A 56,186-nucleotide genomic window follows, 5' to 3' on the forward strand; every position below is an offset into this window, starting at 1 on the left:
CACTCACCTCAGCCCCCCCGGCCTCCCCGCCTCACCCCCTTCGCCCGTCGATGCGTACGCCCCCCTCAATGCGTACGCCGCGTCACGAACTCGGCGAGGGCCAGCAGTCCGCCCGCCGCCTCCGGGTCCGGGACCGCCCTGGCGAGCTGGCCTATCGCCCGCGACATCCGGTCGGCCGCGTGCGCCTGCGCCCAGTCACGCCCGCCCGCCTGCTCCACCAGACATGCCGCACGCTCCAGCTCGGCCTCGCTCATGGCGGTCCTGCCGTACAACTCGGCCAGATCGGCCGCGGCCGGCGTGCCCGAGGCGAGCGCGGCGACCACCGGCAGGGACTTCTTGCGCGCCGCCAGGTCGGCGCCCGCAGCCTTGCCCGTGCGACCGGGGTCACCCCAGATGCCGATGACGTCGTCGATGAGCTGGAAGGCGAGCCCGGCCTCCCTGCCGAACCCGTCGAGCGCGTCGACCTCCTCCGTCGCCCCGCCCGCGTACACCGCCCCGACCGCGCACGCGCAGCCCAGCAGCGCCCCGGTCTTGGCCTCGGCCATGGCCAGGCACTCGTCGAGCGTGACCTCGGCCGGGCCGCGCCGCTCCATGGCGCAGTCCGCCTGCTGCCCCGCGCACAGCTCGATGACACATCGGGCCACCCGGGCGGAGGCCGCCGGGGCCCCCGGGTGGGGGTCCTCGGCGAGCAACCGCATCCCCAGCGCCTGCATGGCGTCACCGACCAGGATCGCGTCGGCGTCGCCGAACACGCTCCAGGCGGTGGGCCGATGCCTGCGCGTGGTGTCGCGGTCCATCACGTCGTCGTGCAGGAGCGTGAAGTTGTGGATCAGCTCCACGGCCGCCGCGGCCCGCACGGCCGTGGCGGGCTCCCCGCCGAGCGCCCGCACCGCGGCGAGCACGAGCGCGGGCCTGATGGCCTTGCCCGCGTTCCCCTCGGCCGGTGTGCCGTCGGCGTGCTCCCACCCGAAGTGGTAGCGCGCGACCCGGCGCAGGGAGCCGGGCAGTGAGTCGATCGCCCCGCGCAGCTCGGGATCGACGCACGCCCGCGCCGCCGCCAGGATCTCCTCGGCCTCTTGGGCCTCCTGGGCCTCCTGCCCCTCACCGGGGCCCTGTGGCCACGACATCATCGCCGCCATGCCTGCCGTGTCCGTCGTCATGTCCGTCATGGACTCACCCCGGGAAGGATGTGAACGGTGGCGGTTCCTCGGCCTGTGGGCGCGTACGGAAGGGGTTTACCCCACGCCGCGGCCACGGACACGGTCCGGCAGTCACGTCCAGCGGCCGATCTCGACGTTCTCCAGGACTCCGAGAGCGTCCGGCACCAGGACGGCCGCGGAGTAGTAGGTCGACACCAGGTACGAGATGATCGCCTGCTCACTGATGCCCATGAACCGCACGGACAGGCTCGGTTCGATCTCGTCCGGGATGCCGCTCTGCCGCAGGCCGACGACACCCTGCTCCTCCTCGCCCGTTCGCATACAGATGATGGAGGTCGTGCGGGCCTCGGTCACGGGGATCTTGTTGCACGGGAAGATCGGGACGCCGCGCCAGGTGGGGATCCTGTTGCCGCCCACGTCGATGGTCTCGGGGACGAGTCCGCGCTTGTTGAGTTCGCGGCCGAACGCGGAGATCGCGCGCGGGTGGGCGAGGAAGAGCTTCGATCCGCGCCTGCGGCTGAGCAGTTCGTCCATGTCGTCGGGGCTGGGCACGCCCTCGTGCGGCTGGATCCGCTGGTCGTACTCGCAGTTGTTGAGGAGTCCGAACTCGCGGTTGTTGATCAGCTCGTGCTCCTGGCGCTCCTTGAGCGCCTCGACGGTGAGCCGCAGCTGCTGCTCCGTCTGGTTCATCGGCTGGTTGTAGAGGTCGGCCACACGCGTGTGGACGCGCAGGACCGTCTGGGCGACGCTCAGCTCGTACTCGCGCGGCGACGATTCGTAGTCCACGAAGGTGCCCGGCAGCACCGCCTCGCCGACGTGCCCGGCCGAGAGGTCGATGGCAGCCTCGCCGTACTTGTTGGTGCGCTGCGCCGGGATGGACCGGAGCCGATGGAGGTGGGCGCGCAGTGATTCGCTGCGCTCGGCTACCTGATCGAGGTCCTGCCTCGGCAGCGTCAGGACCGTACAGTCGGTCACCGCGCGTGTCGTGTACTCCCAGATGGCCTCGGGGTCGAGGAGCGCCGACTCCCCGAAGTAGGAGCCGTCGGCGAGCGTCCCCAGCACCGCGTCGCCGCCGTAGGGTCCCGTGCCGACCTTCTCCACCCGGCCGTGCGCGAGCAGGAAGACCTCGTCGGCCTGACTGCCGAAGGACGTCAGGACCTCGCCCGCGGCGAACTCCTGCTGCCGGCAGCGCCGCGCCAGCTCCGCCAGCACCTCCTGGTCGTCGAAGTCGCGCAGCGCCGGCAGCTCGCCCAGCTCCGCCGGGATGACCTCCACCTGGTCGCCCGTCTTCACGAAGGTCACCCGGCCGTCCCCGACCGAGTAGCTCAACCTCCGGTTCACCCGGTACGTGCCGCCCTGCACCTGCACCCAGGGCAGCATCCGCAGCAGCCAGCGCGAGCTGATCTCCTGCATCTGCGGTGCCGACTTGGTGGTGGTGGCCAGATTCCGTGCGGCTGATGTGCCGAGGCTCTGCTGCGGCTTTTCCGAGTCCGCGCGGATCTCTTCGCCTACCGACATTGCGTGTGCCCTCCCGAGTACCTGCGGTGATCTGCAACCGCCAGCTTTCCAGCACGGAACGTGGCGGCGCCATTACACAAACGAGCGGGAATAGATCACGCTTACGCGGGGCAGGGAGGGGCGTTTCCACCCGTTCGGCCTCGTCGGCTCGCCCGCATGAGCGCCGGGAACTGCGGGATCAAGGCTTCCGTTGAAGACTTTGCGGGGCGGCACAGCCGCACCCTTGGCTTCAACCGGCAGGAGACAGCAATGGCAGGCTTCCTGGATCGCGCCAAAGAGCAGGCGCAGCGGGGCCTCACGCAAGGCAAGCAGAAGCTCGACGAGGTCCAGGAGAAGCGCGCGGGCGACGCCCTCCTGAAGAAGCTCGGCGCCGCGTACTACGCGGAGCGCCGGGGCACCGGCTCCTCCCAGGCCACCCAGCAGGCGCTGGAGGCCCTGGAGTCCCACATCGCGACGCACGGAGACGCCTTCTTGCACGGCACCTGACCGGATCGGCTCGCACGGTGCCCGAACAGGCCTCGGATGGATTCCGAACAGCTGGTCCGGGCACCGGGGTTCCGGTACAAGCAGGGCATACGAGGCGGTTCGCACCGGCGGCCGTCGCGCCCCGCAAAGGAGGCGGTCATGGCCCCACCCATGTCCGCGGATCGCTTCTTGGATGCCCTGAAGGACGAAGGCGTGACCGTCGTCGAAGTCGGCGACTGGAAGCACCACAACCGCAACCACAAGGGGCCCTGGGGCCCCGTACACGGCGTGATGATCCACCACACCGCCACCTCGGGCAGCGAGCGCACGGTGGAGATCTGCCGTGACGGCCATCCCTCGCTGCCCGGCCCGCTCTGCCACGGCGTCATCACCAAGGACGGCTGCGTCCACCTCGTCGGCTACGGCCGCGCCAACCACGCGGGCCTCGGTGACGACGAGGTACTGCGGGCGGTCATCGCCGAGAAGCGCCTGCCTCCGGACAACGAGTCGAACACCGACGGCAACCGCCACTTCTACGGCTTCGAGTGCGAGAACCTCGGCGACGGCGAGGACCCTTGGCCGGACGCCCAGCTGGACGCCATCGAGAGGGTCTCGGCCGCGATCTGCCGCGTCCACGGCTGGACGGAACGCTCGGTGATCGGTCACCTGGAGTGGCAGCCGGGCAAGGTCGACCCGTGCGGATTCACCATGAAACATATGCGGGAGCGCGTCGAGGAACGCCTCAAGTAACTGCGGAGGAGCGAGCACGGGGCTCCTCCACCGAGCCGGCCCCTGCCGCACAGCGTGCCGCGGGGGACAATGGCGGGGTGCACCCCACCCCGCCCGACGGTCTGCGCCCCCGGCTCCCGTCGCCGTTGCAGCGCGTAGAGGACAACCGTTTCGACCGCCACGGCGTGCGCCTCTTCCTCAAACGGGACGACCTGATCCACCCGGATCTGCCGGGCAACAAGTACCGCAAGCTCGTCCTGAACCTGCGGGCCGCCGCCGACGCGGGCCATGACACCTTGCTCACCTTCGGCGGGGCCTACTCCAACCATCTGCGGGCCACCGCCGCGGCGGGCCGTCTCCTCGGCTTCGCCACCGTCGGTGTCGTGCGCGGCGACGAACTCGCCGGACGCCCCCTCAACCCGTCCCTGACCCGCTGTACGACCGACGGCATGCGTCTGCATTTCATCGACAGATCGACATACCGCGCGAAGAGCGAGCCCGGGACCTTGGCGGCCATCCTGCGCGAGGCGGGGGCGGAGAGCGCGTACGTGATCCCCGAGGGCGGCAGCAACGCCCTGGCCGTGCGGGGCTGCACGGCCCTCGGCGAGGAGCTGCGCGAGCACACCGACGTGGCGGCCGTGGCCTGCGGGACCGGTGGCACGCTCGCGGGCCTCGCCGCGGGACTCGGCCCGGACCGGCAGGCCTTGGGCATACCGGTCCTCAAGGGTGGCTTCCTGGGCCCGGACATACGGGCCCTGCAACGCGACACGTTCGGCGGGCCGACCGCCAACTGGCGTCTGGACGAGCGCTTCCACTGCGGCGGCTATGCCCGTACGCCGCCCGAACTCATCGCCTTCGCCGAGGACTTCGAGCGCCGCCACCGGGCGGAAACCGCCCTCTCCGTAGAGCACCTCTACGTCGCCAAGCTGCTCTACGCCCTGACCGCCCTCTCCGAAGAGGGCGCCTTCCGGCCCGGCACCCGCCTCACCGCGGTGATCACCGGCGCCGGTGGGGCTCCGGCTCAGTCCTCGACCTCCCGGTAGGCGGCCGCCTCCTCCAGGTCCAGCTTGCGCAGCAGCGTCCGCATCATCTCGTCGTCGATGCGCCGTTCGTCCCGCATCCTCACGAACACCTCGCGCTCCGCGGCGATCGCCTCGCGCGCCAGCCGCCGGTAGGTGTCGTCCGCGGACTCCCCCGTCACGGGGTTGGACTGACCCAGCCGCTCCCACACGGAGTTGCGGCGCCGTTCCAGGACGGTGCTCAGACGGTCCTGGAGGGGTTGTGGGAGGCGATTGCGCTCGTCCCGCGTGAGTTCCTCCAGCCGGGCCTCCGCGGCCTGTGAGGCGGCGTTCTGCGCCTGCGCCTCGGCGAGCGTCTGCGCCTGTGCGTCCCGGCCCGGCAGTTTCAGGACACGGATCAGCCACGGCAGCGAGAGCCCTTGCACGACGAGCGTGCCGATGACGGTGGTGAAGGTAAGAAACAAGACAAGATTGCGGGCGGGGAAGGGCTCCCCGTCCTCCATGACGAGCGGGATCGAGAAGGCGATCGCCAGCGACACCACGCCCCGCATCCCCGCCCAGCTCACGATCAGCGGCCCGCGCCAGTCCGTGCCGTCCGCGTCCCCGACGCTCCCGATGCCCCTGCCGTTTCCCTCGTTCCCCTCGTGCCCTTCGGTCCCCTCTCGCCTCCTGATCCGCGCCGACACCGCACGCGGCAGATACGTGGCCGGGTAGCACCACGCGAACCGCACGACGACGACGAAGACGAAGACCCCGGCGGCGTACCAGGCCGCCTGTCCGACGCTGTACTCGCCGAGCCCCTTGAGCACGACGGGCAATTGCAGCCCGATGAGCGCGAAGACCGCCGACTCCAGGATGAACGCGACGACCTTCCACACCGCGGCCTCCTGGAGCCGCGTCTCGAAGTCGACCTGCCAGGAGCGGTGGCCCAGATAGAGGGCGACGACGACCACGGCGAGCACCCCGGAGGCATGCACCTGCTCCGCGGCGGCGTACGCGACGAAGGGGATGAGCAGTGACAGCGTGTTCTGGAGCATCGCCTCCTTGAGGTGGGTGCGCAGCCAGTGGATCGGCACCATGAGGAGCAGCCCGACGCCGACCCCGCCGACCGCGGCCACAAGGAACTCCTGGACACCGCCCGCCCAGCTCGCGCCCTCCCCGACCGCCGCCGCGAGGGCCACCTTGAAGGCGGTGATCGCGGTCGCGTCGTTCACCAGGGACTCGCCCTGGAGGATCGTGGTGATCCGCGAGGGCAGCCCCACCCTGCGCGCGACGGCGGTGGCCGCGACCGCGTCCGGGGGCGCGATCACGGCGCCGAGCACCAGCGCGGCGGTCAGCGGCAGATCGGGGATCAGCAGATACGCGAGCCAGCCGACGGCGAGCGTCGCGAAAAGGACGTAGCCGACCGAGAGCAGCGCCACGGGCCTGATGTTGGCGCGCAAGTCCAGATAGGAACTCTCCAGGGCGGCGGTGTGCAGCAGGGGAGGCAGGATCAGCGGCAGCACGATGTGCGGATCGAGGTGGTAGTCGGGCACGCCGGGGACGTACGAGGCGATGAGCCCCACCCCGACCAGGAGCAGCGGAGCCGGGACGGGAGTCCTGCGCGCGGCCCCCGCCACCACGGCACTCGCCGCGATCAGTGCCACCAGGGGCAGTACATCCATCGGCAGACCCCTCCGCCTTCCGCGTCGCCGTCGTAACCTGGCAATCATGAACGAGTGCCCGCACGTCGCGACACTGCCGCACCCCGAGGTGGCCCCGCTGAGCGAAACGTGCCTCGAGTGCCTGGCGGCCGGCAGCCACCCGGTCCAGCTGCGGCTGTGCCTGGAGTGCGGTCACGTCGGCTGCTGCGACTCCTCGCCCTTCCAGCACGCAACGGCGCACTTCAAGGAAACCTCACACGCAGTGATGAGGACCTTCGAGCCGGGCGAGAGCTGGCGTTGGTGCTTTGTCGACGGTTCGATCGTCTGACGCCTGGGTACGTCAACCCGACGCCCGTTCTTTCCAATTGGGCCTGCGAAACCCCTAGCCACTGTGTGTACTCATATGCTTACTATGAGTGACAGCAACGGGACGGGGTCCCCGGGACACGGAGCTGGGGAGCGCGGTAGCGTCACCGCAGAACTACGTGGTGCGTTACCCGTGTGACGCAGTCCGGACCGCCGCTGGACGGCGGTTCTGGAGCCCCGAAAGTGCTTGTACCACCTTGGAGGTGAGGGTGTCCCAGATCGCAGGCGAGCCCGGGAATCAGGACTTCGTGGAGGTCCGCCTTCCGGCTGCGGGTGCCTACCTGTCGGTGCTGCGGACGGCGACGGCCGGCCTCGCGGCGCGTTTGGACTTCACTCTCGACGAGATCGAGGACCTCCGCATCGCGGTCGACGAGGCCTGCGCGATCCTCCTCCAGCAGGCCGTGCCGGGCTCCGTGCTCAGCTGTGTCTTCCGGCTCGTCGACGACTCGTTGGAGGTGACGGTCTCGGCGCCCACGACCGACGGCCGGGCCCCGGAGCGGGACACCTTCGCCTGGACTGTGCTGTCGGCCCTGGCGGGCCAGGTGGACTCCACCGTGGCCGAGGACAACACCGTCTCGATCAGCCTCTACAAGAAGCGCGGCGCGGGACCCGGGCCGGCGTGAGGAACGGGGACGGGCCGGTGCGGGACGAAGAGCGCGGCACACAGGGTCTGCCCGCCGACGGCAGGGAGGGGGTGCGCCGAATGGCCACCGGGATTCCCGAGCAGCAGGCCAAACCTCACCCGGAGGACCTGGGGCAGCCGGGTCCTCTGTCGGTGGCCGATGTGTCGGAGCAGGCAGAGCCGACCGCCAAGGACGAGCTCAAGCAGCTCTCCGGCCGGGGCGGCGGGCGACGGGCGGGAAACATGAGCGAGCACGAGCACAGCCGACACGATCCACGGGACCGCAGCGGCGCACGCGCGATGTTCATCGAGCTGCGCACCCTGAGCGACGGCAGTCCGGAGTACGCGGAGCTGCGCAACCAGCTGGTCCGCATGCACCTGCCGCTCGTCGAGCACCTGGCCCGCCGCTTCCGCAACCGCGGCGAGCCCCTGGACGACCTCACCCAGGTCGCCACGATCGGTCTGATCAAGTCCGTGGACCGCTTCGACCCGGAGCGCGGCGTGGAGTTCTCCACGTACGCGACACCGACGGTCGTAGGCGAGATCAAGCGGCACTTCCGCGACAAGGGGTGGGCGGTCCGCGTCCCGCGGCGTCTCCAGGAGCTGCGCCTCGCGCTGACGACGGCCACGGCCGAGCTGTCCCAGCTGCACGGCCGCTCCCCCACCGTGCACGAACTCGCCGAGAAGCTGGCCATCTCCGAGGAGGAGGTCCTGGAGGGCCTGGAGTCGGCCAACGCCTACTCCACGCTGTCCCTGGATGTCCCCGACACGGACGACGAGTCCCCGGCCGTGGCGGACACCCTGGGCGCCGAGGACGAGGCCCTGGAGGGCGTCGAGTACCGCGAATCCCTCAAGCCACTCCTCGAGGACCTGCCCCCGCGCGAGAAGCGCATTCTGCTCCTGCGCTTCTTCGCCAACATGACCCAGTCGCAGATCGCGCAGGAGGTCGGCATCTCCCAGATGCACGTCTCGCGCCTGCTCGCCCGCACGCTGGCGCAGCTGCGGGAGAAGCTGCTGGTGGAGGAGTAGCCGCCTACTTCTGGTCCTGTACGTTTCCGGGGGCCCGGATGCCGAGGGCCTCGGTCGTCGCGGGATTGATCAGCAGCACCAGCGACGCGACGGCCACGAGCGCGAGGACGATCCCGGCCGGGATCGCCGCGCTGTCGGCCTGCAACAGCTGCCAGGCCACCGGCAGGGCCATGATCTGCGTGATGATCGCGGGGCCGCGGCTCCACCGGCGCAGCTTCATCAGGCCGCGTGCGGCCAGCAGCGGGAGCAGCGCGAGGACGATCAGCGTGATGCCGCCGGTCTCGGCCTGCCGCGGATTGTCGGGCGTACCCGCGAGGCCCATCACGAGCATGTACACACCCCCGGCGAGCAGGGCGAGACCCTCCAGCGCGGACAGGGCCGCGGCAGCGGTCAGCCGCCCGGGACGCGGGCCCGACACGGCCGGCTCCGGGGCTTCGGGGGTGGGTTTCCGCTCAGTGCTCACTCCAGCAGGGTAGCTCCGCGTACACGCCGCCCGGCACCTCGGCCCCGGCCGCCGCGGCACCTCGGTCTAGGCCAGGTAAAGACCCCTAGGTAGTCTGCTGCGCATGCGTGCACTTCTCGTGGTCAACCCGGCGGCAACCACCACCAGTGCGCGTACGCGTGACGTCCTGGTCCACGCGCTGGCGAGCGAGATGAAGCTCGAGGCGGTCACCACGGAGTACCGCGGGCACGCCAGAGACCTGGGCCGGCAGGCCGCGGAGAGCAAGGACATCGAGCTGATCGTCGCCCTGGGCGGCGACGGCACGGTCAACGAAGTGGTCAATGGCCTGCTGCACCACGGCCCCGACCCGGACCGCCTCCCGCGCCTCGCGGTCGTCCCCGGCGGCTCCACCAACGTCTTCGCGCGCGCCCTGGGGCTGCCGAACGACGCCGTGGAGGCCACCGGCGCCCTGCTGGACGCCCTGCGTGAGGGCAGCGAGCGCACGGTGGGCCTCGGCCTCGCGGGCGGCACGCCGGGCACGGAGGACGAGGCGGTGCCTTCGCGCTGGTTCACGTTCTGTGCCGGCCTCGGCTTCGACGGGGGCGTGGTCGGCAGAGTCGAACAGCAGCGGGAGCTGGGCCGGCGCTCGACGCACGCCCTCTATGTGCGCCAGGTGCTCCGCCAGTTCCTCGACGAGCCCCACCGGCGGCGCGGCATGATCACCGTGGAGCGGCCGGGCGAGGACCCGGTGACGGACCTGGTGATGTCGATAGTCTGCAACACCTCTCCCTACTCCTACCTGGGCAATCGCCCCCTGTACGCCTCGCCGCGGGCCTCCTTCGACACGGGTCTGGACGTGCTCGGTCTGAAGAAGCTCTCGACGGCCGCGGTGGCCCGTTACGGCACGCAGCTCCTGACCTCCACGCCGGAGCGCGGACCGCACGGTAAGCACGCGGTTACGCTCCACGACCTGACGGACTTCACCTTGCATTCCAAGGTCCCTCTCCCCCTCCAGATGGACGGCGACCACCTGGGACTGCGGACGAGCGTGACGTTCACAGGCGTTCGCCGTGCACTGCGTGTGATTGTGTGAGTGGAAGGGCCCAAAGTCCTTTCACTCGAACGTTTAGACCAGGGTCCACCCCATGGAAGTACGGCTGTGACCCAGCCGACACTGAGGAATCAAAAAAAACTTTCCTGAAGGGGTTGTATCCGCCGCCGAGGTTTGCGAATCTCTACATGGCGATCGGGACGGCCCGCAACATCGGCCCCACAGAGAGCCAGAACCCCTCCTCCACCACAAGGTCCACACCAGGCGACTGGGCGTCGGCCCTTCCCGTGTCGAGGGATTCGTGAAAGCGTTCACATTCACAAGCAACCTGCATGTAATACCAAGGAGAGGTAGCAGCCATGGACTGGCGTCACAACGCCGTTTGCCGCGAGGAAGACCCCGAGCTCTTCTTCCCCATCGGCAACACCGGTCCTGCGCTGCTGCAGATCGAGGAAGCCAAGGCCGTCTGCCGCCGCTGCCCCGTCATGGAGCAGTGCCTGCAGTGGGCGCTCGAGTCCGGCCAGGACTCCGGCGTCTGGGGTGGCCTCAGCGAGGACGAGCGCCGCGCAATGAAGCGCCGCGCCGCTCGCAACCGTGCACGCCAGGCCAGCGCCTGACGCCCACGCCCCCCACGAGCCTGAGCTTGGCGGCGCGTACAGCGAGTACGCATCTCCCGCCCCCGAGCCGCAGCCGCGCAGTACCCCCGATGCGCATCGCAACGTGAGCAGTGAGCCCCGGACCACATCGGTCCGGGGCTCACTGCTGTGCTCTGCGGCTCGCGCTTATGCCGGCCGTCTACTTTGTCGTCTACTTGTCGCCGCTGAGGGGAACGTCGAGGATCACCTGGGTGCCGCGCTCCGGGGCGCGGACCATGTCGAAGGTGCCGCCCAGCTCCCCCTCCACAAGGGTGCGCACGATTTGCAGGCCGAGATTGCCGGAGCGATGCGGGTCGAAGCCCTCCGGCAGACCGATGCCGTCGTCCTGGACAGTGATCAGCAACCGCGCGTCCTTGGTCGTGCCGCCGCGCACCGCGGAGACCTCGACCGTGCCGGTGTCCCCTTCGCGGAAGCCGTGCTCCAGGGCGTTCTGGAGGATCTCCGTGAGGACCATGGACAGAGGCGTCGCCACCTCGGCGTCGAGGACGCCGAAGCGTCCGGTGCGCCGGCCGGTGACCTTGCCGGGCGAGATCTCGGCGACCATCGCGAGGACCCGGTCGGCGATCTCGTCGAACTCCACGCGCTCGTCGAGGTTCTGGGAAAGCGTCTCGTGGACGATGGCGATGGAGCCCACGCGCCGCACCGCCTCCTCCAGCGCTTCCCTGCCCTTGGCGGAGTCGATGCGCCGGGCCTGGAGTCGCAGCAGCGCGGCGACCGTCTGGAGGTTGTTCTTCACCCGGTGGTGGATCTCCCGGATGGTGGCGTCCTTGGTGATCAACTCGCGCTCGCGGCGGCGGAGTTCTGTGACGTCACGAAGGAGTACGAGAGAACCGATGCGCGGCCCCTTGGGCTTGAGCGGGATGGCGCGCAGCTGGATCACGCCGTCGCCGCCCTCGATCTCGAACTCGCGCGGCGCCCAGCCGCTCGCGACCTTGGCCAGGGCCTCGTCCACCGGGCCGCGGGACGGAGCGAGTTCGGCCGTGGCCCTGCCCAGGTGGTGGCCGACCAGGTCGGAGGCGAGACCCAGCCGGTGGTAGGCGGAGAGCGCGTTCGGTGACGCGTACTGGACGATGCCGTCGGCGTCGAGCCTGAGCAGACCGTCCCCCACGCGCGGGGAGGCGTCCATGTCGACCTGCTGCCCCGGGAAGGGGAACGACCCGGCGGCGATCATCTGCGCCAGGTCGGACGCCGACTGGAGGTAAGTCAGTTCGAGCCGCGAGGGGGTACGCACGGTGAGCAGGTTGGTGTTGCGGGCGATCACTCCCAGAACGCGTCCTTCCCTGCGTACGGGAATGGACTCGACGCGCACCGGGACCTCCTCACGCCATTCCGGGTCGCCCTCGCGCACGATGCGGCCCTCGTCCAGGGCCGCGTCCAGGAGGGGGCGGCGGCCGCGGGGCACGAGGTGGCCGACCATGTCGTCCTGGTAGGAGGTGGGGCCGGTGTTGGGCCGCATCTGCGCCACGGAGACATAGCGGGTGCCGTCGCGCGTGGGGACCCACAGCACCAGGTCGGCGAAGGAGAGGTCGGAGAGCAGCTGCCACTCCGAGACCAGCAGATGCAGCCACTCGAGGTCGGAGTCGCCGAGGGCGGTGTGCTGGCGTACGAGGTCGTTCATGGAGGGCACGTGAGCGAGCGTACCTGTCGCTTCCGGCCGGTCCGCCCGGGAGATTCCTCGACCGCGCGGACTCCCGACGAGCCGCGGCGCCAGGGCGGGACCCTCAACCCGCCCACGGCACCGCAGCCCTTCAGGTGCGTCGGCCGCCAGAATGTGCGGTACTGGCCGACCGACCGGGAGGATCCGACGCGGTCAGGGCAGAGAGCGCCGGGTCCTCGGTCCGCTCTCCTGTGCGGGAAGAGCGGAGGCTTTACCCACGCATTGTGGACTAGACCATTCTGTCATGTCTATGCGTCGGCAGATCTTTGTCGGGCCGGCGCGGGCGTGGCTCCGCCCGGCCGTCAGGCTCCATTCTCCGCTACGGAACCCCGCGGCCACGCCGACATGGCGAGATCGGCCACCGCTTCCAGATCCTCCCTGGTGGCGCCGTCCCTGGCCTGCTGGGACATGCCCTGGAAGACCGCCGCCACGAAGCGGGCGAGGGCCGAGGGGTCGGTGCCCGCCGGCAGCTCGCCCGACGCGACCCCCGCGGCGATGCGGGACTCGATGCCCGCCACGTTGGCGTTGCGCCGGGCGCGCAGGGACTCCTCCACCTCCGGCGTCGTGCAGTTGGTGGCCGCGGTGATGACCAGGCAGCCCCGGGGGTGATCCGGGTCGGTGAACTCGGCCGCGGCTTCCCGCAGCAGCCGCGCCACCGCGCCGCGCGCGGTGGGCTCCTCGTCGAAGGCCCGCCCGCCGAAGGCGCCGTGCGTGACCCCGTACCGCACGACGACTTCGTCGAAGAGGGTCCGCTTGTCGCCGAACGCGGCGTAGAGGCTGGGCGCTCCGATACCCATCACGCGCGTCAGGTCGGAGACGGAGGTGCCTTCGTACCCGTGCTCCCAGAAGGTGCGGACCGCCTGCTCCAGGGCCGTCTCGCGGTCGAAGGAGCGGGGGCGTCCGCGCTGTTTCGTCGCCATGGGGTGAATTGTATAGCGGGCGCTAGAAAAACGGCTCGGGGTCGGGTACGGTTTTTTCTGTAGCGACCACTAGAGAAAGAGGGGGCGTCCGGCATGGGTGCATCCACGGGCAAGCTTGCGGGCAAGACGGCACTGGTCACGGGCGGGAGCCGGGGCATCGGGCGGGGCATCGCCGAGCGGCTCGGGCGGGACGGGGCGCGGGTCGGCGTGCACTACGGCAGCAATGAGACGGCCGCGAAGGAGACGGTGACCGCGATCGAGGAGGCGGGCGGCTCGGCGTTCATGATCGGCGCGGAGCTGGGTGTGCCCGGTGACGCCGAGGCGCTCTGGGCGGAGTTCGACCGGCACGCGGACGGCCTGGACATCCTGGTGAACAACGCGGGCATCGGGCTGTACAGCAGCGTGGGAGAAGTGCGGGAAGCGGATTACGACCGGGTGTTCGCGGTCAACACCAAGGCACCGTTCTTCATCGTGCAGCAAGGGCTCGACCGGCTGCGCGACGGCGGCCGGATCATCAACATCTCCTCCGGCGTCACCCGCATCGCCTTCCCGATCACCATCGCGTACTCGATGACGAAGGGCGCGCTGAACGTGATGACCCACACGCTGGCCCAGGAGCTGGGCCCGCGCGGGATCACGGTGAACGCGGTGGCGCCGGGCATCATCGAGACGGAAATGATGGACGGCCTGCCCGAGGAGCAGCGGGCGGAGATGGCCGGGTATTCGACCTTCAACCGCATAGGGCAGCCCGCCGATGTGGCGGACATCGTCTCCTTCGTCGCGTCGGACGACGCGCGCTGGATCACGGGTCAGTACATCGACGCGACGGGAGGATCGGCGCTGGGTCTCTGAGGGGGCGCCGCGCTGAGCGCGTTGAGGCAGGCGCCGCTGTGGCGGGGGGCGGCACTGTGGCGGTGGGCCCGGCGTCAGCGGGTCTCGGTCACCTTCGCCAGAGCCCGTGGCGCGTCCGGGTCCTGGCCCCGGGCGATCGTGACCTCGTAGGCGAGGAGCTGGAGGGGAATGATCTCCAGGATCGGCTGGACCTCCTCGGCGACGCCGTCGGTCGGCAGTACGAATCCGGCCGACGCCTGCTCGACCTGGGCCTTCGGGCCGATGACCACCAGGTCGGCGCCGCGGCCGCGCAACCGGTCGAGGACGGGCTGGAGCGCCTCGCCGCCCCGGCCGTCCGTCACGACCGCGATGACCGGGGAGATGTTGTCGACCATCGCGAGCGGGCCGTGCAGCAGATCGGCGCCGGAGTAGGCGAGCGCCGGGATGTAGCTGGTCTCCATCAGTTTCAGGGCTGCCTCCTTCGCGGTCGGGTAGCCGTAGCCACGGGAGGTGATCACCATGCGTTCCGCGAAGCGGTAGCGCGCCGCGAGGGCCTTGACCTCGTCCTGGCGGGCGAGCAGTCCGGCGGCCAGTTCGGGCAGGGAGGCGGCGGCCGCGCCGTCCGAGCCGCCCAGCCGCTCGACGAAGAGGTAGAGGGCGAGCAGCGACGCGGTGTACGTCTTCGTGGCCGGGAGCGCCCGCTCCGGTCCCGCCAGGATGTCGATGTGATGCTGGGAGACGGCGGCCAAGGGTGAGTCGGGATTGTTGGTCACCGCGAGGGTGATCGCGCCCGCCTCGCGGGCGGCCTGGGCGGAGGCCACCAGGTCGGGCGAGCCGCCGGACTGACTCACGGTGACGACGAGGACGTCCCGCAGGTCGGGCTTGGCTCCGTACGCGGTGATGGTGGACATCGAGGCGAGGCCGCAGGGCATGCCGAGGCGGACTTCCAGGAGGTACTTCGCGTAGAGCGCGGCGTGGTCGGAGGTGCCGCGGGCGGTGAGCAGGACGAAGCGGGGCTTGCGCTCGGCGACCCGCTCGGCGGTCTGGCGGATCGCCGGGGCACCCGTGTCGAGGAGGCGACGCAGCACCGCGGGCTGCTCGGCCATCTCCCGCGACATGATCCGCCCCGGCCGCTCACTGTCCGGATCCTGAGGAGGCGTGGGGGTCATGCTTCCTACTTTCCCTGGTGGCTGGGTGGGGCGCCTGTGCTGGCGGGGGCGGTTGCTGGCGGGGGCGCCCTGCTGGGGGGCGCCTTAGCTGGGCCCCTGTCCCGGGGCGGGGCGCCTTGGCTGCGGGCCCCTCCGCGCCAGGGGGTGCCTCCACGGGCAGGGCACGTTGGCCGGGGGCTCCTCGGTGCCAGGGGTGCCTCCACGGGCGGGACGCCTTGACCGGGGGTGCCTCTGTGCCGAGGGTGCCTCCGCGGGCCGACTGTCCCTCGGGTCCACCTGAGCCAACAGCCCGCACTGGGCCCGCTCGGCCGAGCTAGGTGCCTGAATCAGCGGCGGCCCCTGCCAGGGGCGGCGCTCGGCGGCCCGAGGGGAGTGAAGCTGGCCCTCGCCAACCCCCGGGTACTCGGTGGGCGGGCAGGGGTGGGATGCGGAGGGGAGCATGAGGTGGGGAAACGGGTGTTCGCTCGGTGCGGCTCTGCTAGATTGGTCTATACCACCAGTCCTCTTGAGTCCCCTCTCCAGATCGGCAGGCCCAGCGTGGAAGTTGTCATCGTCCCGGACGCCAAGGCAGGCGGCGAACTCATCGCGGAGGCCATGGCCGCACTGGTGCGCCGTAAGCCTGACGCCCTGCTCGGTGTCGCGACCGGATCCACCCCGCTGCCCATCTACGAGGCGCTGGCCGCCAAGGTCGCCGCCGGTGCGGTGGATGCCTCGCGGGCGCGGATCTGCCAGCTCGACGAGTACGTGGGGCTGCCGGTCGGGCACCCTGAGTCGTACCGTTCCGTGGTGCTGCGCGAGGTCGTGGAGCCGCTCGGGCTGAGCGAGGCCTCCTTCATGGGCCCCGACGGCAGCGCCGAGGACGTGCAGGCGGCGTGCGAGGCGTACGACAAGGCGCTGGCCGAGGCCGGCGGGGTCGACCTTCAGCTGCTCGGGATCGGGACCGACGGGCACATCGGGTTCAACGAGCCCTGCTCCTCGCTCGCCTCGCGTACGCGCATCAAGACGCTGACCGAGCAGACGCGGGTGGACAACGCGCGCTTCTTCGACGGGGACATCGAGCAGGTTCCCCACCACGTCATCACCCAGGGGATCGGGACGATCCTGGAGGCGCGGCACCTGGTGCTGCTCGCCACGGGTGAGGGCAAGGCGGACGCGGTGGCCGCGACGGTGGAGGGGCCGGTCGCCTCGGTCGTTCCCGCGTCGGCGCTTCAGCTGCACCCGCACGCCACGGTCGTCGTCGACGAGGCCGCCGCCTCCAAGCTGAAGCTCGCGGACTACTTCCGGCACACCTACGCCAACAAGCCCGCGTGGCAGGGACTGTAGGGACGGTCGGCCGTATGTGACGAAAGGGGCGCCCCCCGGCCTGGGGGGGCGCCCCTTTCGTCGTGCTGGTCGCACTACACGTCGTGCTGGTCGCGCCGCACCTCGTGCTGCTCGCGCGTCAGGGGATCACGGGCCGGTGATGACCTCCGCCGCCGCCTCGCCGCAGACCCTCGCCGCGCCGCGCGTCGCGATGTGGATCGCGCCCGCCGGTGCGGACTGGGGGACGCCCATCTCCACCACCACGGTGTCCGGGCGGGCCGCCAGAAGCGTACGGAGGGCCGAGGCCATCCACGCGTGGCGGTGCGCGTCGCGGACCACCGCGACGATGCGGCGCTCCCCCGCGGCCGCGAGGGCCTCGGCGCCCGCCGCGGCACCGGAGAAGCTGCCCGAGGCCGTGCCCGGGAGACGGCGTTCGAGTTCGGCGGTGACGCCCCACGGGGTCTCGTCGCCGACCGCGATGTTGGGGAGCGGCGTGAAGGTGGCGACGTAGGGCGCCTCGGTGACCGGGGCCGCGTACGTCTCACCGCGGGTGACCGTCAGCGCGCGGCGGGCCGCGATCAGACCGATGCCGGTGTCGGGCGCGCCCCCCGAACGATCGGCCGCGCCCGACACCGAACTCCAGCTCGCCAGCGCCCGCACGCGGTCGGCGGCGTCGGCGAGACGTTCCTCGGGCAGTTCGCCCGAGCGGACCGCGGCGACGAAGGCGTCCCGCAGCCGCAGCACGGTGCCCTCGTCGGAGGGGCCGCCGCCCACGCAGATCGCGTCGGCGCCCGCGGCGACGGCGAGGACGCAGCCGCGCTCGAAGCCGTACCGCCCGGCGATGGCCTGCATGTCCATGCCGTCGGTGACGATGAGGCCCTCGTAGCCGAGTTCCCCGCGCAGCAGGTCGGTGAGGATGCGGCGGGAGACCGTGCCGGGGTTCTCCGGGTCCAGGGCGGGGGCGAGGATGTGGGCGCTCATCACGGCCCGCGTACCGGCGGCGATCGCGGCGCGGAACGGCGCGAGGTCGCGGGAGTTCAGCACGTTGCGGTCGACGTCGATGACCGGCACCGAGTGGTGCGAGTCGATCGCCGTGTCGCCGTGGCCCGGGAAGTGCTTGGCGGAGGTGGCGACGCCGGACGACTGCATGCCCTCGATGTACGCGGCCGTGTGCCGGGCGACCAGCTCGGGGTCCGCGCCGAAGGAACGTACGCCGATGACGGGGTTGTCGGGGTTGGCGTTGACGTCGGCGGACGGCGCCCAGTTGAAGTTGATGCCGCAGGCGGCCAGGCGGCGGCCGAGGTCGGCGGCCACCTCGCGGGTCAGCGTCGTGTCGTCGACGGCGCCGAGCGCGTGGTTGCCCGGGTAGGAGGAGCCGGTGCGCACCTCCAGGCGGGTGACGTCGCCGCTCTCCTCGTCGATGGCGACCAGCAGGTCGTCGCGCTCGGCGCGCAGCTGTGCGGTGAGGGCGGCGACCTGTTCGGCGGTCTTGACGTTGCGGCCGAACAGACCGACGGAGGTGAGGCCCTCGCCGATCCTGCGGCGCAGCCAGTCCGGTGCGGTGGTGCCGTCGAAGCCGGGCTGGAGGACAGCCAGGGCGTTGCGGGTGAGGGTGTCCCCCGCGTGGGCCAGAGTCGTCATGGTGAGTTATCCCTTCACGGCGCCGTCGGTCAGGCCGCTGACGGCCCTGCGTTGCAGGAAGACGAAGAGGATCAGGATCGGGAGGGCGAAGAGGGAGGCCGCGGCCATCGTGGCGCCCCAGTCGTCGCCGAAGGCGGTCTGGAAGCTGGACAGCCAGATCGGCAGGGTCTTGGCGTCCGCCTCCTTGTTGATCACGAGGGCCAGCGGGAACTCGTTCCAGGCGGTGATGAAGCCGAAGAGCGAGGTCGACATCAGGCCCGGCGCGAGCAGCGGGAGGATGACGCGGCGGAAGGCCTGCATGCGCGTACAGCCGTCGACCATGGCGGACTCCTCCAGCTCCTTGGGCACCGCGGCGACGAAGCCGCGCAGCGTGAGGAGGGTGAAGGGCAGGATCATTACCATGTAGAAGAGGGTGAGCGGGATCAGACTGTTCAGCATGTCGGCGTCACGCACGATGATGTAGATCGCGATGACCATGACTTCCCAGGGCGCCATCTGCGCCAGCATGAAGCCGATGATGAAGCCGCGCCGCCCCTTGAACCGCATCCGGGCGAGGGCGAAGGCCCCGGTGACGCCGATGATGAGCGAGAAGACGACCGCGCAGACGGTGACGGTGATCGAGTTGCCGACCATCGTCCAGAAGTGGTCGGCGTCCATCGCCGTCTTGAAGTGTTCGAGCGTGGCGTCGGCCGGGAACCAGACCGGGTCCTCGCTGATGATGTCGCCGGTCGGCTTGAAGGCCGTGGCGAACATCCAGTAGACGGGGAAGACGAAGACGAGGAAGAGAACGACGGCGGTCAGGTTGGGCCAGATCCGGCCCAGCGGCGAGCGCTTCACAGCTCGTCCTCCTCTTGCTTGAGCACGATCCGCAGGTAGTACGAGGTGATGGCCAGCAGGATGACGATGGTGAGCATCGCGATCGCCGCGCCCATGCCGAAGTGCTGGTTGCCCATGCCCTCGATGTAGGCGTAGACGGGCAGGATCTCGGTGAGCCGCTCGGGCCCGCCCTCGTTGAGCGTGAAGACCTGGACGAACGCCTTGAAGACCCAGATGATCTCCAGGAACGTCGTGGCGTAGATGAAGGGCCGCAGATACGGCAGGGTGACCGAGGTGAACTGCTTCCAGGCGCCGGCGCCGTCCAGCGAGGCGGCCTCGTACAGCTCCTTGGGGATGGTCGTGGTGGCCGCGTAGAGGTTGATCGCTACGAAGGGGATCGACTGCCAGACGATCAGGAGCAGGACCACGAAGAAGGTGGAGTACTGCGTGCTGAGCCAGTCGTGGTCGGCCATCGACTCGAAGCCGATCTTGGCGAGCACCCAGTTGACGACGCCGAAGCGCTGTGCGAACAGCCACTGGTAGACGGTGGTCGAGGCGACGACGGGCATCGCCCAGGCCAGGACGAGCCCGACCATGAGCAGCGTGCGCATCTTGCGGCCGAGGCGCGCGAGCAGCAGCCCGACCAGCGTGCCGAGGATCATGATCAGTACGACGTTGGCGGCGGTGAAGGCGATCGAGCGCCCGGTGACGCGCCAGAAGTCCTCGCCGGTGAGGACGTCCTTGTAGTTGTCGAACCCGTTCCACTCGGTCAAGTGCAGGATGAACTGCCGCATGTTGAGGTTCTGGAACGACAGGATCCCGTTGTTGACCAGCGGCCAGCCGAGCAGCAGCAGGGTGGCGATGATCGCGGGGGCCAGGAGCAGATAGGGCGTGAGGCCGGTGAGACGCCCCGGGGTGGCGCGCGGGCCGCGTGGTCGTGGTCCGCCGTCCGGTGTCTGCACCTCCGTCGGGCCGGAGGGCGGCCGTTCGGTCTTCTGCACGGTCATGCTCGCCATCTCTTTCGTGGGCATCGCGGTACGCAGAGGCGTGGGCTGCGCGGTACGCAGAGGTATGCCGGGGGCGGCGGGGGCGCGTCACCCGCCGCCCCCGGCAAGAGGGGGGTGTTACTGCTTCTGCGCCAGGCGCTTGTTCAGCTCGCCCTCGACCTGCTTCGCGGCGTCGGCGTACGACTTACCGTTGAGCACCGCGGTCATGTAGTTCTTGATCGGGTTCGGCGGGTTCTCGACCGCGCCCCACTCCGGGATCAGCGGGGTGGTGCCGCCACCGGCGGCGGCGGGAGCGGCGGCCTCGGCGGCCGGGTTGCCCTTGAGGTTGGACTCCAGGGCCTTCTTGTTCGGGATCGTGCCGCCTTCCTTGGCGAACTGACCCTCGAACTTGTCCGACAGCGCGATCTTCAGGAACTCCTTGGCCAGGTCCTGCTTCTTGCTGGTCGCGGCCACGGCGAGGTTGGAGCCGCCGAGGAAGACGCCCTCGGGCTTGTCGGCCGTGGGGCCGGGGATCGTGAAGAAGCCGATGTCCTTCTCGATCTTCTTGTTGGCCTTGATCGCGGTCGCGGCCTCCCAGCCCATGCCGATGAAGGCGCCGGTCTTGCCCTTGGCGAAGACCTCGGCCTGCTGCGGGGTGGCCTCGTCCTTGTTCTTGGGGGCCTTGGAGAGGTCCGCGAACTGCTTGTACGTCTTCATGGCCTTGGCGACCTTCGGGTCACCGAGGTTGGAGACGTACTTGTCGCCGTCCTTCTTGACCAGCTCGGCGCCCTCGCCGATGGTGAGGCCGACGAAGTGGTACCAGTTCTGGCCGGGGAGGTAGATCGGCTCGGCGTCGGTCTTATCGCCGATCCGCTCCAGGTCCTTGAGGAACTCGGCGCGGGTCTTGGGGGTGTCCTTGATGCCGGCTTCGGCCCAGATCTTCTTGTTGTAGACCACGACGCGGTTGAGCACGAACCACGGGGCGGCGTACTGCTTGCCGTCGATGACCGAGGCCTTGTTCATCGACTCGGTCCAGTCGGCGCCGATCGACTCCTTGAGGTCGCCGAGGTCGGCGAGGCCGCCGGTCTTGGCGTACGCGGCGGTCTGGGTGTTGCCGATCTCGAAGACGTCCGGCGGGTTCTCCTCGGAGAGGGCCGTGGTGAGCTTCTGCTGGATGCCGTTCCACTGCTGGACTTCGAACTTCAGCTTGGCGCCGGTCTTCTTCTCGAAGGCCGCGGTGACGTCCTTCTGCCACTTGTCCGGCGTCGAACCGTCCATCGCCCAGAGCGTCAGCGTCTCGCCCTTGTAGCCGTCGGCTCCGCCGGACTTCTTGTCCTCGTCGTCACTGCCGCACGCCGCGACCGAGACCAACATGCCCGCGACACCGATGGCCGCTATGAGCTTGCGCTTCACGTCACCCTCCTCAAGGGATGCCAGTCAACCCCCCACCCGCAGCGACCGAATGGACCGAGATCTGCCCGTGGGACTGGAACCTGGTCTTTAATGGTGTAGACCAGTACGGGGAGCTTGGCCTAGACCTTTAGGGGTGTCAAGGGTGTATAAGAAGGGCTGTCGCGTCCGTTATCGGACCGACACCTGAGCGGGTAAGGCCTTCCCCTCACGCTCTCGACTTCGCTCGACCAGGGGGCGCCCCCATGGCCCGGTACGTGCCACGATGTGAGCCGCGACAGACGGAGGAGCCGGTGACGGCAGCAGCACAGGAGCCGGAAAGGCTGACTATGGGCACCGAAGCGGGCAGTACCGGGACCGACGAGGGCGCGCTCGCGGAGACCCCGAGCGTCGGCCGGACCGCGCGCGTGCCCAAGTACTACCGGCTGAAGCGGCACCTGCTCGACATGACGGAGACGCTGCCGCCCGGCACCCCCGTCCCCCCGGAGCGCACGCTCGCCGCCGAGTTCGACACCTCGCGCACGACGGTCCGCCAGGCCCTCCAGGAGCTGGTCGTCGAGGGCCGCCTGGAGCGGATCCAGGGCAAGGGCACCTTCGTCGCCAAGCCCAAGGTGTCGCAGGCCCTCCAACTCACCTCGTACACCGAGGACATGAGGGCGCAGGGCCTTGAGCCCACCTCGCAGCTCCTGGACGTCGGCTACATCACCGCCGACGACACCCTCGCCGGCCTGCTCGACATCGGCGCGGGCAGCCGCGTGCTGCGCATCGAACGCCTGCGCCTGGCCAACGGCGAGGCGATGGCCATCGAGACCACGCACCTGTCCGCCAAGCGCTTCCCCGCGCTGCGCCGCTCCCTGGTCAAGTACACCTCGCTCTACACCGCGCTCGCCGAGGTGTACGACGTGCGTCTCGCCGAGGCCGAGGAGACCATCGAGACGTCACTGGCCACCCCGCGCGAGGCGGGCCTGCTCGGCACCGACGTCGGCCTGCCGATGCTGCTGCTCTCCCGGCACTCCCTGGACGCCGCGGGCCGACCGGTGGAGTGGGTGCGCTCGGTCTACCGCGGCGACCGCTACAAGTTCGTGGCCCGCCTCAAGCGCCCCACGGACTGACCCGCGTACGACCGGCCGGTCCCGCACCGGGGTCTGGCGCGGATCACTTCTCTGCCTTACGTTCCTCCCGTCATCGCATGACGACAGTCATCGCACGATGAACGGGAGGACGACCCGGTGCGCAGAGCAGATCCCCGATCCATCGCCGTCTGGACCGTCGTCGCACTGGTCGGCGCCGCGGGCTGGACCGTCCTGGCGCTGGCCCGCGACGAGGAGGTGTCGGCCGCCTGGATGGTGGCGGCGGCCCTCGGCTCGTACGCCATCGCCTACCGCTTCTACTCCAAGTTCGTCGCGTACCGGGTGCTGAAGGTCGACGCGCGCCGGGCCACGCCCGCCGAACGGCTCGACAACGGCATCGACTACCACCCGACCGACCGCCGCGTCCTGCTCGGCCACCACTTCGCGGCGATCGCGGGCGCGGGCCCGCTGGTGGGACCCGTACTGGCCGCCCAGATGGGGTACCTGCCCGGCACCATCTGGATCGTCGTCGGCGTGATCTTCGCGGGCGCCGTCCAGGACATGGTCGTCCTGTTCTTCTCGACGCGGCGGGACGGCAAGTCGCTCGGGCAGATGGCGCGGGACGAGATCGGGCCGTTCGGCGGGGCCGCAGCCCTGCTCGCCGCCTTCGCCATCATGATCATCCTGCTCGGCGTGCTCGCCCTGGTCATCGTCAACGCGCTCGCCGCGTCGCCCTGGGGCACCTTCTCCATCGCGATGACCATCCCGATCGCGCTGCTCATGGGCTTCTACCTGCGGGTCCTGCGCCCGGGGCGGGTCAGCGAGGTCTCCCTCATCGGCGTCGCGCTGCTGCTGATCGCCCTCGTCGCCGGGCGCTGGGTCGCCGAGTCCTCACTCGCGGACACCTTCACGCTCGCGCCCTCGACGCTGGTGATCTGGCTGATCGCGTACGGCTTCGTCGCGTCGATCCTGCCGGTGTGGATGCTGCTCGCGCCGCGCGACTACCTCTCCACCTTTATGAAGATCGGCACCATCCTGCTGCTCGCGCTCGGCGTGGTCGTCTCCCTGCCGACGCTGAGGATGGACCCGGTGACCGACTTCGCCTCGCGCGGCGACGGGCCCGTCTTCGCGGGCTCGCTCTTCCCCTTCGTCTTCATCACCATCGCCTGCGGGGCCCTGTCCGGCTTCCACGCGCTGATCTCCTCCGGCACGACGCCGAAGATGATCCAGAAGGAGACGCAGGTCCGGATGATCGGCTACGGCTCCATGCTGATGGAGTCGGCCGTCGCGATCATGGCCTTGATCGCCGCCTCGATCATCGACCCCGGGCTGTACTTCGCGATGAACGCGCCGGCGGGCGTCGTCGGTGACACCGTGCAGGAGGCGTCGAAGGCCGTCGCGGGCTTCGGATACTCCATCTCCCCCGCCGACCTCGCGCAGGCCGCCAAGCACGTGGAGGAGTCCTCGCTGCTCTCCCGTACGGGCGGCGCGCCCACGCTCGCGGTCGGCGTCTCCGAGATCTTCTCGAAGGTCACGGGCGGCTCGATGCGGGCCTTCTGGTACCACTTCGCGATCATGTTTGAGGCCCTGTTCATCCTGACCGCGCTCGACGCGGGCACGCGCGTGGGCCGCTTCATGCTCCAGGACATGCTGGGGAACGTCTACAAGCCCTTCAAGAACGTGAGCTGGAAGCCCGGCCTGGTGCTGACCAGCGCGGCCGTCACCGGTCTGTGGGGCTACTTCCTGTGGGTGGGCGTGCACGAGCCGCTCGGCGGGATCAACCAGCTCTTCCCGATCTTCGGCATCGCCAACCAGCTCCTCGCCGCCGTCGCCCTCACCGTCTGTACGACGCTGCTCGTGAAGTCCGGCCGCCTCAAGTGGGCCTGGATCACGGCGGTTCCGCTCGCCTGGGACGCCACGGTGACGCTCACGGCGAGCTGGCAGAAGGTGTTCTCCGGCGACCCGCGGGTCGGCTTCTTCACCCAGCGCTCGATCTACCAGGACGCCATCGACGACGGCAAGGTCCTGCCGCCCGCCAAGTCCATGGACGACATGCACACCGTGGTCACCAACTCCACGGTGGACGGCGTCCTTTCGGCGGCGCTCGCCCTGCTCATCGTCATCGTGATCGTCGACGCGGCGCGGGTCTGCTTCCGGCACATCAGCGACCCCGAGGCCTCCCGGCTGAGCGAAGTGCCGTTCGTGGAGTCGAAGTTGACGGCACCGGCGGGCCTCTTCCCGACCGCGGAGGAGAAGCGGGAGCTGACCCCGTGACGTGGGTACTGCGGGTGCTGCGGTGGATCCGCTGGTACGCGCGGGAGTTGACCGACGAGTCCGCGTACGACCGCTATGTCGCGCACGCGCGGAAGGTGCACCCAGGGGTGTCCGTCCCTTCCCGGAGGGAGTTCGAGCGAATGCGGACGGACCGCCAGGAGTCGGACCCCCGGCAGGGATTCCGCTGCTGTTGAACAGGCGCTTCGGCACATCCGGCACTCGTCCGTTATCCGGACAGGGGTTCCATAGATCAAGACTCTCGCCTAGATTTCCCGCACGTTAAGCATGGGATAAGCGAGGGAACGGAGCCGCGATATGTCAGATGCGCCTGAAGTGAACAGACCGGTGGTCACACCGGTCCGGGTGGTCATCGCGGCCTGCCTTGTCGCACCCTTCGTGGCCATGCTCTGGGTGGGTTCGTACGCGAAGGTCGAACCGGCCTTCATGGGCATACCGTTCTTCTACTGGTACCAGATGCTCTGGGTGCTGCTCTCCACCGTGCTCACGATGATCGCGTACAAGCTGTGGCAGCGTGACCAGCGCGCCCGCAAGGAAGGTGCGCGGTCATGAACGGCGGAGTCAACGGCGTCGCGCTCGCCGTCTTCATCTTCTTCTTCATCGCGGTCACCGTCATGGGCTTCCTCGCCGCCCGCTGGCGCAAGGCCGAGAACGACCAGAGCCTGGACGAATGGGGCCTCGGCGGACGGTCGTTCGGCACCTGGGTCACGTGGTTCCTGCTCGGCGGCGACCTGTACACCGCGTACACCTTCGTGGCCGTCCCCGCGGCGATCTACGCGGCGGGCGCGGCCGGGTTCTTCGCCGTGCCGTACACGATCCTCGTCTATCCGCTGATCTTCACCTTCCTGCCGCGCCTGTGGTCGGTCTCGCACAAGCACGGCTATGTGACGACCTCCGACTTCGTGCGCGGGCGCTTCGGCTCGAAGGGGCTCTCCCTGGCCGTCGCGGTCACCGGCATCCTCGCCACGATGCCCTACATCGCGCTCCAACTGGTGGGCATCCAGGCGGTCCTCGACGTCATGGGCGTCGGCGGCGGCCCGGACACCAACTGGTTCATCAAGGACCTGCCGCTTTTGATCGCGTTCGCGGTGCTCGCCGCGTACACCTACTCGTCGGGGCTGCGCGCGCCCGCGCTGATCGCGTTCGTGAAGGACGGGCTGATCTATCTCGTCATCGTCGTCGCGATCATCTACATCCCGATCAAGCTGGGCGGCTTCGACGACATCTTCGCCAAGGCCGGTGACGCCTTCGCGCAGACCAACCCCGCGACCGACAAGCCGCGCGGCGCGCTCGTGCCCGCCGAGGCCGGGCAGTGGACGTACGCGACGCTCGCGCTCGGCTCGGCCCTCGCGCTGTTCATGTACCCGCACTCGATCACGGCGACGCTCTCCTCCAAGAGCCGCGACGTGATCCGCCGCAACACCACGATCCTGCCGCTGTACTCGCTGATGCTCGGCCTGCTCGCGCTGCTCGGCTTCATGGCGATCGCGGCGGGGATCAAGGTCGACAACGGCCAGCTGGCGATCCCGCAGCTGTTCGAGAACATGTTCCCCGACTGGTTCACGGGCGTGGCCTTCGCGGCCATCGGCATCGGCGCGCTGGTCCCGGCGGCCATCATGTCGATCGCGGCCGCGAACCTCTTCACCCGCAACATCTACAAGGACTTCATCAAGCCCGACGCGACGCCCGCGCAGGAGACCAAGGTCTCCAAGCTGGTCTCGCTCATGGTGAAGGTCGGCGCGCTCGCCTTCGTCCTCACCATGGACAAAACCGTCGCGATCAACTTCCAGCTCCTGGGCGGCATCTGGATCCTCCAGACCATGCCCGCGCTGGTCGGCGGCCTGTTCACGCGCTGGTTCCACCGCTGGGCGCTGCTCGCGGGCTGGGCGGTCGGCATGGTCTACGGCACGCTGGCCGCGTACGGCGTCGCCTCGCCGACCCAGAAGCACTTCGGCGGCTCGTCCGACACGATCCCGGGCATCGGCGAGATCGGTTACATCGGCCTCACCGCGTTCGTCCTGAACGTGATCGTGACCGTGGTCCTCACCTTCGTCCTGAAGGCGCTGAAGGCCCCGGAAGGCATCGACGAGACCTCCCCCGGGGACTACACCGCCGACGCGGGCGACCCGGGCGTCGTCCAGGAACTGCCGAAGGCGACGGCGGGCGCCGGGCACTGAGTCCCGCCCCACCCCGATATCGCGACCACCACGGAGGGCCGCCGGAAAAACCGGCGGCCCTTCGCCGTCCCCGTGTTGCACACTGCGCCCCATGGACTTCACGCTCACGATCAGATCGGCGCGCCCCGAGGAGTACGAGACGCTCGGCGACCTCACCGCACAGGCCTATCTCGACGGCGGACACCTGGACTTCGGGGAGGACGACCCCTATCTCGCGGTGCTGCGCGACGTGGCGGGGCGCGCGGCGACGGCCGAGGTCCTGGTGGCCGAGGCGGGCGACGAGATACTCGGCTGCGTCACCTACGTCCCGGCCGGCGGCCCGATGGCCGACATCACTCGCGACGGCGAGGCGGAGATCCGCATGCTGGCCGTCTCCCCCGCGGCCCGCGGCCGGGGCACCGGAGAGACACTCGTACGGGAGTGCGTGCGGCGCGCCGAGGAAGCGGGCCGCACCGCGCTCGTCCTGTCCACGCAGACGTCGATGCACGCCGCCCACCGGCTGTACGAGCGCCTCGGCTTCGTCCGCACCCCGGAGCGCGACTGGCGGCCGATCGAGACGGTGCCGCTCCTGACGTACGCGTTGACACTCTAGGCCCGCCGCTCCGAACCGACACAAGATGTGGGCCCGCCTCGGGAACCCGGCACAAGATGTATGCTCGTGCTCGCTGTCGCCGCAGGGGAATCCGGTGCAAGTCCGGAACTGTCCCGCAACGGTGCATGTGTACGCGTTTGGCGTACGCGGAGTCCGAGGACCTGCCGACAGTGCGCCCGTGCCGTCCGGCCCGGGTGCCGACCGTCCGGGCCTCGTGGAGTGGGCCGGTGGACGCGGTACGCCGCCCTGTCCGGGTGCGCCCGTGTGCCCTCCCCTCCCCTGGCCCAGAGCCGAGCGAGGGAGTGCCCCACGTGACCATCGCGCCTGCCGAACCCGCGTCAGCGACCAAGCCGACCGCCGAGGGTGGCGAAGGAACCGACGGCCCAGGGGCCGCGCTGCTGCGCACCCTGACCGAACTCACCGTCGACCTTCCCGACGCCGACCCCGGCCGGGTCGCCGCCGCCGCGCTGCGCGGCCGCTCGGCCAGGGCCGACGCGTCGGAGCTGCGGGAGCTGGCGACCGAGGCGGCCGCGGGGCTCATCTCCGACGACCCGGCGTACTCCAAGCTGGCGGCCCGGCTCCTGTCGATCGGCATCCGCGAGGAGGCGGCGACGCAGGGCGTGCGCTCCTTCACCGAATCCGTGGCGGTCGGCCACCGCGAGGGCCTGATCGCCGACCGCACGGCGTCCTTCGTGACCGAGCACGCGGCCCGGCTCGACGCGCTGGTGGACGCCGCGCTCGCCGATGGCGCCGACTTCCGCTTCGAGTACTTCGGCCTGCGCACCCTGCACAGCCGCTATCTGCTGCGCCACCCGATCACCCGGCAGGTCATCGAGACCCCGCAGCACTTCATGCTGCGCGTCGCGAGCGGCCTGGCCAAGGACGACGGCGCCGCCGCCGTGGACGAGGTCGCCGCGCTGTACGGCCTGATGAGCCGCCTGGACTACCTGCCGTCCTCGCCGACGCTCTTCAACTCCGGCACCCGCCACCCGCAGATGTCCTCCTGCTACCTCCTCGACTCCCCGCTGGACGAGCTGGACTCGATCTACGACCGCTACCACCAGGTCGCGCGGCTCTCCAAGCACGCGGGCGGCATCGGACTCTCGTACTCCCGTATCCGTTCCCGGGGTTCGCTGATCCGCGGCACGAACGGGCACTCGAACGGCATCGTGCCGTTCCTCAAGACCCTCGACGCCTCGGTCGCCGCCGTGAACCAGGGCGGCCGGCGCAAGGGCGCCGCCGCGGTCTACCTGGAGACCTGGCACTCCGACATCGAGGAGTTCCTGGAGCTGCGCGACAACACCGGTGAGGAGGCGCGTCGCACGCACAATCTCAACCTCGCGCACTGGATCCCGGACGAGTTCATGCGCCGGGTCGCCGCCGACCAGGACTGGTCGCTGTTCTCCCCGGCCGACGTGCCCGAGCTGGTGGACCTGTGGGGCGAGGAGTTCGACGCCGCCTACCGCGGGGCCGAGGCCGCCGGGCTGGCGAAGAAGACGATCCCGGCCCGCGATCTGTACGGCCGCATGATGCGTACCCTCGCGCAGACCGGCAACGGCTGGATGACGTTCAAGGACGCCGCCAACCGCACCGCCAACCAGACGGCGGAGCCCGGCCACACCGTGCACTCCTCCAACCTCTGCACCGAGATCCTCGAGGTGACGGACGACGGCGAGACGGCGGTCTGCAACCTCGGCTCGGTGAACCTCGGCGCGTTCGTGGAGGACGGCGACCTCGCCTGGGACCGGCTCGACGAGACCGTCCGGACGGCCGTCACCTTCCTCGACCGTGTCGTCGACATCAACTTCTACCCGACCGAGCAGGCCGGGCGGTCCAACGCCAAGTGGCGCCCGGTGGGCCTCGGCGCGATGGGTCTCCAGGACGTCTTCTTCCAGCTGCGGCTGCCCTTCGACTCCCCCGAGGCGCGCGCCCTGTCCACCCGCATCGCCGAGCGGATCATGCTCGCCGCGTACGAGGCGTCCGCCGACCTCGCCGAGCGCGAGGGCCCGCTGCCCGCCTGGGACAAGACCCGGACCGCGCGCGGTGTGCTGCACCCCGACCACTACGACGTGGAGCCGGCCTGGCCGGAGCGGTGGGCGGCGCTGCGGGAGCGCATCGCCCGGACCGGCATGCGCAACTCCCTGCTGCTGGCCATCGCGCCGACCGCCACCATCGCGTCCATCGCGGGTGTCTACGAGTGCATCGAGCCGCAGGTCTCCAACCTCTTCAAGCGCGAGACGCTCAGCGGTGAGTTCCTCCAGGTCAACGCCTACCTCGTGGAGGAGCTGAAGCGGCTCGGCGTCTGGGACGCGCAGACCCGCGAGGCGCTGCGCGAGGCCAACGGCTCGGTGCAGGGCTTCGGCTGGATCCCCGAGGACGTCCGCGCGCTGTACCGCACGGCGTGGGAGATCCCGCAGCGCGGTCTGATCGACATGGCCGCCGCGCGCACCCCGTTCCTCGACCAGGCGCAGTCGCTCAACCTGTTCCTGGAGACGCCGACCATCGGCAAGCTCTCCTCGATGTACGCGTACGCCTGGCAGCGGGGCCTGAAGACCACGTACTACCTGCGCTCGCGCCCCGCCACCCGCATCGCCCGCGCGGCGGGCTCCAACGCCGCCACCGCCGCCCCCGTCCCCGCGCAGGTCACGGCCGAGGAAGCCGTCGCCTGCTCCCTGGAAAACCCCGAGTCCTGCGAGGCCTGCCAGTAATGAGCACCACCACCAACTCCGAGAAGAACCTCCTCGACCCGGGCTTCGAGCTGACCCTGCGCCCGATGCGCTACCCGGATTTCTACGAGCGCTACCGGGACGCGATCAAGAACACCTGGACGGTGGAGGAGGTCGACCTGCACTCGGACGTGGCCGATCTCGCGAAGATGACGCCCGAGGAGCAGCACCTGATCGGCCGCCTCGTCGCGTTCTTCGCGACCGGCGACTCGATCGTCTCCAACAACCTCGTGCTGACGCTCTACAAGCACATCAACTCCCCCGAGGCCCGGCTGTACCTGAGCCGTCAGCTCTTCGAGGAGGCCGTGCACGTCCAGTTCTACTTGACGCTGCTCGACACCTATCTGCCCGACCCCGAGGACCGGGCGGCCGCGTTCGACGCGGTGGAGGAGATCCCCTCCATCCGCGAGAAGGCGCAGTTCTGCTTCAAGTGGATGGACTCGGTCGAGAAGCTGGAGAGGCTGGAGACCCGGGCCGACCGCCGCCGCTTCCTGCTCAACCTCATCTGCTTCGCCGCGTGCATCGAGGGCCTGTTCTTCTACGGTGCCTTCGCGTACGTCTACTGGTTCCGCAGCCGCGGTCTGCTGCACGGCCTCGCGACCGGCACCAACTGGGTGTTCCGCGACGAGACGATGCACATGAGCTTCGCCTTCGACGTGGTGGACACGGTCCGCAAGGAGGAGCCCGAGCTGTTCGACGACGCGCTTCAGACGCAGGTCACGGACATGCTGAAGGAGGCCGTCGAGGCCGAGCTACAGTTCGCCCGCGACCTGTGCGGTGACGGCCTGCCGGGCATGAACACCGACTCGATGCGCGCGTACCTGGAGTGCGTCGCCGACCAGCGCCTCCAGCGCCTTGGCTTCGCGCCGGTCTACGGCTCGGAGAACCCGTTCTCCTTCATGGAGCTTCAGGGCGTGCAGGAGCTGACCAACTTCTTCGAGCGCCGCTCCTCGGCCTACCAGGTCGCGGTCGAGGGATCGGTCTCCTTCGACGACGAGTTCTGAGTCCACCACCGAACGGCCCGGGTGTGCCCGCCCCGTCACGGGGGGCGGGGCGGGCACACCCGGGGCCACATCCGCTCGTTCAGCGCGGTTCGGCCCGCAGGACGAGCCGCTTGGGGTGCAGGGTGATGCCGACGCGGGTGCCGGCGTCGGTCTCCGCGACCGGCGCCAGGCGCCACCTGGGGGCCACCGTGCCGAGGATCAGGGCCAGTTCGGCCAGGCTGAAGTGGTCGCCGGGGCACTTTCGGTTGCCGACACCGAACGGCATCATCGCGAACTCCGGTACGTCGGCGGCACGTTCCGGATTCCAGCGGTCCGGGTCGAACTCCAGATGCCGCTCGAAGGAACGCGGGTCGCGCTGCATCGCGTACACGCTGTAGACGAGGTCCGCGCCGAGCGGAATGCGATAGCCGCCCAGTTCGGTTTCGGCCACGGACCGGCGCGTGAATATCCAGGCCGCCGGCCGTATCCGCATGGCCTCCGTGATGACATTGCGCAGGTGCGGCAGGGCTCCGAGATCGGCGAATGTGATCGCGCGATCCCCGGCCACGGAATTTACCTCTTCAACCAATCGCCTTTCGTGCTCCGGGTGTTCGGTGAGCAGCTGGAAGGTCCACGCCAACGTCGACGCGACATTCTCCGCTCCCGCGACGACGAGGGATACCACGTGGTCGTGGATCTCCTGGTCGGCTATCGGCGCCCCGGATTCATCCGTGGCCCGCAGCAATTCCGCGAGCAGGTCGTCCGGGCCGCCGGGCCCCGCCGAGCGGCGCTCCGCGATGATCTCGTCGACGAGCGCGTGCAGGTCGGCGAGCGCTCTCTCGAAGCGCCGGTTGGCGGGTGTCGGCACGCGGTAGAGCGGTCCGACCGAGAGCACCATCCGGCGGTAGAGCCCCTGGAAGACGGTGTGCAGGGAGTCGGCGACGCGGTCGGCCTTCTCGCCGATCGACTCCACCTCCAGGAGCGAGCGCGAGACGATGCGCACGGCCGTGCGGAACATCTCCGCGCTCACGTCGACCGTGGCGCCGGGGCGCCAGCGGGCCGCCGTGGCGCGCGCCTCCTCCTCCATCACCCTGGCGTAGTCGGCGATCCGCTCGGGCCGGAACGCCGGCTGCATCATCCGGCGCTGGCGCCGGTGCAGCTTGCCGTTGCTGGTCGCCACGCCCTTGCCGAGGAGCACTTCGAGGGTGTCCCAGAGCGGTCCGCCGACGACGAACTCGGGACGCTTGAGCATCGCGCCGACCAGCTCCGGATCGCAGACCGCGTACGCCGTCCTCGGCCCCAGCCTGATCCGTACGAGGTCCCCGTGGTCGCGCAGCGCGGAGAGGAAGCCGAGCGGGTCGCGCACCAGGTTCCAGGCGTGGCCGAGCAGGGGGGCGCCGCCTTTGACGAGTGGCGGGGTGCGCAGGGGGCCGGGTCCTGACGCGGCCGGTACGGGTATTGCGGATTCGACGCTCATTCCTCACCTACCAGTTCGTTTTCCGCCAGGACGTCTTCCGTCACGTACGGGGGCATGGACCGGTCGTCCCAGCTGTCCACCCGATAGCGACCGGATTCGTGATGGAACCAGTACACGGAGGAGAACCAGTTCCGCATATTGAAGATGCAGGATTGCACCGCGGCTGCCAGTTCTTCTCCTTCCGTCATTCCGTCGGACAATTGACCGGCGAGCAGCAGGACTTCCTCCTCTGCGGCCAGGAAATCCGCGACGCATTGCGTGACTCGCCGGTGGACTTCCCGTACGGCTTGTTCGAGTGTCATCCCTTCGTGCTGAATGAGGCTGATCCCGAGATTGTGCAGTTCGTCTCCCGCGAGTTCTTTGGGGAGCGAGCACAGGTCGTTGTACCAGGCCGAGAAGTCCTGGGTGGCGAGGGCCGCCCGCCGGTAGGCGGGGTGGTCGCGCACGGTGCGCGGCAGTTCGCGGCGCGCGGTGGGTTCGAGCAGGTCGATCCACGCCCAGTGGGCGAAGGTGAGGCGGCGCAGCTCCACGTACGCCTCGACCGAGGGGACCGTGCCGTTGCGCCGGTTCCTGAACTCCAGGTCGTACGCCTCGATCACGGGGTGGAAGTGGCGGGCGAATCTGGCGTTCCAGCTGGGGCCGAGGAAGGCGTACAGCCGGCGGACGCAGTCCGCGAATCCGGCGACCAGGGGGTCGCGGTGGTTGAGGTACTGCCGGGGGGCGTCGAGGGCGCCGTGCAGGCCGCGGCAGAGCCACCGCCACTGGGCCGTCCTGCCGTGCACGGAGTCGCGGTCGTGCCGGTCGTCCCAGGCGAAGAACCAGCTGCTGAGATCCGCTATCGCGGTCAGCAACTCGTCCGGCGCCCCAATGTAGTAGCCCGCCACCAGGTCGGTGTAGCAGAGGCTGTCCGCGTACCGCTCGACCTTGTCCGGCGGCATGAGCCGCATTTCCCGTAGCCAGGTCCTGGACTTCTCCTGAAGCTTTGGCCAATACGGGTGCAGACGGCGAGGAAACGCGGTCTCGATCACTGGAACGGCCAGTGCCGGTGGGACCGATACCGCCTGTGTGTGTGGCTGTGTCTGTGAAGTGCTTCCGGAATATGCAGGCACGGACAAACCCCTTTCAGCCGCCTGGGCGGCACACGCCCCTCCCGCCGTGCCGGGCGCGCGCCGTTGCGTATCCCCGCGCTTTCCATTCAGCACCACAACTGACCGCTGAGGGAACAGATTTGCGCCATTCACTACCCCCCAGTGCCGAGAACATCCACGTACGTGACTGAATATGGATCTTCAACAGCCGGTTTTGCTCGCACTGGTGAGCGGCCCACGCCAAAGGCCCCTGGCCGGGAGGGAGTTCCCGACCAGGGGCCGCTGGTGTCACACGGTTCCCGCGCCGCTCAGGCGGCGCGTGCGTCAGTCATTGGGCACCACGGGGTAGCGCGGCGTGCCCTCCGCCATCTGGCGGAGCGCGTCCTTGCGCTCCCTCTTGGAGAGGCGGTCGATGTACAGATAGCCGTACAGGTGGTCCGTCTCGTGCTGGAGGCAGCGCGCGAAATAGCCACTGCCGCGCACCTTGATGGGGTTGCCCTTCTCGTCCTGGCCGGTCACCTCGGCGTAGTCCGGGCGGGCCAGCGGGGCGTAGGCGGTGGGCACGGAGAGGCAGCCCTCGCCCGAGTCGTCCAGGCGGCGGCGCTCGGCGGGCAGCTCGGTCAGGACCGGGTTGCAGACCACCCCGACGTGACGCACGCCCTCGTCGTCCATGCAGTCGTAGACGAAGACCTTCAGGTCGACGCCGACCTGGTTGGCGGCCACGCCCACGCCCTGCGCGACGCGCTGGGAGGCGAACATGTCGTCGACCAGCTTCGCCAGCTCGTCGTCGAAGGACGTGACGTCCTTGCACTCCTTGTGCAGGACCGGATTGCCGACGACCGTGATCGGGCGCGCGGTGCCGCGCTCGCGGTAGGCCGTCTCACGCTCCTCGCAGTCCTCCGTGTCGATGACGAAGCCCTCGTCGTCGACGGGGAGCACCCCGCCGGAGGCCTGCTGCTCAGTGTCCTGCGCCATGTCCGCCGTAAGCCTTCCGTGAAACCCTCAAGAGTTGTGCCGGTACAGCCTACGGCGAAGTAGCGACCGGCCTCTCCGGGTCAGCAGACCTCTTCGAGATCCCGCCAGTCCCGCGAGTCCGGGCTGTCCGCCACCCAGCTGTCGAGGAGCCCGCGCACCAGGGCGGCGGGCGCCGCGATGCCGCACTCGCGCTCCGGCACCCAGATCGCGCCGGGGCTGCGGTGCCCGAGCGGGCCCGGATGGCCCGGCTCGCTGTGGTCGTGCGGGTCCAGGTGCTCGCCGTCGCCCTCGTCGCTCGGCATCCGGGACTCGGAGCACATGCGGCACAGCAGCCGCACGGACGACGACCAGTCCTCGGCGGCGAAGCCGGCGTCGGCCGCGAGCTGCTCCAGGGCGTCCCGGTCGTCCTCGGTGGCGGCCTCCAGGAGGACCACCCAGGTCGGCACGGGTGAGGGCGCCCACAGCTCGATCTCGTCGAACACGGGGTACGAGTGTCCGGCCGCCGTCGTCCGCTCGCCGTGCGGGACGCCGTCGTGCAGCACGACCTCGCCCCAGCGGCGCCCGGAGGAGGGCAGCGGGATGGACAGCACCTCGATGCGGGCGGGGTCCAGCCTGCGGCCCCACACCACCTCGGCCTCGCCCTCCGGGGAGAGCCGCACGGCCGCGCTGCCCAGCTCCATGCCCGAGGGCTCGCCGGACGCCGCGACCCCGCCGGGCACCTTCAGGCCGTACGCCTGCCAGGCGCGGCGGGCCAGCGGCCAGTCCTGGAGCGCGGTGGCCGCGATGCCCACGTTCCACCAGTCCGGGGCGCCGGCCGAGCGGTCCAGGAGCGCGACGGCGCGCAGCCCCGCGGCCCGCGCCTGTTCCCAGTCGTGCCGGAACTTGTGCAGCAGCGCGAGGTTGAACCAGGACTCGGACAGCCAGGGTTCCAGATCCGCCGCACGCGTGAGCAGTGCGCCCGCGTCCTCGTATCGGCCGTCGCCGATCAGCGTGAACGCGCGGTCGGTCGCCTGCCGCCATGAGGCGGAGGGCCGGTGCCGTCCCTTGCCGAAGATCCTCACGATTCCCGCCTGATTCCCGCCTGTCACGATTTGTCGGAAGTCCCATCTGAGGAGGGCGCGGCGTCGGGTCGATGCCCCCGCGCACCCTCTTCTTCGCATCCAACCACGTACGGTCGGACGGCCGCTCATTACCCATGGGTTACCCAGCCGGGGGCGAGCTAAGGCCGCCCCGCGACACCACCCTCGCCAAGGACTCCACGACCTCGGGCTGATAGTCGCGTCCGGTGGCCAGTCGCAGCCTCTCCAAGGCGTTGAGCGGCCCGCCGAGGGCTCCCGAGGGTCCTTCTCCCCGCGCCATCTCGTCGTACGCGTTCGCGGCGCGCACAATTCGTGCCGTGAGCGGCTGATCGCGGTACGGGTCGGCCTGGCGCTCCACGACGACGGCGACCGCGGAGTCCACCCCGGTCTGCCGTACGACAGCGCCGCCGAGCAGGGCTATGCGGCGCTGCTGCGCCTCGGGCAGGGCGGCGGTGGCGCCCTGGGGCACGGGGTCGACGAGGGACAGCTGGCCGATGTCGTGCATCAGCGCCGCGTACTCCAGGACGGTGAGGTCCGCACCGGTGAGTCCCAGTTCCCGCCCGACGGCCCGGCTGAGCCCGGCGACGCGGTGGGCGTGGCCCTGCGGGGTGTACCCGGCGACCTCGGTGGCCCTGGCAAGCGACGCGATGGTCTGGCGGTAGGTGGCCCGCACCGCCGCGTACCGCCGGAAGGAGAGCTGGGTGAGCAGCAGCGGGAGGCTGAACACGGGCAGCGCCCAGAGCCCCGCCACGGCCACCGCGAGCGCCATCACGGCCCCGGTCGCGCAGACGGCGGAGCCGATGCCGAGCATGGCGCGCAGCTCGTCGCGGAGCAGCGGAGCGAACGGCCGGCGGGTGCGGGTGTGCGCCACCGCGGCGGCGAGGACGGCGTCGCAGAGCGCGGTGAGGACGAGCAGGGCGACGATGACCAGCGCGAAGTAGGGGCCGTGGCCGACCCAGTCCTTCAACTTCCCGGCGTTGTAGAGGGGTTGGAAGCAGGCGGCGGCGAACGCGACGGTCAGTACGCGCCGTGTCAGATGGTCGCGGGTGCGCCCCCGGCCGAGCGCCACGTGGGGTACGGCTCCCGCGAGGGCGGCCGCGACGACCACGGCGATCACCTGGAGCACGCCGTGGTGGGTGGCGTGCCCGGCGTTCTGCCCGAGCAGGGCGTAGGCCAGGGCCCCCGCGGCCCCGAGCGGCGCGGGCTCCCGCTCCCTCCCGCTGCCCCACCGGGCCAGCTCCCCGAGGCAGATCATCACCCCGAACGCGAGCGCGACGGGCCTTTCGACGATCCCGTACCAGAGGGTCCAGCCGAGGGAGACGACGGCGATCACCGCGGCGAGCCCGCACGCCGCCGCCGTTATGCCCACAGCGCCGGGCGCCGACGAGGAGGCCCTCACCGCGGTACCGCGGGTGCCGGAACACCCCGAGCCACGGGCAAGCCGCCTTCGGGGCCGTCCGAGGTGACCCCGGGATGCCACCCGTCCCGGCCCAGCGCACGCGCCAGCGCGGCGACCATCGCCGGATCGAACTGCGCCCCCGCGCACCGCGCCAGCTCCTCCAGCGCCGCGTGCACCGGCCGGGCCCGCCGGTAGGAGCGCGTGGACGTCATCGCGTCGAAGGCGTCGGCCACGGCCACCACCCGCGCGCACTCGGGGATCTGCGCCCCGGCGAGCCCGTAGGGGTATCCGCTGCCGTCGATCCGCTCGTGGTGGTGCAGGATCGCCGCCCGCGCCTCGCCGAGGAACCCGATGCCGCGCACCATCTCGTGTCCGTACTCGGGGTGGAGTTCGATGACGCGCCGTTCGGCCGGGGTGAGGGGGCCGTCCTTGCGCAACAGCCGGGTGGGCACGCCGAGTTTGCCGACGTCGTGCAGGATCCCGGCGAACCGCAGGACCTCGATCCGCTCGTCGTCCATGCCCAGCTCGCGCGCGATCATCACCGAGGCCCGGCCGACCCGCTCGCTGTGCCCGCGGGTGTACTTGTCCTTGAGGTCGACGGCCTGGACGAGCGCCCGGATGGTGGCCTGGTGGGCGGCCCGCTCACGGTGGCACTGCGCGAACGCCCAGCAGGAGACGCCCATCGGGAGCAGGACGAGCAGCGCGGCCGGTGGCCCGTACGGACTGGTCCACAGGACCGCCATCATCAGCCCGGCGAGGCCGTGCACCGTGACGGGCGCGAGCGAGCGCGGGAAGAGCCCGCGCCACGCGCCGCGTACGGGGATCCGCTCGGCGGTCGCGAGGATCCCGCCGTCCAGGGCGGCGAGGGCGGCGGAGAAGGCGAGCAGGGCGGCCCCGGCGGGCGCCAGGACCTGCGGGAAGTCGGGCGCGGCCCCGGCCGCGGGCCCGCCCAGCGCGCCGTACACCCCCGCCGCCGCCCACGAGGCCAGGGCCAGCTGGGCCGCGCGCCAGAGGCGGCGGACCTGCCGGGGGCGGCGATCGACGCGGGCGAGGAGCGCGCCCGGCACGGCGACGAGGGCGGCGGCAGCGGGGGGCAGCAGGAACACCCCGGCGAGCAGTACGGGAAAGAAGGTTCCTGCGGTGAGGCCGCGGGGAAGGGTGAGCCGCTCGCATCCGGCGTAGAGCGCGACGAGGAACGCGACGGTCGGCCAGGGGGTGCGCCCGCTCAGCACGGGCGCGGCACAGGCGGCGGCTGCCAGGGCGACGCACAGGATGTACACGCGGGCCCACGCCGGCATCGACCGCATGGCGTTCTCCTCCCCGTTCCAGGTCGCAAGACCCAGATCCGGAGACTAGAACGCCTGCCCCACGGGCATCGCTGGACGGCGGGGAATTAGCACATTCGAGTGACGGCGAGGCGCTTTTGCGCCTCCAAGGCTGTCTTTACGCCTCCGAGGCCGTCGCCTGCGAGGGCGATACGCCCGGCGCGGCGTCCTGGGTGACGTCCTGGTCGGGCACGGCATGCCCGGACCGGATGAGGTCGATGCGCCCCATGACCTTCGCCCGCAGGTCGATGGGTACGTCGTCCTGCCCGCAGCAGCGCTTCACCAGCTTCTTGACGGCCTGCTCAAGGCCGTACTTCTCCAGGCACGGCGAGCACTCCTCGAAGTGCGTCTCGAACTTGGTGCAGTCGCTGTCCGGCATCTCGTGGTCCAGGAACTCATAGAGATGGTCCAGGACTTCACTGCAATCAGTCTCGTGCGGCTCTCCGCAGCTCATGAGCCCGAGCCTTTCGTTCCGTTCGACTCCCCGGCACCCGCCGGGACGAGCCCGCGCTCACGGGCGTAGTCCTCCAGCATGCCGCGCAGTTGGCGTCGGCCCCGGTGCAGCCGGGACATCACCGTACCGATGGGTGTCCCCATAATGTCCGCGATCTCCTTGTACGCAAAGCCCTCGACATCGGCCAGATAGACGGCGATGCGGAACTCCTCGGGGATCGCCTGGAGCGCCTGCTTCACGTCGGAGTCGGGCAGGTGGTCCAGCGCCTGCGACTCGGCGGAGCGCAGACCCGTGGACATGTGCGACTCGGCGCGCGCGAGCTGCCAGTCCTCGATCTCCTCGGCGGCGCTGCGCTGCGGCTCGCGCTGCTTCTTGCGGTACGAGTTGATGAACGTGTTCGTGAGGATGCGGTACAGCCACGCCTTGAGGTTGGTGCCCTCGCGGAACTGGTGGAACGACGCGTACGCCTTCGCGTAGGTCTCCTGCACCAGGTCCTCCGCGTCCGCCGGGTTGCGGGTCATGCGCAGCGCCGCGGAGTACATCTGGTCGAGGAACGTCAGCGCGTCCCGCTCGAAGCGGGCCGTGCGCTCCGCGGCCGTCTCAGAGCCCTCTTCGGGGCGCTCCGCCTGGCCGTGCTCGGTCCCTGCGTCGGTCCCAGTGACCGGACCCACCTCCTCCAACGACGTGGCGAGGCCGAAAGCAGCCCCACTCGAATCGGAGGATAGACGACGATCCACTCCGCGCGCCGCCCGAATAGTTGCGGTTTTGGGTGCGCTCAAGACCGTCCACTCCAGGTCAGCGGCGCTGGAGCGGTTCGGGCAGATGGTCGAACCCATGCGGCGGACTCCCTCTCGTACGAACACGTCTGCGACGGTGCACACCGTCTGTTCGCGACAACAGAGGTCACGCGTCCAGCATTCCCGCCCACCGCGTCACACCGTCCGTGACGATCGCCACGGCCTCGTCCTGGGTCAGCTCCGCCTTCTTCGGCACCGCGAAGCCGTGATCGGCGTAGGGCACTTCCACCAGTTCGTACGCGCCGCCCGGGAACTCGGCGGGTCTGCCGAAGGGGTCGTTGCCGCCCTGCACGACGAGGGTCGGCACCCCGGCGCCGAGCAGCTCATCGGCGCGGGACTTCTCCGGCTTGCCCGGGGGGTGCAGGGGGAAGGAGAGCGCGAGGACCGCGGCGGCGCCCAGCTCGGTGGCCGTGCGGCAGGCCACGCGCGCGCCCGCGCTGCGGCCCCCGGAGATCACCGGGAGCCCCTTCTTCTCCAGCGCGGGCCAGATCCCCCGCCACCCCACGTCCAGCGTTTTGGGCGCGGGCGCCAGCTTCTTGCCCGCGACCCGCCAGGGCTGTTCGACGAGGGCGACGCTCACGCCGTGCGGGGGCAGCGCGGCGGCGAGGGCCTTCAGGTCGCGGGCCTCGATGCCGCCACCGGCGCCGTGGCTGACGGCGAGCAGGAGGCGGGCCTTCTTCCGCGCCGGGTGCCAGGTGATCCGGGCCTCACCGGCGCCGGTCTCGACGATCTCGCTCTGGGGCGGGTGCGTTGGGTGCGTCACGTCAGAAGAGTGTGCCCTCTTCGGGGCCGTCCAGCTCCTTCAGCAGCTCCGGGCCGTTGTTGCGTACGTTGCTGACCGCCGTCGACACGGGGTAGGCCCGCATCAGCCCGGCCGGGGGCGGCTCCAGGAGCGGGCGCAGGTCCTCGACGTCCGTGCGGGAGGGGTCGAGCCAGGCGTCCCAGCGGTCGGGCGTCAGCATCAGCGGCATCCGGGGGTGGATGTCGGCGAGCGAGCGCGGGCCCTCTTCGTGGGCGACGGCGAGCGGCGTGGTCTCGGCCTCCGTGGTGATCACGGTGCAGGTCACCCACCAGGCCAGGGGGTGCTCGTCGGGCAGGGTCTTGTCCCGCCAGAATTCGTAGAGGCCCGCCATGGCGAAGACCGAGCCGTCGGCGGGGGTCACGAAGTACGGCTGCTTGCGGGGCCGCTTCTTCTTGCCCTCGACCTCCAGCTGCCGTTCCTCGGGCGCGGTCACCCACTCGTAATAACCGTCGGCGGGCAGGACACAGCGGCGGGAGGCGAAGGCCCGGCGGTAGGACGGCTTCTCGTGGACGGTCTCGGCACGGGCGTTGATCATCCGGGCGCCGCCCTCGGGCGTCTTGGACCAGGAAGGGACGAGGCCCCACTTGAGCGTACGCAGCTGGCGAACCGGAGCCGGGTCCTCGGCGTCCTTCAGTGGACGGTCGAGAACCGCGTAGACCTCTTTGGTGGGGGCCACGTTGTAATCGGGGACCAGTTCCTCCTCGGCCTGCTCCCTCTGGATCTCGAAGATCCCCGCGAGGTCCTCCGGCCTACGACTCGATGCATACCGTCCGCACATACGTGCCAGACTGCCACGACCCGATCCCCCAGAGGAGCCAGTTCCGACAATGGAAAGCACCGCCAACGCCAGCCTGGCAGCCCTGTGGGACCGCGTGTTCGGTACGCAGTCCGCGCCCGAGCAGTGGCTGGTGATCGCTGCGGGCGTGCTGGCCCTCGCCGTCGTCGTGCCGCACCGCATATGGCGGCTGGCCCGCAATGCCATCACCATCGCGCACGAGGGCGGCCACGGCCTGATCGCCCTGCTCACCGGGCGCCGCCTCGACGGCATCCGGTTGCACTCCGACACCTCGGGGCTGACCGTCTCGCGCGGCAGGCCCACCGGCATCGGCATGATCCTGACCGCGGCGGCGGGCTACACCGCTCCCCCGCTGCTCGGCCTCGGCGGCGCGGCACTGCTCTCCTCGGGGCGCATCACGGCGCTGCTGTGGATCGCCACCGCGCTGCTCGTCGCGATGCTGGTGATGATCCGCAACGCGTACGGCGCCCTGACGGTGATCCTGACCGGCGGCACCTTCCTCCTGGTGTCCTGGCTCGCGGACACCGACGTGCAGGCGGCGTTCGCGTACGCGGTGGTGTGGTTCCTGCTCCTCGGCGGCGTCCGTCCCGCCTTCGAGCTACAGGCCAAGCGCAGACACGGCGGCGCGGGCGACTCGGACGCGGATCAGCTCTCGCGCCTGACGCACGTACCCGCCGGGCTGTGGCTCTTCCTCTTCCACGCCGTCTCGCTCTGCTCCTTGATGGGCGGGGCGCGCTGGCTCCTCGCCGTCTGAGCGGGGTCACCGGCAGCCACTAAAGTGAGGGCATGACCGCAACCCCGGCGCACACCGCCCTCTGGCCCGCCCCGCACGCAAGCGGAGCCGTCACCGCGACGGTCCACGTACCCGGCTCGAAATCGGTCACCAACCGCGCGCTCGTCCTGGCCTCGCTCGCCGCCGAGCCCGGCTGGCTGCGCCGCCCGCTGCGCTCCCGCGACACGTTGCTGATGGCGGGTGCCCTGCGCGCGATGGGTGTCGGTATCGAGGAGACGGTGTCGTCCAGCTCCTCCGTGGCGGGCGGCCCGGGCGAGGCCTGGCGCGTGATCCCCTCGGGCCTGCACGGCCCGGCCACGGTCGACGTCGGCAACGCGGGCACGGTCATGCGCTTCCTGCCCCCCGTCGCCGCGCTCGCCGACGGCCCGATCCGCTTCGACGGCGATCCCCGGTCGTACGAGCGGCCCCTGACCGGCGTGATCAACGCCCTGCGGGTGCTCGGTGCCCGCATCGACGACGGCGGCCGCGGCGCGCTGCCGCTGACCGTGCACGGCGGGGGCGCCCTGGACGGCGGGCCGGTCGAGATCGACGCCTCGTCCTCCTCCCAGTTCGTGAGCGCCCTGCTGCTGTCGGGCCCGCGCTTCAACCAGGGCGTGGAGGTCCGTCATGTGGGGGGCGCCCTGCCCTCCATGCCGCACATCCGGATGACGGTCGACATGCTCCGCTCGGCGGGCGCGCAGGTGGACACCCCGGAGGCGGGCGGCGAGCCGAACGTATGGCGGGTCACTCCGGGCGCGCTGCTCGGCCGCGACCTGACCGTCGAGCCCGATCTCTCCAACGCCCAGCCCTTCCTCGCCGCCGCCCTGGTCACCGGTGGCACGGTCACCGTCCCGGACTGGCCCGCGCACACCACGCAGCCCGGTGACGCGCTGCGCCAGATCTTCACGGAGATGGGCGGTTCCTGCGAACTGACCGAGCAGGGCCTGGTGTTCACCGGCTCCGGTGCGATCCACGGCCTCGACGTCGACCTCAGCGAGGTCGGCGAGCTGACCCCCGGCATCGCGGCGGTGGCGGCGCTCGCCGACTCCCCCTCCACGCTGCGCGGCGTCGCCCACCTGCGGCTGCACGAGACGGACCGGCTGGCCGCGCTCACCAAGGAGATCAACGCACTGGGCGGTGACGTCACCGAGACCGCCGACGGCCTGCACATCCGGCCGCGCCCGCTGCGCGGCGGCGTCTTCCACACCTACGACGACCACCGCATGGCGACCGCGGGCGCGGTCATCGGCCTCGCGGTCGACGGCGTACAGATCGAGAATGTGGCGACGACGGCGAAGACCCTCCCGGACTTCCCCGATCTCTGGACCGGAATGCTCGGGAACTGACGGGCGGAACGAGAACATGCGCCGCTACGGCAAGAACCCCGACGAGGACGACATCCGCGTCCGCCCCAACCGCAAGGGCAACCGCCCCCGCACCCACATCAGGCCCAAGCACGAGGACGCGGCCGAGGGCATGGTCCTCACCGTGGACCGCGGCCGGCTGACCGTGCTGGTCGACGACCGGATCGTGATGGCCATGAAGGCCCGCGAACTGGGCCGCAAGGCCGCCGTGGTGGGCGACAGGGTCGCGGTCGTCGGGGATCTGTCCGGCAAGAAGGACACCCTCGCGCGGATCGTGCGGATCGCCGAGCGGACGTCCGTGCTGCGGCGCACCGCCGATGACGACGACCCGTACGAGCGGGTGGTCGTGGCCAACGCCGACCAGCTCGCGATCGTCACCGCCCTCGCCGACCCCGAGCCGCGCCCGCGTCTGATCGACCGGTGCGTCGTGGCGGCGTACGACGGCGGGCTCGAACCGATCCTCGTGCTGACCAAGTCGGACCTGGCCTCGGCAGACAAGCTCCTGGAGACCTACTCCACCCTCGACATCCCCTACGTGGTCACCAGCCGCGAGGAGTTCACCGACGGCGCGGAGCTGGCGCGGGTGCACGAACTGCTCGACGGCAAGGTCACCGCCTTCGTCGGGCACTCCGGGGTGGGCAAGACGACGCTGGTGAACGCGCTGGTGCCCGAGGAGCGGCGGCGCACGACGGGGCATGTCAACGCGGTCACGGGCCGGGGCAGGCACACCACCACCTCCGCGCTCGCGCTGCCGCTCGCGGAGGTGGGCGGCTGGGTGATCGACACCCCCGGCGTGCGGTCCTTCGGGCTCAACCACGTCGATCCGTCCCGCGTCATCCTCGCCTTCCCCGACCTGGAGCCGGGTACGGCGGACTGTCCGCGCGGCTGTAGCCACGACGAGAAGGACTGCGCCCTGGACGCGTGGGTCGCGGGCGGCCACGCGGATCCGCAGCGCCTCTACTCCTTGCGACGGCTGCTGGCGACGCGGGAGCGGCGCGAGGACGACTGACCTCCCCGTTGTTTGCGCCCCCAGGACGCCGGTAAATGCATAAGCCGGTAAATGCATACGCGCACCAAGCCGGATTCAGCCGGACGAAGCGGTCACGGAACGTAGACAGTGCGGGAGGCAGGACATGGCGTGGCTGCTGGTCATCGTGGCGGGGATTCTCGAGACCGGCTTCGCGGTCTGTCTGAAGCTGTCGCACGGCTTCACCCGGCTCTGGCCGACGATCGCGTTCGCCTGTTTCGCGCTCGGCAGCTTCGGCCTGCTCACGCTGGCGCTGAAGAAGCTGGACGTGGGGCCGGCGTACGCGGTCTGGACGGGCATCGGCGCCGCGGGCACCGCGATCTACGGCATGGTCTTCCTCGGTGACCTGGTCTCCACGCTCAAGATCGTCTCGATCTCCTTCGTGATCATCGGCGTGGTCGGCCTCCAGCTGTCCGGCTCCGCGCACTGACTGAGGCCCTGCCACCGGCCTCGTACGCCTACTTGGCGGCCACCCAGCGCCCTATGGCCCCGCGGACCAGCTCCGCGGGGTCGTCGTCGTTCCGGGCGGGCGCGACGACGTACGACAGGGCGAGGCGTACGGCGCTCTCGCAGGCGAGGGCCAGTTCGGGGTCCCTGGGCCTGCCCCGGCCGCCGAGCGCGGTCACCGCCCGGTCGCGCACCAGGGCGAGCAGCTCCGCCGACGAGGGCACCCCGGCGTCCGCCCGGCGCTGCGCGGGCACCGAGGACGTGGAGCCGCCGACCCGGCTCGGGGTGGGCAGCCGTTCGCTCCAGCAGCCGGTGAGCGCGGCCCGCACCAGCGCGTTGCCCCGGGCGGCGCCGACCGTCCAGGCGGCCACGGCGGCGAGGCGGTCGGCCGGCTCGCGCTCCTCGGCCAGCGCCCGTTCGACGCCGTGCAGGTAGCCGTCGGTCTCGCGGCGCAGCAGGGCGCGGGCGAGGCCGTCCTTGCTGCCGAACTCGTTGTAGAGGGTCTGCCGGGACACCCCGGCGACGGCCGCGACGTCCACCATGCGCACGCCGGGCCACGGTCGCCGGGCCAGCGCTGTGTAGGCCGCGTCCAGTAGGGATTCGCGTGCTGCGGGCATCGTGGCCTCCCGGCGGCCGAAGCGGCTCCGGTTGCCAGAGTTGACGCGCTCCAAGGCGCTGTCAATAGCTCCGGCGCGAGCCCGCGCCCCTGGCCGCGCCGCGGCGCTGTGGCTCGCCTCGATCGAGATCGATACTGTTCACCCATGCCCGACTACCACGACGATCTGCGTCTCGCCCATGTCCTCGCGGACGCCGCCGACGCCCAGACCATGGACCGGTTCAAGGCCTTGGACCTCAAGGTCGAGACCAAGCCGGACATGACGCCGGTGAGCGAGGCCGACAAGGCGGCCGAGGAGCTGATCCGCTCCCAGCTCCAACGGGCCAGGCCGCGCGACGCGATCCTCGGCGAGGAGTACGGCATCGAGGGCACGGGGCCGCGCCGCTGGGTGATCGACCCGATCGACGGGACCAAGAACTACGTACGCGGTGTCCCGGTCTGGGCCACGCTCATCTCCCTGATGGAGGCGGGCGAGGGCGGCTACCAGCCGGTGGTCGGCGTCGTCTCCGCGCCCGCGCTCGGCCGCCGCTGGTGGGCGGCGAAGGGCGGCGGCGCGTACACGGGGCGCAGCCTCACGTCGGCGACCCGGCTGCACGTCTCGAAGGTCTCGCGGCTCTCGGACGCCTCCTTCGCGTACTCCTCGCTGACCGGCTGGGAGGAGCAGGGCCGCCTCGACGGGTTCATGGACCTCACGCGAGCGGTGTGGCGCACCCGTGGCTACGGCGACTTCTGGCCGTACATGATGGTGGCGGAGGGCGCGGTCGACATCTGCGCGGAGCCGGAGCTGTCGCTGTGGGACATGGCGGCGAACGCGATCGTGGTGACGGAGGCGGGCGGCAGCTTCACCGGCCTCGACGGCAGGCCCGGCCCGCACAGCGGCAACGCGGCGGCGTCGAACGGCCTGCTCCACGACGAGCTGCTCGGCTATCTGAACCAGCGCTACTGATCCTGACGCGGGCGCCTGGCCTTCACGGCGTCGACTGGTCCTGACGCGGGCGCCTGGCCTTGACGCGGGCGCCTGGCCTTGACGCGGGCGTCTGCCTTGACGGCCCGAACTGCCCGCGCACGCCCCCTTGTTGACCCCGGGCTTCGCTGCGACTCTGAGAGTTCCCCCACTTGTGAACTTGTGAATCCCTTCTCCAAGCGGAGAGCGGAGGCAATCCTTCGCCCACCGGGAGTTCGCGGATTCACCAAGGAGGTGGCTCACGCCCATGCACGTCCGCGACGCCATGAGCACGGTGGTCCTGACCATCGGCCCCACCCACACCCTGCGCCAGGCGGCCAGGCTGATGTCCGCGCGCCACGTCGGCGCCGCCGTCGTCCTCGACCCCGACACCTGCGGGCTCGGGATCCTGACCGAACGCGACGTCCTCAACTCCGTGGCCCTCGGCCAGAGTCCCGACACCGAGATCGCCGGTACGCACACCACGACCGATGTCGTCTTCGCCTCCCCGGCGTGGACCCTGGAGGACGCGGCGGACGCCATGGCGCACGGCGGCTTCCGGCACCTGATCGTCATGGACGGGAACGAACCCACGGGCATCGTCTCGGTCCGCGACATCATCCGCTGCTGGGCACCTGTCCGGCGCGCGGCGGCCCAGCTGACGGGCTGAGACGCGGCCCGGCCGACGGGCCGGGACAACGGCGGTGGGCCGGGCCCCCGAAGGGGACCGGCCCACCGTCATGCGACGACAAGGGGACTGGTTCAGCCGCGCAGGGCCTGGACCGCGGCCTCCAGCCGCTTGCCGAAGTCGCCGTCCGCCTGGCGGAAGTTGTCGATCGCGCGCTCGGCGATCTCGTCGCGCGAGACCTTGGCGATGAAGCCCGAGAGATTGTCGATCAGGCGCTCCTTCTCGTCCTCGGTCATCAGCCGGTAGAGGTTGCCGGCCTGCACGAAGTCGTTGTCCTCGGCGTGCCGGGGCGTCTCGTGGTTGCCGGTGGCGCCCGTGACGGGGACGGACTGCCACAGCGCCCGGTCCGTCTGGAACGGGCCGCCGAAGCTGTTCGGCTCGTAGTTCTTCGCGCCCTTGTGGCGGCCGTCGTACAGGAAGCCGTCACGGGAGTGGGTGCGCGCCTCGGTGGCGTGCGGGCGGTTCACCGGCAGGTGGTCGGCGTTGATGCCGACGCGGTAGCGGTGGGCGTCGCCGTAGGCGAAGAGGCGGCCCTGGAGCATCTTGTCCGGGGAGGGACCGATGCCCGGCACGAAGTGGGCGGGGCTGAAGATGGCCTGCTCGACCTCGGCGAAGACGTTCTCGGGGTTGCGGTTCAGCTCCAGCTTGCCGATCTCGATCGGCGGGTAGTCCGCGTGCGGCCAGACCTTGGTGAGGTCGAACGGGTTGAAGCGGTACGTCGCCGCGTCCGCCGCCGGCATGATCTGCACCTGCACGGACCAGCTCGGGAAGTCACCGCGCTCGATGGCCTCGCGCAGGTCGCGCTGGTGGGAGTCGGGGTCCTCACCGGCGAGCTTGTTGGCCTCGGCCTGGGTGAGGTTCTTGATGCCCTGCTCGGTCTTGAAGTGGTACTTGACCCAGAAGACCTCGCCCGCTTCGTTGTTCCACTGGAACGTGTGCGAGCCGAAGCCGTCCATGTGGCGGTACGAGGCGGGGATGCCGCGGTCGCCGAAGAGCCAGGTCACCTGGTGGGTGCTCTCGGGGCTGAGCCCCCAGAAGTCCCAGACGTTGTCCGCCTCCTGCGAGCCCGTGTAAGGGTCCCGCTTCTGGGTGTGGATGAAGTCGGGGAACTTGATGGCGTCCCTGATGAAGAAGACCGGGGTGTTGTTGCCGACGAGGTCGTAGTTGCCCTCTTCGGTGTAGAACTTCAGCGCCCAGCCGCGCGGGTCGCGCACCGCGTCGGCCGCGCCGAGGTTGCCGGCCACGGTGGAGAAGCGCAGGAACGTCTCGGTCTGCTTGCCGACCTCGGAGAGGAACTTCGCCCGCGTCCACTGCGAGACGTCACGGGTGAGGGTGAAGGTGCCGTAGGCGCCCGCGCCCCGGGCGTGCACGACGCGCTCCGGGATGCGCTCGCGGTTGAAGTGGGCGAGCTTCTCCAGCAGCAGCTGGTCCTGGATCAGCATCGGCCCGCCGACGCCCGCGGTCTCACTGTTCTGGTTGTCGGCTACCGGCGCGCCGGCCTCCGTAGTGAGCGGTCCCTGCGTCACGTGCGCCTCCTGCGTCATCAACCCTGCGGGTGGTTCCTGCGGGTCCTGTCCCTTGGCCAATGCCTGTTCCCTGACCAACGTCGTAACTGATCCTACGATAGACTTTGTCTAAGTCAAGTGGGCATCCAAAGTCACACCCGTTCGGGACTGGCTCCCACGCCTGTTAGGCTGGCTCTCATGAGTGACCTGTTGGAACGACTGCGCGGACGCGGCTGGCGCATGACAGCGCAGCGACGCGTCGTGGCCGAGGTCCTCGACGGGGACCACGTCCACCTCACGGCGGACGAGGTGCACGCCCGCGCCATCGACAAGCTGCCCGAGATCTCCCGGGCGACGGTCTACAACACCCTGGGCGAGCTGGTGACCCTCGGCGAGGTCCTCGAAGTCTCGACGGACCGCCGCGCGAAGCGGTACGACCCGAACGCCCACCGCCCCCACCACCACCTGGTCTGCGCCCGCTGCGGCGCGATCCGCGACGTCCACCCCACGGGCAACCCGCTGACCAGCCTCCCCGACTCGGAGCGCTTCGGCTTCACCGTCGAGGGCGTGGAGGTCACGTACCGGGGCGTCTGCCCCGACTGCGCGACGGCCTGAGTCTCTCCTCGTACTTCCACAAAGGGCCCGGCACCGAGAGGTGCCGGGCCCTTGTCCGTGGCCGCGAAAGGTCCCGGGCGCGGGAAACAACCGAAGGCCCGGAACCTATTGGTTCCGGGCCTTCGGCCTTCAGTAGCGGGGACAGGATTTGAACCTGCGACCTCTGGGTTATGAGCCCAGCGAGCTACCGAGCTGCTCCACCCCGCGTCGGTAAACACAACAGTACGTCAGGGCTACGACCAGCGCAAATCCGTTCCGCGGCAGCCGCTGCCGCTAGGCCGAAAGCTCCTGCCGCAACGCCTCGCGCAAGCGCCCCGCCCGCTCGGCGACCTCCGCGGGGCCCAGCTCGACCGCCCGCGACGCCCACCGCTGCCCCTGCGCCAGCTGACCGCGCCGGGCGTAGAGGAGGGCGAGCCGGAGCGCCGCCCGGCCGTGCCCCGCGTCGGCGGCCCGCGTCCACCACAGCGCGGCCTCGGGCTCGCTCCCCTCGCGGGCGAGCAGCAGCCCGAGGTTGAACGCGCCGTTGCGGCTGCCGGCCTCCGCGGCCTTGCGGTACCAGCGCGCGGCCTCCACGACGTCGCCCCGCCCCGCGGCCAGCATGCCGACCCGGACCTGGGCGCGCCGGTGGCCCTGCTCGGCGGCGCGCTCGTACCACTCCTCGCACTCGGTCTTCTCCGCCGCGGGCTCCCCGAGCGCGGGCGGTGCCGCGGCGGGGCGGCGCGCGTCGAGCAGCGTCCCGAGCCGGTACGCCGCCTCCGCGCTGCCGCCGCCCGCCGCGCACCGCAGGTGCCGTTCGGCCTCCTGCTCGTCGCCCTCGCGCAGCCGTGCGGTACCGACCTGGAGGGCCGCGTCGGTGTGCCCGTCGGCGGCCGCGCGCTCGTACCAGCGCAGGGCGGAGGCCTCGTCGCCCCTGCTCGCGTACAGGATGCCGAGGTTGAACGCGGCGTCGACGCTGCCCGCCTCGGCGGCCTTGGAGAACCACGGCTCGGCGCCGGCCGCGTCCCCGCCCTGGAGCAGCAGCACGGCCAGCGCGTTGGCGGCCTCGCGGTGTCCGGCGTACGCCGCGCGCCGGTACCACTGGTCGGCCTGCGCGGTCCTGCCCTGCTCGGCGCAGAGCAGCCCGAGGTTGTACGCGCCGTTCACATCGCCCGCGTCCATCGCCGCGCGGTACCAGCGCTCGGCGGTCTGGGTCTCGCCGCGCTCGGCGTGCAGCGCGCCCAGCGCGTTCGCGGCGTTGCCATCGCCGTCCTGCGCGGCCTTGAGCCACCACGTGGCGGCGCTCTCCTCGTCGCCCGCGTCGCGCAGCAGGAAGCCGAGCGCGCAGGCCGCCCTGGACTCGCCGTCCTTGGCGGAGTTGAGGTACCAGCGGCCCGCCTCCTTCAGCTCGCCGCGGTGCTCCAGGATCGCGCCGAGGTGCAGCGCGGCCCTGCGGTGCCCGCGCGCGGCGGCCTGGCGGTACCACTGCTCGGCCTCGCCGGCGGGGGTGCGTACGTCCGCGCGGGCGCCCCGGACGCGCGGCACGGGGCCCTCCCCGCGCTCGGCGGGCTCGCCGCGCTCCTCGGCGGCCCGCCGGTCGAGCGCACGGGCCAGGCGGTACGCGGCCTCGCGGTGGCCACGCTCGGCGGCCACCCGCATCCAGCGCTCGGAGCCGACGTCCCCGCGGTGCTCCAGGAGGTCCGCGAGCGCGTACGCCCCGAGGGTGTGGCCCTGCTCGGCGGACTGCCGCAGCCAGTACTCGGCGGCGGGCTCGTCGCCGCGCTCGCGGTGGTGGCGGCCCAGCGCGTGCGCCGCGGCCGCGGAACCGGCGACGGCGGCGACCCGCCACCATCCGGCCGCCTCGTCCGCGTATCCGCGCTGGTGAAGGAGGACGCCGAGGTTGTTGGCGGCGGCGCGGTCGCCCTCGGCGGTCGCCGCGCGCAGCAGGGATTCGGCCCCGTCGAGGTCACCGCGGCGGAGCAGAAGGCTTCCCAGGACGCTCATCGCGTCGACATCCCCGGCCTCGGCGGCCAGCCGATGGCGCATCTCGTCGGCGGCCGTCCCGGGATCCTCCCGGTCGGCCGCCTGCACAAACCGCCCTGTATCCAACAGAGTTGCCTTGTCCCCCATAACGTCCATCGTCGCACCACCTGCAACCTGGGTACACCTGGTATACCGCAGCCAGTGAGGTCACTTCAGCGTTTTGTCGACATGCCCACAGAGAGATAAGTGAAACACATTTCCCCCAACTCTCCCCCGCCAGCGCGCCGTTCGCATGACTTGGCATAGGACACCCGCACACGACCGACGCCACCGCACACGACGAAGGCCCGGATCCGTAAGGATCCGGGCCTTCACCTTGCAGTAGCGGGGACAGGATTTGAACCTGCGACCTCTGGGTTATGAGCCCAGCGAGCTACCGAGCTGCTCCACCCCGCGCCGTTGTGTTCAAACCGTACCACGGCGCGAGGTGGCTCCTTGACCAGCCGCTACTCGCTAGCCACTGCTCTTGTCGTCCTTGTCGGCGTTCTTGTCGGCGTTCTTGTCGCCGCCCTTGTCGGAGGGCTTGTCGGCCGCCTTGGAGGACGCCTCCTCGGCCCGCTCCAGCGCCTCCTGGAGCCGCGCCTGCGCCTCGCCGTACTTCTTCCAGTCGCCTTCCTTCATGGCCTTCTCGCCGTCCTCGAACGCCTTCTGGGCGTCGTCGAGCGCGGCCTGGACCGTCGGGTCGTTCGACTTCGGCGGCTTGGTCGGCTCGTCGCCGTCCTGGTCCTCGGCCGGTGGCTTGGTGCCCGAGCCGGCACCGAAGACCTGGTCGAGGCCCTCCTTGAGGGAGTCCGCGAAGACGGTCTCCGTGCCGTACGACACAGCCACCTTCTTCAGGAGGGGATACGCCGACTTGCGCCCCTGTACGTAGACGGGCTCGACGTAGAGGAAGCCGTCGTCCAGCGGCACGGTCAGCAGATTGCCGTAGAGGACGTCGGAGTCGGCACCCTTCATGTCCCGGACGAAGTTGCCGACCTCCGTCATGGAGTTCAGTTTGTTCTGCACCTGTTCGGGACCGTCGACGTCGCCGGTCACTCTCAGCAGCTTCATCCGACCGTAGTTCGCACTCCTGGCGTCGGCGTCGACCGTCATGAAGGCCCGTAGGTTGGGCCGCTCACTCGGGGTGAACGTCGTCGTCAGCGCGAACTGCTGCTGACTCTGGCCCGGCGCCTTCAGGGACAGGTAGTACGGCGGGACCGCGCTGTCGTCCTTCTTCGTCGGGTCGTTCGGCACCTGCCAGGCGTCACTCGCGTTGTAGAACTGCCCGGGATCCGTGACGTGGTAGAGCGTCAGCAGCTCGCGCTGCACCTTGAACATGTCCTGCGGATAGCGCAGGTGGTCCTGGAGAGCCGACGGGATCTCGCTCTTGTCCTTGACGGTGCCCGGGAACGCCTTCTTCCAGGTCTTCAGGACCGGGTCCTTCTCGTCCCAGGTGTAGAGCTTCACGTCGCCCGTGTACGCGTCGACGGTCGCCTTCACCGAGTTCCGGATGTAGTTGACCTGGTTCTGCTGGGCGATCACCGTGCGCTGGCTGTCCTCCTGCGACAAGGAGTCCTCGGTGGTGTCGCCGAGCGTGGTGCGCGAGGCGTACGGATAGCCGTTGGTGGTCGTGTAGGCGTCGACCACCCACTGGATACGGCCGTCGACCACCGTCGGATAGACGTCACCGTCGATCGTCAGCCAGGGAGCCACCGCCTCGACGCGCTCCTTGGGGGTGCGGTTGTACAGGATCCGCGAGCCCTCGCCGATCGCCCCGGAGTACAGGATCTGCGGCTCCCCGAAGGACACCGCGTAGGCGGCGCGGTTGATCGGGTTGGAGAGATTGACCCCGCTGTCGCCCTTGTAGCTGTAGGTCTTCTGACCCCCGCCGTCCTCTTCGTAGTCCAGCTCCTTCTGGGGGCCGCCCACGATCGAGTACTGGGTGGTCTTCTCGCCGTAGTAGATCCGCTGCTCGTACTCCTTCATCTCACCCGTGGTCGGCAGACCGGACTCGGTGAATGCGGGAGCGCCCTTGGAGCCCTTCTTGGTCTCCGTGCCCTTGGCGGCGACGACGCCGTAGCCGTGGGTGTAGGCGAAGTGGTCGTTGATCCAGTTCCGCTTGTCGAGCTTGTTCACGTTCAGCTCGCGCAGGCCGACGATGGTGTCCTGGCCGTTGTAGCGGTCCACGTCCAGCGTCCGCGGGAACTGGTAGTAGCTGCGCTCCTGCTCCAGCTGCTGGAACGTGGGCGAGACGATGTTCGGGTCGTTCAGCCGGTAGTTGGCCGCCGTGTCCGCGTCCGCACGCTTCTTCTGCCGGTCCTCGTCGACCTTGCCCGCGCCCTTGAAGTCCTCGGGCTTCACTCCGCTGATGCCGTAGGCGTTGCGGGTGGCCTCGATGTTCTTCTCGATGTACGGCGCTTCCTTGGCCTGCTCGTTCGGCTGGACCTGGAACTTCTGGACGATCGCGGGGTAGAGCCCGCCGATGAGGATCGCCGAGAGCACCATCAGGCCGAAGCCGATGACGGGAAGCTGCCAGGTGCGCCGCCACAGCGTCGCGAAGAAGAGCACGGCACAGATGACGGCGATGCAGAACAGGATCGTCTTCGCCGGCAGGTACGCGTTGGCGTCGACGTACCGCAGGCCCGTCCAGTTGCCCGTCGCCTTGAAGTCACTGGACTTCACCGCGAGGCCGTACCGGTCGAGCCAGTACGCGATGGCCTTGAGGGAGACGAAGACGCCGAGCAGCACCGAGAGGTGGCCGGTCGCCGCGGCGGTCGCGCGCGCGCCCGGGCTGGTGATGCGCAGCCCGCCGTAGAGGTAGTGCGTCAGCGCGGCGGCCACCAGGGAGAGCACCGTGGCCGCGAAGCCGAAGCCCAGCAGGAAGCGGTACCAGGGCAGGTCGAACGCGAAGAACGCCACGTCCATGTGGAACTGCGGGTCCTTCTGGCCGAAGGGCACGCCGTTCACCCACAGGAGCCACGTACGCCACTGGCCCGCCGCGGACGCGCCCGCGATCAGGCCCACCAGGGCGGTGATCCCGATGAGCAGCCACTTCTTGTACGGGGCGATGCCCATGCGGTACCGGTCGAGGCTCTGCTGCTCCATCGACATGGCGCTCAGGGGCGGGCGCAGCCTGTGCGCCAGCCAGATATTCACTCCGACCGCGGCCGCCATGAGGAGGCCGAAGAAGAAGAACAAGCCGATCTTGGTCCACAGGGTCGTGGTGAAGACCGATGAGTAATTGACCGAGCGGTACCACAACCAGTCCGTCCAGAACCCCGAGAACATGACGAAGGCCATGGCCAGTACGGCCAGCACGCCCAGTGTCATGAGCAGGGTCCGGACGCGACGGGAGGGTCGGCCCACTCTGATCCGTGGCCCCGTCGGGCCTCCGCCGCGGTCCGGCATCTGGAAAGCCAAGGTGCGCACCTCGAAGTTCGCTGTTGATTCGCTGTTGGTCCGTCAGGCCCCCGAGATCGCGGACCCACACCTATGCAACTTACCTAGGCTTTACTCGGTTCCCGTTTCTCGGGACTAACGAGGCAGGATTGTGACCATGTCCAACACTCCCATGGCAGCGAGCCCCCTCACCCGGGCCGTGCTCGAAATCGACGAGTACGTCTCCGGCCTCGGCTGGGACCGGCCCGCCCGCCTCTTCGCGCTGGTCGACACCGCGCGACTGCGCACCCAAGAACCCGGCCTCGCCTCCCAGCTCGGCCTCGACGACGGCGTGGAACACGCCGGCCTCACCCCCATCGAGCAGGAGGAGATCCCCGCCGACAAGCCGCTGGACGAGTTCCTCGGCACCATCGCCTGGCCGGACGCGGTGACGGGCTGCGCCCTCACGGTGGAGCGCCTGATGCTGCCGCCGTCCGCCGAGACGTCCGTCCCCGAGGGCCTGAGCGAGGCCCAGCTCGCCCAGTGGGTGGCGAAGCACCCGGACCGCCAGGAGGTCCGTATGACGGTGGCGGTGCTGCGTGACGGCGCGCGCGAGTCGGCGCTGCGGCTGCGCGAGAAGGACTCGCCGACCGAGGTCCTCACGGGCTCCGACCTGGTGCCCGGCCTGGCGGACGCGCTGGCGGCGACGTTCGCGTAGATCCTGTTCCGGCGTACGCGGGTGGGGCCTCCCCGCCCGCGTACGGCTGTCTCCTGGGCGGGCCGCTACTTGGCGGCGCAGCTCGGCAGGGAGTCGGTGTCGCCCTCGCTGATCTTCTTCAGGGACTTCACCGCGTCGGCGATGGTGTCCACCTTGACCAGGGTGAGGCCGTCGGGGATGTCGCTCGCCGCCGCCGCGCAGTTGCCCTTCGGCGTCAGGAAGTACTGGGCGCCCTTCTCGCGCGCCCCGACGGTCTTCATCTCGATACCGCCGATCGGGCCGACTTTGCCCTTGTCGTCGATGGTGCCGGTGCCGGCCACGAACTTGCCGCCGGTGAGGTCGTCCGGAGTCAGCTTGTCGACGATGCCCAGTGCGAACATCAGCCCGGCGCTGGGGCCGCCCACGTCGGCCAGCTTGATGTCGATCGTGAACGGGAAGGTGTGGTCGGTGCCCGCCTGGATGCCGACGATCGCGCGGTCGGCGCGGTCCGCCTTCTTCGTCGTCATCGTGATGTCCTCGGTCCGCGTGGGCTCCTTGCCCGACTTCTCGGCGGCGGCCGCCTCCTTGACCGGGACGATCGTGAAGGTGACGCGTTCGCCGGGCTTGTGCTTGGTGACGAGCTTGGCGACGTCCGTCATCTCCTTGACGGGC

The 56,186-nt window shown here is 70.3% G+C and carries 52 protein-coding genes, 2 tRNA genes and 1 riboswitch (1 of these 55 running past the window's edge); of the genes, 26 read left to right on the plus strand and 28 right to left on the minus strand.

Going from position 1 to position 56,186, the window contains the following annotated elements:
- Positions 1–65: 65 nt before the first annotated feature.
- Both IG54_RS0111190 and IG54_RS0111195 read right to left on the minus strand, forming a co-directional pair.
- The gene (locus IG54_RS0111190; protein ID WP_420712240.1) at positions 66–1,169 is read right to left on the minus strand and encodes a family 2 encapsulin nanocompartment cargo protein polyprenyl transferase; all 1,104 of its coding nucleotides are present in this window, start codon (positions 1,167–1,169) and stop codon (positions 66–68) included.
- Between the two features lie 102 nt (positions 1,170–1,271).
- Positions 1,272–2,678 carry a family 2B encapsulin nanocompartment shell protein gene (locus IG54_RS0111195; protein WP_030780822.1) on the minus strand — a complete coding sequence of 469 codons (1,407 nt, stop codon included), beginning with the start codon at positions 2,676–2,678 and terminating at the stop codon, positions 1,272–1,274.
- Between the two features lie 249 nt (positions 2,679–2,927).
- Between IG54_RS0111195 and IG54_RS0111200 the strand changes: the two genes are divergently transcribed.
- The 3 genes from IG54_RS0111200 to IG54_RS0111210 all read left to right on the plus strand — a co-directional run bounded on the left by IG54_RS0111200 (position 2,928) and on the right by IG54_RS0111210 (position 4,915).
- On the plus strand, positions 2,928–3,164 hold the full coding sequence (locus tag IG54_RS0111200; protein WP_030780825.1) for a hypothetical protein: 237 nt from the start codon (positions 2,928–2,930) through the stop codon (positions 3,162–3,164).
- A gap of 138 nt (positions 3,165–3,302) precedes the next feature.
- Positions 3,303–3,893: an N-acetylmuramoyl-L-alanine amidase gene (locus IG54_RS0111205; protein ID WP_030780828.1), complete on the plus strand. Its 591-nt coding sequence runs from the start codon at positions 3,303–3,305 to the stop codon at positions 3,891–3,893.
- 77 nt (positions 3,894–3,970) lie between these two features.
- Entirely contained in the window at positions 3,971–4,915 is a 945-nt protein-coding gene (locus IG54_RS0111210; RefSeq protein WP_037896885.1) for a 1-aminocyclopropane-1-carboxylate deaminase/D-cysteine desulfhydrase, read from the plus strand.
- Here the strand turns inward: IG54_RS0111210 and IG54_RS0111215 are convergent.
- Positions 4,894–6,555: a Na+/H+ antiporter gene (locus IG54_RS0111215; protein WP_030780834.1), complete on the minus strand. Its 1,662-nt coding sequence runs from the start codon at positions 6,553–6,555 to the stop codon at positions 4,894–4,896. The genes IG54_RS0111210 and IG54_RS0111215 overlap by 22 nt on opposite strands.
- Positions 6,556–6,601: 46 nt before the next feature.
- Here IG54_RS0111215 and IG54_RS0111220 point away from each other — a divergent pair, with 46 nt between their 5' ends.
- The 3 genes from IG54_RS0111220 to IG54_RS0111230 all read left to right on the plus strand — a co-directional run bounded on the left by IG54_RS0111220 (position 6,602) and on the right by IG54_RS0111230 (position 8,551).
- A complete protein-coding gene (locus IG54_RS0111220) occupies positions 6,602–6,862 on the plus strand; it encodes a UBP-type zinc finger domain-containing protein (protein ID WP_030780837.1) in 261 nt (86 codons plus the stop codon).
- A gap of 247 nt (positions 6,863–7,109) precedes the next feature.
- Positions 7,110–7,523 (plus strand): anti-sigma regulatory factor, encoded by a 414-nt coding sequence (locus IG54_RS0111225; RefSeq protein WP_030780840.1) that lies wholly within the window; start codon positions 7,110–7,112, stop codon positions 7,521–7,523.
- A 17-nt stretch (positions 7,524–7,540) separates the two neighbouring features.
- Positions 7,541–8,551, plus strand: a complete 1,011-nt coding sequence (locus IG54_RS0111230; protein ID WP_420712241.1) for an RNA polymerase sigma factor SigF — start codon at positions 7,541–7,543, stop codon at positions 8,549–8,551.
- Positions 8,552–8,555: 4 nt separating this feature from the next.
- On the opposite strand, the gene IG54_RS0111235 is transcribed toward IG54_RS0111230, so the two are convergent.
- Positions 8,556–9,014, minus strand: coding sequence for a hypothetical protein (locus tag IG54_RS0111235; protein WP_030780846.1), 459 nt, complete (start codon positions 9,012–9,014; stop codon positions 8,556–8,558).
- A gap of 103 nt (positions 9,015–9,117) precedes the next feature.
- Here IG54_RS0111235 and IG54_RS0111240 point away from each other — a divergent pair, with 103 nt between their 5' ends.
- Both IG54_RS0111240 and IG54_RS0111245 read left to right on the plus strand, forming a co-directional pair.
- Positions 9,118–10,086 carry a diacylglycerol/lipid kinase family protein gene (locus IG54_RS0111240; protein ID WP_030780849.1) on the plus strand — a complete coding sequence of 323 codons (969 nt, stop codon included), beginning with the start codon at positions 9,118–9,120 and terminating at the stop codon, positions 10,084–10,086.
- Between the two features lie 317 nt (positions 10,087–10,403).
- On the plus strand, positions 10,404–10,661 hold the full coding sequence (locus tag IG54_RS0111245; RefSeq protein ID WP_016639615.1) for a WhiB family transcriptional regulator: 258 nt from the start codon (positions 10,404–10,406) through the stop codon (positions 10,659–10,661).
- Between the two features lie 190 nt (positions 10,662–10,851).
- Here the strand turns inward: IG54_RS0111245 and IG54_RS0111250 are convergent, their stop codons facing one another.
- Both IG54_RS0111250 and IG54_RS0111255 read right to left on the minus strand, forming a co-directional pair.
- On the minus strand, positions 10,852–12,318 hold the full coding sequence (locus IG54_RS0111250; protein ID WP_030780854.1) for a sensor histidine kinase: 1,467 nt from the start codon (positions 12,316–12,318) through the stop codon (positions 10,852–10,854).
- A 341-nt stretch (positions 12,319–12,659) separates the two neighbouring features.
- Positions 12,660–13,277: a TetR/AcrR family transcriptional regulator gene (locus IG54_RS0111255; RefSeq protein ID WP_030780857.1), complete on the minus strand. Its 618-nt coding sequence runs from the start codon at positions 13,275–13,277 to the stop codon at positions 12,660–12,662.
- Positions 13,278–13,370: 93 nt separating this feature from the next.
- Between IG54_RS0111255 and IG54_RS0111260 the strand changes: the two genes are divergently transcribed.
- Positions 13,371–14,129, plus strand: coding sequence for an SDR family oxidoreductase (locus IG54_RS0111260; protein WP_030780860.1), 759 nt, complete (start codon positions 13,371–13,373; stop codon positions 14,127–14,129).
- A 74-nt stretch (positions 14,130–14,203) separates the two neighbouring features.
- Here the strand turns inward: IG54_RS0111260 and IG54_RS0111265 are convergent, their stop codons facing one another.
- Positions 14,204–15,277: an SIS domain-containing protein gene (locus tag IG54_RS0111265; protein ID WP_030780862.1), complete on the minus strand. Its 1,074-nt coding sequence runs from the start codon at positions 15,275–15,277 to the stop codon at positions 14,204–14,206.
- A gap of 537 nt (positions 15,278–15,814) precedes the next feature.
- Between IG54_RS0111265 and nagB the strand changes: the two genes are divergently transcribed.
- Positions 15,815–16,600 carry a glucosamine-6-phosphate deaminase gene (gene nagB, locus IG54_RS0111275; protein WP_030780866.1) on the plus strand — a complete coding sequence of 262 codons (786 nt, stop codon included), beginning with the start codon at positions 15,815–15,817 and terminating at the stop codon, positions 16,598–16,600.
- A 126-nt stretch (positions 16,601–16,726) separates the two neighbouring features.
- On the opposite strand, the gene IG54_RS0111280 is transcribed toward nagB, so the two are convergent.
- The 4 genes from IG54_RS0111280 to IG54_RS0111295 all read right to left on the minus strand — a co-directional run bounded on the left by IG54_RS0111280 (position 16,727) and on the right by IG54_RS0111295 (position 21,435).
- A complete protein-coding gene (locus tag IG54_RS0111280; protein ID WP_030780869.1) occupies positions 16,727–18,220 on the minus strand; it encodes a glycoside hydrolase family 3 protein in 1,494 nt (497 codons plus the stop codon).
- Between the two features lie 6 nt (positions 18,221–18,226).
- Positions 18,227–19,057 (minus strand): carbohydrate ABC transporter permease, encoded by an 831-nt coding sequence (locus IG54_RS0111285; RefSeq protein WP_030780872.1) that lies wholly within the window; start codon positions 19,055–19,057, stop codon positions 18,227–18,229.
- Entirely contained in the window at positions 19,054–20,043 is a 990-nt protein-coding gene (locus IG54_RS0111290) for a carbohydrate ABC transporter permease (RefSeq protein WP_030780875.1), read from the minus strand. Before IG54_RS0111290 ends, IG54_RS0111285 begins: the two co-directional genes overlap by 4 nt.
- 117 nt (positions 20,044–20,160) lie before the next feature.
- On the minus strand, positions 20,161–21,435 hold the full coding sequence (locus tag IG54_RS0111295) for an extracellular solute-binding protein (protein ID WP_030780878.1): 1,275 nt from the start codon (positions 21,433–21,435) through the stop codon (positions 20,161–20,163).
- Between the two features lie 326 nt (positions 21,436–21,761).
- Here IG54_RS0111295 and IG54_RS0111300 point away from each other — a divergent pair, with 326 nt between their 5' ends.
- From IG54_RS0111300 to IG54_RS0111335, 8 genes are all read left to right on the plus strand, one after another.
- A complete protein-coding gene (locus IG54_RS0111300; RefSeq protein ID WP_030780880.1) occupies positions 21,762–22,544 on the plus strand; it encodes a GntR family transcriptional regulator in 783 nt (260 codons plus the stop codon).
- Positions 22,545–22,661: 117 nt separating this feature from the next.
- Positions 22,662–24,776, plus strand: a complete 2,115-nt coding sequence (locus IG54_RS0111305) for a carbon starvation CstA family protein (protein ID WP_030780883.1) — start codon at positions 22,662–22,664, stop codon at positions 24,774–24,776.
- The gene (locus IG54_RS0111310; RefSeq protein ID WP_030780886.1) at positions 24,773–24,970 is read left to right on the plus strand and encodes a YbdD/YjiX family protein; all 198 of its coding nucleotides are present in this window, start codon (positions 24,773–24,775) and stop codon (positions 24,968–24,970) included. Before IG54_RS0111305 ends, IG54_RS0111310 begins: the two co-directional genes overlap by 4 nt.
- A 121-nt stretch (positions 24,971–25,091) precedes the next feature.
- Positions 25,092–25,346 carry a DUF3311 domain-containing protein gene (locus tag IG54_RS0111315; RefSeq protein WP_030780889.1) on the plus strand — a complete coding sequence of 85 codons (255 nt, stop codon included), beginning with the start codon at positions 25,092–25,094 and terminating at the stop codon, positions 25,344–25,346.
- On the plus strand, positions 25,343–26,971 hold the full coding sequence (gene mctP / locus IG54_RS0111320) for a monocarboxylate uptake permease MctP (RefSeq protein ID WP_030780891.1): 1,629 nt from the start codon (positions 25,343–25,345) through the stop codon (positions 26,969–26,971). The genes IG54_RS0111315 and mctP overlap by 4 nt, the downstream gene beginning before the upstream one ends.
- A gap of 91 nt (positions 26,972–27,062) precedes the next feature.
- On the plus strand, positions 27,063–27,563 hold the full coding sequence (locus IG54_RS0111325; protein WP_030780894.1) for a GNAT family N-acetyltransferase: 501 nt from the start codon (positions 27,063–27,065) through the stop codon (positions 27,561–27,563).
- Between the two features lie 43 nt (positions 27,564–27,606).
- Positions 27,607–27,747, plus strand: a riboswitch (cobalamin riboswitch).
- Positions 27,748–27,874: 127 nt separating this feature from the next.
- Entirely contained in the window at positions 27,875–30,271 is a 2,397-nt protein-coding gene (locus tag IG54_RS0111330; protein WP_030780897.1) for a ribonucleoside-diphosphate reductase subunit alpha, read from the plus strand.
- On the plus strand, positions 30,271–31,293 hold the full coding sequence (locus IG54_RS0111335) for a ribonucleotide-diphosphate reductase subunit beta (protein WP_030780900.1): 1,023 nt from the start codon (positions 30,271–30,273) through the stop codon (positions 31,291–31,293). Before IG54_RS0111330 ends, IG54_RS0111335 begins: the two co-directional genes overlap by 1 nt.
- A 79-nt stretch (positions 31,294–31,372) precedes the next feature.
- Here the strand turns inward: IG54_RS0111335 and IG54_RS0111340 are convergent, their stop codons facing one another.
- The 10 genes from IG54_RS0111340 to IG54_RS0111385 all read right to left on the minus strand — a co-directional run bounded on the left by IG54_RS0111340 (position 31,373) and on the right by IG54_RS0111385 (position 41,446).
- A complete protein-coding gene (locus IG54_RS0111340; protein WP_030780903.1) occupies positions 31,373–32,749 on the minus strand; it encodes a cytochrome P450 in 1,377 nt (458 codons plus the stop codon).
- The gene (gene cyc1, locus IG54_RS0111345) at positions 32,746–33,858 is read right to left on the minus strand and encodes an epi-isozizaene synthase (protein ID WP_106976986.1); all 1,113 of its coding nucleotides are present in this window, start codon (positions 33,856–33,858) and stop codon (positions 32,746–32,748) included. The genes IG54_RS0111340 and cyc1 overlap by 4 nt, the downstream gene beginning before the upstream one ends.
- Positions 33,859–34,161: 303 nt before the next feature.
- On the minus strand, positions 34,162–34,812 hold the full coding sequence (gene def / locus IG54_RS0111350) for a peptide deformylase (protein ID WP_030780909.1): 651 nt from the start codon (positions 34,810–34,812) through the stop codon (positions 34,162–34,164).
- Between the two features lie 80 nt (positions 34,813–34,892).
- Positions 34,893–35,873: a tetratricopeptide repeat protein gene (locus IG54_RS0111355; protein ID WP_030780912.1), complete on the minus strand. Its 981-nt coding sequence runs from the start codon at positions 35,871–35,873 to the stop codon at positions 34,893–34,895.
- Between the two features lie 139 nt (positions 35,874–36,012).
- Positions 36,013–37,290 carry an HD domain-containing protein gene (locus IG54_RS0111360; RefSeq protein ID WP_106976983.1) on the minus strand — a complete coding sequence of 426 codons (1,278 nt, stop codon included), beginning with the start codon at positions 37,288–37,290 and terminating at the stop codon, positions 36,013–36,015.
- Complete coding sequence (locus IG54_RS0111365) at positions 37,287–38,597, minus strand: HD-GYP domain-containing protein (RefSeq protein WP_030780918.1); 1,311 nt, start codon at positions 38,595–38,597, stop codon at positions 37,287–37,289. Before IG54_RS0111365 ends, IG54_RS0111360 begins: the two co-directional genes overlap by 4 nt.
- A gap of 136 nt (positions 38,598–38,733) precedes the next feature.
- Entirely contained in the window at positions 38,734–39,069 is a 336-nt protein-coding gene (rsrA, locus tag IG54_RS0111370; RefSeq protein ID WP_030780921.1) for a mycothiol system anti-sigma-R factor, read from the minus strand.
- Positions 39,066–39,740: an RNA polymerase sigma factor SigR gene (gene sigR, locus IG54_RS0111375; protein WP_030780923.1), complete on the minus strand. Its 675-nt coding sequence runs from the start codon at positions 39,738–39,740 to the stop codon at positions 39,066–39,068. Before sigR ends, rsrA begins: the two co-directional genes overlap by 4 nt.
- A 232-nt stretch (positions 39,741–39,972) precedes the next feature.
- A complete protein-coding gene (locus IG54_RS0111380; protein WP_030780925.1) occupies positions 39,973–40,629 on the minus strand; it encodes an alpha/beta family hydrolase in 657 nt (218 codons plus the stop codon).
- A gap of 1 nt (position 40,630) precedes the next feature.
- On the minus strand, positions 40,631–41,446 hold the full coding sequence (locus tag IG54_RS0111385; RefSeq protein ID WP_030780927.1) for an SOS response-associated peptidase: 816 nt from the start codon (positions 41,444–41,446) through the stop codon (positions 40,631–40,633).
- A 49-nt stretch (positions 41,447–41,495) separates the two neighbouring features.
- On the opposite strand from IG54_RS0111385, the gene IG54_RS0111390 reads away from it, so the two are divergent.
- The 4 genes from IG54_RS0111390 to IG54_RS0111405 all read left to right on the plus strand — a co-directional run bounded on the left by IG54_RS0111390 (position 41,496) and on the right by IG54_RS0111405 (position 45,057).
- Positions 41,496–42,218, plus strand: coding sequence for a M50 family metallopeptidase (locus IG54_RS0111390; protein ID WP_030780929.1), 723 nt, complete (start codon positions 41,496–41,498; stop codon positions 42,216–42,218).
- A gap of 32 nt (positions 42,219–42,250) precedes the next feature.
- Positions 42,251–43,582 (plus strand): 3-phosphoshikimate 1-carboxyvinyltransferase, encoded by a 1,332-nt coding sequence (gene aroA / locus IG54_RS0111395; RefSeq protein WP_030780931.1) that lies wholly within the window; start codon positions 42,251–42,253, stop codon positions 43,580–43,582.
- Between the two features lie 16 nt (positions 43,583–43,598).
- On the plus strand, positions 43,599–44,609 hold the full coding sequence (rsgA, locus tag IG54_RS0111400) for a ribosome small subunit-dependent GTPase A (protein ID WP_030780934.1): 1,011 nt from the start codon (positions 43,599–43,601) through the stop codon (positions 44,607–44,609).
- 124 nt (positions 44,610–44,733) lie between these two features.
- Positions 44,734–45,057 (plus strand): DMT family transporter, encoded by a 324-nt coding sequence (locus IG54_RS0111405; RefSeq protein ID WP_030780936.1) that lies wholly within the window; start codon positions 44,734–44,736, stop codon positions 45,055–45,057.
- Positions 45,058–45,085: 28 nt separating this feature from the next.
- Here IG54_RS0111405 and IG54_RS0111410 read toward each other — a convergent pair whose 3' ends face one another.
- Positions 45,086–45,691 (minus strand): TetR/AcrR family transcriptional regulator, encoded by a 606-nt coding sequence (locus tag IG54_RS0111410; protein WP_030780939.1) that lies wholly within the window; start codon positions 45,689–45,691, stop codon positions 45,086–45,088.
- 144 nt (positions 45,692–45,835) lie between these two features.
- Here IG54_RS0111410 and hisN point away from each other — a divergent pair, with 144 nt between their 5' ends.
- A complete protein-coding gene (hisN, locus tag IG54_RS0111415) occupies positions 45,836–46,636 on the plus strand; it encodes a histidinol-phosphatase (protein WP_030780942.1) in 801 nt (266 codons plus the stop codon).
- Between the two features lie 265 nt (positions 46,637–46,901).
- On the plus strand, positions 46,902–47,303 hold the full coding sequence (locus IG54_RS0111420; RefSeq protein WP_030780945.1) for a cyclic nucleotide-binding/CBS domain-containing protein: 402 nt from the start codon (positions 46,902–46,904) through the stop codon (positions 47,301–47,303).
- A gap of 92 nt (positions 47,304–47,395) precedes the next feature.
- On the opposite strand, the gene IG54_RS0111425 is transcribed toward IG54_RS0111420, so the two are convergent.
- On the minus strand, positions 47,396–48,865 hold the full coding sequence (locus IG54_RS0111425) for a catalase (protein ID WP_030780948.1): 1,470 nt from the start codon (positions 48,863–48,865) through the stop codon (positions 47,396–47,398).
- Between the two features lie 159 nt (positions 48,866–49,024).
- On the opposite strand from IG54_RS0111425, the gene IG54_RS0111430 reads away from it, so the two are divergent.
- Positions 49,025–49,441: a Fur family transcriptional regulator gene (locus tag IG54_RS0111430; protein ID WP_030780951.1), complete on the plus strand. Its 417-nt coding sequence runs from the start codon at positions 49,025–49,027 to the stop codon at positions 49,439–49,441.
- Positions 49,442–49,574: 133 nt separating this feature from the next.
- Here the strand turns inward: IG54_RS0111430 and IG54_RS0111435 are convergent.
- The 4 genes from IG54_RS0111435 to IG54_RS0111450 form a co-directional block, all read right to left on the minus strand.
- Positions 49,575–49,648 (minus strand) — tRNA-Met (locus IG54_RS0111435).
- Positions 49,649–49,714: 66 nt separating this feature from the next.
- The gene (locus IG54_RS0111440) at positions 49,715–51,556 is read right to left on the minus strand and encodes a tetratricopeptide repeat protein (RefSeq protein WP_030780954.1); all 1,842 of its coding nucleotides are present in this window, start codon (positions 51,554–51,556) and stop codon (positions 49,715–49,717) included.
- A gap of 226 nt (positions 51,557–51,782) precedes the next feature.
- Positions 51,783–51,856: transfer RNA gene (locus IG54_RS0111445), tRNA-Met, on the minus strand.
- Between the two features lie 57 nt (positions 51,857–51,913).
- A complete protein-coding gene (locus IG54_RS0111450; protein WP_078593988.1) occupies positions 51,914–54,847 on the minus strand; it encodes a UPF0182 family protein in 2,934 nt (977 codons plus the stop codon).
- A gap of 148 nt (positions 54,848–54,995) precedes the next feature.
- Between IG54_RS0111450 and IG54_RS0111455 the strand changes: the two genes are divergently transcribed.
- The gene (locus IG54_RS0111455) at positions 54,996–55,535 is read left to right on the plus strand and encodes a PPA1309 family protein (protein WP_030780960.1); all 540 of its coding nucleotides are present in this window, start codon (positions 54,996–54,998) and stop codon (positions 55,533–55,535) included.
- 65 nt (positions 55,536–55,600) lie between these two features.
- On the opposite strand, the gene IG54_RS0111460 is transcribed toward IG54_RS0111455, so the two are convergent.
- Positions 55,601–56,186, minus strand: partial view of a PDZ domain-containing protein gene (locus tag IG54_RS0111460; protein ID WP_030780964.1) — the 3' portion only. It continues 503 nt past the right edge of the window; only the last 586 of its 1,089 coding nucleotides appear in the window; its start codon lies beyond the right edge, outside the window; it ends in the stop codon at positions 55,601–55,603.

The sequence above is a fragment of the Streptomyces sp. NRRL S-920 genome (assembly GCF_000717945.1).
In the GTDB taxonomy this organism is placed as follows: Bacteria; Actinomycetota; Actinomycetes; order Streptomycetales; family Streptomycetaceae; genus Streptomyces; species Streptomyces alboniger.

Excerpts from the sequence above, each read along its gene's own strand:
- IG54_RS0111190 (WP_420712240.1), bottom strand. The coding sequence starts at position 1,169 with ATGACGGACATGACGACGGACACGGCAGGCATGGCGGCGATGATGTCG.
- IG54_RS0111195 (WP_030780822.1), bottom strand. The coding sequence starts at position 2,678 with ATGTCGGTAGGCGAAGAGATCCGCGCGGACTCGGAAAAGCCGCAGCAG.
- IG54_RS0111200 (WP_030780825.1), top strand. The coding sequence starts at position 2,928 with ATGGCAGGCTTCCTGGATCGCGCCAAAGAGCAGGCGCAGCGGGGCCTC.
- IG54_RS0111205 (WP_030780828.1), top strand. The coding sequence starts at position 3,303 with ATGGCCCCACCCATGTCCGCGGATCGCTTCTTGGATGCCCTGAAGGAC.
- IG54_RS0111215 (WP_030780834.1), bottom strand. The coding sequence starts at position 6,555 with ATGGATGTACTGCCCCTGGTGGCACTGATCGCGGCGAGTGCCGTGGTG.
- IG54_RS0111220 (WP_030780837.1), top strand. The coding sequence starts at position 6,602 with ATGAACGAGTGCCCGCACGTCGCGACACTGCCGCACCCCGAGGTGGCC.
- IG54_RS0111240 (WP_030780849.1), top strand. The coding sequence starts at position 9,118 with ATGCGTGCACTTCTCGTGGTCAACCCGGCGGCAACCACCACCAGTGCG.
- IG54_RS0111245 (WP_016639615.1), top strand. The coding sequence starts at position 10,404 with ATGGACTGGCGTCACAACGCCGTTTGCCGCGAGGAAGACCCCGAGCTC.
- IG54_RS0111250 (WP_030780854.1), bottom strand. The coding sequence starts at position 12,318 with ATGAACGACCTCGTACGCCAGCACACCGCCCTCGGCGACTCCGACCTC.
- IG54_RS0111255 (WP_030780857.1), bottom strand. The coding sequence starts at position 13,277 with ATGGCGACGAAACAGCGCGGACGCCCCCGCTCCTTCGACCGCGAGACG.
- IG54_RS0111260 (WP_030780860.1), top strand. The coding sequence starts at position 13,371 with ATGGGTGCATCCACGGGCAAGCTTGCGGGCAAGACGGCACTGGTCACG.
- IG54_RS0111265 (WP_030780862.1), bottom strand. The coding sequence starts at position 15,277 with ATGACCCCCACGCCTCCTCAGGATCCGGACAGTGAGCGGCCGGGGCGG.
- IG54_RS0111280 (WP_030780869.1), bottom strand. The coding sequence starts at position 18,220 with ATGACGACTCTGGCCCACGCGGGGGACACCCTCACCCGCAACGCCCTG.
- IG54_RS0111290 (WP_030780875.1), bottom strand. The coding sequence starts at position 20,043 with ATGACCGTGCAGAAGACCGAACGGCCGCCCTCCGGCCCGACGGAGGTG.
- IG54_RS0111300 (WP_030780880.1), top strand. The coding sequence starts at position 21,762 with ATGGGCACCGAAGCGGGCAGTACCGGGACCGACGAGGGCGCGCTCGCG.
- IG54_RS0111315 (WP_030780889.1), top strand. The coding sequence starts at position 25,092 with ATGTCAGATGCGCCTGAAGTGAACAGACCGGTGGTCACACCGGTCCGG.
- mctP (WP_030780891.1), top strand. The coding sequence starts at position 25,343 with ATGAACGGCGGAGTCAACGGCGTCGCGCTCGCCGTCTTCATCTTCTTC.
- IG54_RS0111325 (WP_030780894.1), top strand. The coding sequence starts at position 27,063 with ATGGACTTCACGCTCACGATCAGATCGGCGCGCCCCGAGGAGTACGAG.
- IG54_RS0111335 (WP_030780900.1), top strand. The coding sequence starts at position 30,271 with ATGAGCACCACCACCAACTCCGAGAAGAACCTCCTCGACCCGGGCTTC.
- IG54_RS0111340 (WP_030780903.1), bottom strand. The coding sequence starts at position 32,749 with ATGAGCGTCGAATCCGCAATACCCGTACCGGCCGCGTCAGGACCCGGC.
- def (WP_030780909.1), bottom strand. The coding sequence starts at position 34,812 with ATGGCGCAGGACACTGAGCAGCAGGCCTCCGGCGGGGTGCTCCCCGTC.
- IG54_RS0111365 (WP_030780918.1), bottom strand. The coding sequence starts at position 38,597 with ATGCGGTCGATGCCGGCGTGGGCCCGCGTGTACATCCTGTGCGTCGCC.
- rsrA (WP_030780921.1), bottom strand. The coding sequence starts at position 39,069 with ATGAGCTGCGGAGAGCCGCACGAGACTGATTGCAGTGAAGTCCTGGAC.
- IG54_RS0111385 (WP_030780927.1), bottom strand. The coding sequence starts at position 41,446 with ATGTGCGGACGGTATGCATCGAGTCGTAGGCCGGAGGACCTCGCGGGG.
- IG54_RS0111390 (WP_030780929.1), top strand. The coding sequence starts at position 41,496 with ATGGAAAGCACCGCCAACGCCAGCCTGGCAGCCCTGTGGGACCGCGTG.
- aroA (WP_030780931.1), top strand. The coding sequence starts at position 42,251 with ATGACCGCAACCCCGGCGCACACCGCCCTCTGGCCCGCCCCGCACGCA.
- rsgA (WP_030780934.1), top strand. The coding sequence starts at position 43,599 with ATGCGCCGCTACGGCAAGAACCCCGACGAGGACGACATCCGCGTCCGC.
- IG54_RS0111405 (WP_030780936.1), top strand. The coding sequence starts at position 44,734 with ATGGCGTGGCTGCTGGTCATCGTGGCGGGGATTCTCGAGACCGGCTTC.
- IG54_RS0111410 (WP_030780939.1), bottom strand. The coding sequence starts at position 45,691 with ATGCCCGCAGCACGCGAATCCCTACTGGACGCGGCCTACACAGCGCTG.
- hisN (WP_030780942.1), top strand. The coding sequence starts at position 45,836 with ATGCCCGACTACCACGACGATCTGCGTCTCGCCCATGTCCTCGCGGAC.
- IG54_RS0111420 (WP_030780945.1), top strand. The coding sequence starts at position 46,902 with ATGCACGTCCGCGACGCCATGAGCACGGTGGTCCTGACCATCGGCCCC.
- IG54_RS0111425 (WP_030780948.1), bottom strand. The coding sequence starts at position 48,865 with ATGACGCAGGAGGCGCACGTGACGCAGGGACCGCTCACTACGGAGGCC.
- IG54_RS0111430 (WP_030780951.1), top strand. The coding sequence starts at position 49,025 with ATGAGTGACCTGTTGGAACGACTGCGCGGACGCGGCTGGCGCATGACA.
- IG54_RS0111440 (WP_030780954.1), bottom strand. The coding sequence starts at position 51,556 with ATGGACGTTATGGGGGACAAGGCAACTCTGTTGGATACAGGGCGGTTT.
- IG54_RS0111450 (WP_078593988.1), bottom strand. The coding sequence starts at position 54,847 with ATGCCGGACCGCGGCGGAGGCCCGACGGGGCCACGGATCAGAGTGGGC.
- IG54_RS0111455 (WP_030780960.1), top strand. The coding sequence starts at position 54,996 with ATGTCCAACACTCCCATGGCAGCGAGCCCCCTCACCCGGGCCGTGCTC.